Genomic DNA, 55,223 nt, shown 5'->3' with positions numbered 1-55,223 from the left:
CGGCCTTTTTGCTTGTTGGGGAGAGATTGCCAAAATTGGCTTTTCGCTGAAGCTTCCGGCTTGCCGTGGCAGGGAGTTTGGGGCAAACCCTCACCTCGCCTGAAGGGGTATAGCTCAGTTGGTAGAGCATCGGTCTCCAAAACCGAGGGTCGCGGGTTCGAGTCCTGCTGCCCCTGCCAGGCGGATTTCCTGAAATAGCAGCCGCACACCGCCGCGTTCAGGACACGTTCGTTTATGCCTGCGCAATCCACAAAAATAATGCTGCGCCACCTCTAAGCGTAAACGAGGTGTGAACGATTTCAGGTGAATTGATTGGGTCCTGCGTCATCCGGCGCGTCCGTCAATTCCTGCCAGAAAGGCGATCGTTTCATGCCAGCCAAACCCCGCACCTCTGCCGCGCCGTCGATTGCAAAGCTGATCGCAAAGGAACTCGGCATTTCCGAACGCCAGGTCGAGACCGTGATTGAATTGCTCGAAGAAGGCGCGACGGTGCCCTTCATCGCGCGCTACCGGAAAGAACGCACAGGCGGGCTGGATGACACGCAGCTGCGGACCCTGGCAGAGCGCCTCGACTATCTCACCGAACTTGCCAAGCGCCGCGACACGATCCTTGACGCCATCCGGCAACAGGACAAGCTGACACCAGACCTTGAGCGCGAGATCATGGCGGCCACGACGAAGGTGGCCCTGGAAGACCTGTACGCGCCTTACAAGCAGAAGCGCCGGACCAAGGCGACCATCGCGAAGGAAGCAGGGCTGGAGCCGCTGGCAGAGCGCATTCTCGCCAACCCGGCGGTGGCTCTGGAAGCGGAGGCCAAAGCCTTCGTCTCGAAAAAGAAAGGCGTGGATACGCCAGATGCCGCGCTGAGCGGCGCGCGGGAAATTATCGTCGAGAAGATCGCGGAAACACCGCGCCTTTCCCGCAAGATCCGCGAGACGGTCTGGAAGCAGGGCAAGCTTGGATCCTCGCTTGTCAAAGGCAAGGAAACCGAAGGGGCGAAGTTTGCCGACTATTTCGATTTCGATGAGCCGTTCGAGAAGATGCCATCGCACCGCGCGCTGGCCATGCTGCGGGGGCAGAAGGAAGGTATCCTCCGGATCAAGGTGGATGTGCCGCACACGGATACGCGCCATCATCCGGCCGTGCGGGAAATCTGTTCCGAATTCGGTTTCGCAAAGAAAGGCCGTGCCGCTGACGAGTGGCTGATGGAAACGGCCGAAGCGGCCTGGAAGGGCAAGCTGGAACCGTCAAGCTCCCGCGAGTCGATCAATCGCCTTAAGGATGCAGCAGATAGTGAAGCGATCCGGGTGTTCTCCCGAAACATGAAAGACCTGCTGATGGCCGCGCCGGCCGGGCACAAGGTCGTCATGGGAATCGATCCGGGCATCCGGACGGGCTGCAAGGTTGCTGTCGTGGACTCGACTGGCAAGTTGATCGACACCGCGACGATCTATCCGCATGAGCCGAAGAAAGACTGGACGGGTGCCCTGACGACGCTGGCCACGCTTTGCAAGAAACACAAGGTCGAACTCGTCAGTGTAGGGAACGGGACTGCTGGACGCGAGACAGACAAGCTGGTCGCAGACCTGTCCGACAGATTGCCGGATCTGAATTTGACGCGCCTGATGGTCTCGGAAGCTGGCGCTTCGGTCTATTCTGCGTCCGAACTGGCGGCGAAGGAGTTCCCGGATCTGGATGTCAGCATCCGCGGGGCGGTGTCCATCGCCCGGCGCTTGCAGGATCCGCTGGCGGAACTGGTCAAGATCGAGCCGAAAGCCATCGGCGTCGGCCAGTACCAGCATGACGTCGATCAGGGCCAACTTGCAAAATCACTGGACGGCGTCGTGGAAGACTGCGTGAACGCGGTCGGTGTGGATGTGAACACGGCGTCGGCGTCGCTGTTGTCGCGTGTTGCCGGGCTCAACGTGACGATCGCGGCCAACATTGTTGCCTATCGTGACAAGAACGGACCGTTCACGTCGCGCAGCCAGTTGAAGAAGGTGCCGCGTCTTGGCCCCAAGGCGTTTGAGCAGGCTGCCGGCTTCCTGCGCATCATGGACGGCAAGAACCCGCTTGATGCGTCGGCGGTCCACCCGGAGGCCTATCCGGTCGTTGAGCGCATCGCGAAGAAGACCGGCCGTAAGGTTGATGCCCTGATCGGCGACAAGGCGTTCCTGTCGAAACTGAAGGCAGAGGATTTTGCGGACGCCACATTTGGCGTGCCGACCGTGAAGGACATCCTCTCCGAACTGGAAAAGCCGGGACGGGATCCGCGGCCTGAATTCACGACGGCGACTTTTAAAGAGGGCGTCGATACGATTGGCGACCTGAAGCCGGGGATGCGGCTGGAAGGTGTGGTGACCAATGTCACCGCCTTCGGGGCGTTTGTGGATATTGGCGTCCATCAGGATGGCCTGGTTCATATTTCCGAACTGGCTGATACCTTCGTGAAGGATCCGCACACCGTCGTGAAGACGGGGCAGGTGGTAAATGTTGTTGTCCTGGAGGTGGACGCTGCGCGCAAGCGCATCGGACTCAGCATGAAACGGCAGGGCGTCCGTCCGGCGGCGAAGTCCGACAAGGCGTCGAAAGCGCCTGAGCGGAAGCCATCTGACAGTCCGTTCGGCGTGCTGGCCTCCCTCCGGTAAGGGTGGACGCCGCATCCGCCCTGTTGCCTAATGGCCTTCTTACCGGGAGGCGAATTTGAGCGGCATGGCGAATCTGGACGGGGACTACGACCACATCATCGTGGGCGCCGGTTCGGCTGGTTGCGTCGTTGCCAACCGCTTGTCGGAAGGTGGTAAGCGCCGCGTGCTGCTGCTGGAGGCGGGCGGACGGGATAACTGGGTCTGGTTCCATATTCCGGTTGGATACCTGTTTGCGATCGGGAACCCGCGCTCGGACTGGATGTTCGAGACGGTGGCGGAACCGGGCCTTAATGGACGCAAGCTGAACTATCCGCGCGGCCGGGTGCTTGGCGGGTCATCTGCGATCAACGCCATGATTTCCATGCGCGGGCAGGCAGCGGATTACGACTACTGGCAAAGTCTCGGCCTGCCGGGGTGGGGCTGGGAAGACGTGCTGCCGGTCTTCCGCCGGATTGAAGATCACTTTCTTGGGGAGAGCGAAGCGCATGGCGCAGGCGGAGAATGGCGTGTCGAGGCGCCGCGCGTGCGCTGGGGTATTCTGGATGCCGTGCGCGACGCTGCAGAAGAGATGGGTATTCAGCCGGTTGAGGACTTCAACACCGGTGACAATGAAGGCGCCTCTTACTTTCATGTGAACCAGAAGAAGGGTTTGCGCTGGTCTGCGGCGCGCGGGTTCCTGAAGCCGGCGATGGGGCGGGAGAACCTCCGTATCGAGACGGGGTGCCTGGTGGATAAGCTGGTTATGGACGGTGGGCGTGTGGTGGCGGTCGATTTCCTTCAGGAGGGGCGGCACCGGCGGGCAAGATGCCGGGGAGAAGTGATCCTGTCCGCCGGGGCAATAGGGTCTGTGCAGGTCCTGCAACGCTCCGGTATCGGACCGGGAGATGTGCTGCAGGCAGCAGGCGTCGCGGTTCAGGCTGACCGCACAGGTGTGGGCCGGAACCTGCAGGATCATCTGCAACAACGTGCCATCTATCGGGTGTCCGGAGCGCGAACGCTGAACGAGACCTATCACAATCTGTTCCGGCGCGGTCTGATGGGGCTGGACTATGCCTTGCGGCGGCGCGGTCCGCTCACCATGGCGCCTTCACAACTTGGAATCTTCACGCGTTCCGATGCCGGGCAGGACCGCGCAAACATCGAATTTCATGTTCAGCCGCTATCGCTGGATAAATTCGGCGACCCACTTCACCGATTTCCCGCGATCACCGTCAGTGCCTGTAATCTCAGGCCGACCTCTCGAGGCGACGTGCGTATTGTGTCACCCGATCCCGCTGCGAGGCCGGAGATTGCGCCGAATTATCTCTCTACGGATGAGGACAGGAAAGTGGCTGCTGATGCCATCCGCGTGACCCGGCGGCTGATGGGGCAGCCGGCCATGGCGCAGTTTTCGCCGGAGGAGTTCCTTCCGGGACCTGCCGTGGGGAATGACGATGCCGCATTGGCCAAGGCGGCTGGCGACATCGGCACGACGATCTTCCATCCCGTGGGTACAGCGAAGATGGGACGCCGGGATGATCCGTCGGCTGTGGTCGACAAGGATTTGCGGGTGATTGGCGTGGACGGCTTGCGGGTCATCGACGCGTCCGTCATGCCCACGATCACATCCGGCAATACGAATACGCCGACCATCATGATTGCAGACAAGGTTTCCCGGGAGATGATGACATGAGCAAGCCGGAACAGCCTTGGTGGCGCGGCGCGGTCCTGTACCAGATTTATCCGCGTTCCTATCTTGATACGAATGGTGACGGTGTCGGGGATTTGCCGGGCATTACGAAGAAACTGGACTATATTGCCTCACTCGGCGTGGATGGCATCTGGATCTCACCTTTTTTCGCGTCGCCGATGAAGGATTTCGGCTACGATGTCTCGGACTATTGTTCTGTCGACCCGGTCTTCGGCGCGCTGGAGGATTTTGACCAGCTTCTGGACCGTGCGCACGGGTATGGGCTGAAGGTAATTATCGACCAGGTCTATGCCCACACATCAGATGAGCATGCCTGGTTCACCGAGTCCCGCCAGAACCGGGATAATCCGAAGGCAGACTGGTATGTGTGGCAGGATCCGAAGCCGGATGGGACGCCGCCGAATAACTGGCAGGCCGTCTTCGGTGGGGCTGCGTGGACATGGGATGCGCGGCGCCAGCAATATTACATGCACAATTTTCTGCCCGGACAGCCGCAGCTGAACGTGCACAATCCAGAGGTTCAGGACGCATTGCTGGCGACAGCGCGCTTCTGGCTGGACCGGGGCGTGGATGGCTTCCGGCTGGATGCGATTAATTTTGCCATGCACGACCGGGATTTCCGGGACAATCCCCCATGGGATCCTGCAGGCCGGACGATTACACGGCCTTTTGACCTTCAGCGCCGGGAGTATAACCAGTCACAGCCGGAAGTTCCGGAATTCCTGAAACGCGTCCGCGACCTGACAGATGAATATGGTGACCGGTACACCGTTGCCGAAGTCGCGAGTGACGACCCTTTGCCGACAATGCGGTCCTATACGCGCGGCGATGACCGGCTGACCGCCGCCTACAGCTTCGATTTCCTGTACGCCCAGACATTGACGGCGAGGCGCGTTCGCAGGTCACAAGGCAACTGGACCGGATCACTGGAAGAGGGCTGGCCGTCCTGGGAATTTTCGAACCATGACGCGCCACGGTGTGTCAGCCGATGGTATGACGGGCCGGACAGGCCCCGGTTTGCGAAGCTGACGAATGCGCTGCTTCTTTGCCTGAGGGGCAATCCGATCCTGTATCAGGGGGAGGAACTGGGTCTGACGCAGGTGGATGTGCCCTTTGAGGCCCTGCAGGATCCGGAAGCCATCGCGAACTGGCCGCGTACGCTGGGGCGGGACGGCGCGCGGACGCCGATGCCTTGGGAAGAAAACGCCCCGAATGCAGGGTTCTCACAGGCCAGGCCCTGGTTGCCGGTGGGAGCTGACCACCCCCGTCTGTCCGTAAGTGTGCAGGAGGAAGACCAGGACTCGGTGTTGAATTTTACGCGGAGGCTACTGGATATTCGCAAGTCGAGCCCGGCCCTGAAATGGGGCGACGTCTCTTTCGCAGAAAGTCCGGAGCCGTTGCTTATCATGATACGCTCTTTCGGGGCTGAAGTGGTGATGTGTGTCTTCAATCTCGGTGCCTCGGCCGTCGAGCTTCCGGAAGCGATCCAATTGGATGGCGCCGTCCTGATCCAGTCCGAGGGTCTGGACCAGCCTCCGGGTAGGGTTTTGCCACCCCATTCATTCCTGATCCTCAGGCGCTGACGCTGAAAGCGAGTTCTGCTTGTCATGATGGGGCGGTGTCCGCTAAGAGCAAAAAGACAACGTTGTAATAAATTCAGGCACGAGCCTCGTGAGGATCGATTGGTGTCGCAAATATCGCTTTTTCGCAGGAATCTGCATGACCTCATCGGAGGTGTTTGCGTGCAAATCCAATGAAAGATTGGGCGATTGATGGATCAAGAGAGAATCCTCGCGCCAAAATTTTTCAGCTTTCCCGGAATGCACTAACAAGAATACCTGGTAACCGCGTGAAAGGAGCGCGATATGGCCAAATTCATACCGGTCGACCCCTTCGACATCGTGATTTTCGGGGGAACCGGCGATCTATCACGTCGCAAGCTCCTTCCGGCCCTGTTCCACCGCTGGCTTGACGGGCAGATTCCAAAAAACAGCGCCATAGTCGGCGCGGCGCGCTCGGACCTTGATGACAAGGCCTATCGCGCGATGGCCCGGGAGGCTTGCGAGAAGGCGACTGGCGAGAACTGGGACGACAAGGAATGGAGCAAGTTCGAGAAGCTGATCCATTACGTCTCGATTGATGCAACAAACACAAAGGAAGACTGGGCGCCGCTGAAATCCAAGCTGACCATGGATGGGGAGCGCCCCTGCGTCTTCTATCTGGCAACGGCTCCGGGGCTTTATGTGGAGATCTGTAACGCGCTCGGCAAGGAAGGGCTTGCCGCAAGCAATACGCGGGTCGTTCTGGAAAAGCCAATCGGGAAGGATCTTGAATCCGCCCGGGCCATCAATGACGGCGTTGGCGCCGTCTTCTCAGAGCGGCAGGTGTTCCGGATCGACCACTATCTCGGCAAGGAGACGGTTCAGAACCTGATGGTCCTTCGCTTCGGGAATATCCTGTTCGAACCGCTCTGGTCACGGAACTATATTGACCATATCCAGATCACTGTTGCGGAGGATCTCGGCCTGGAAGGTCGGGCGGACTACTACGACCGGTCTGGCGCGCTGAGGGACATGGTACAGAACCATATGTTGCAGCTGCTGTGCCTGACAGCGATGGAACCACCGAACCAGCTGGATGACGACGATGTCCGGACGGAAAAGATCAAGGTCCTCAACGCGCTGATGCCGATCCACGGAGAAGCGGCAAAAAAGCAGACTGTACGGGGCCAGTACAAAGCGGGGATGAAGGGCGGAGAGGCTGTCAAAGGCTATGCCGAGGAGCTCTCCGGCGTCGACAAGAGCGACACGGAGACCTTCGTTGCCATCAAGGCCGGGATCGACAATTGGCGTTGGGCGGGCGTGCCGTTTTACCTGCGTACCGGTAAGCGGATGTCCCACCGGCATTCAGACATTGTGATCCAGTTCAAGAAGACGCCGCACTCTCTGTTCGGCGAAGGCAATGACATGGCCAACCGGCTGGTCATCCGTCTCCAGCCCGATGAAGGCGTCCGCCTGTTCGTACAGATCAAGGAGCCGGGGCCTGGCGGGCTGCGGGTCAAATCCATGCCGCTGAACCTGTCTTACGCGGAAAGCTTCACAGTCCGCTATCCGGACGCGTATGAGCGCCTGTTGATGGATGTCGTGCGTGGCAACCTGTCCCTGTTCATGCGGAAGGAAGAAGTCGAAGCGGCCTGGGCATGGGTGGATACGTTGATCGAGGCCTGGGAGCAGGCAGGAGGCTCGCCCGAGCCTTATCCGGCTGGTAGCGACGGGCCGCTGGCGGCTGCCATGCTGATGGATCGCGATGACCGCGCATGGTGGGAAGGGTTGTAGACGGATGAAACATGAACTGGTCCGTTTCGAGACGCGTGAAGCCGCGCTGGATTTCGCCGCGAAGTTCGTCGCTGGTGGACTGCAGCGCGCAATTGCCGATCGAGGCCGAGCGGATTTCATGACGTCCGGCGGTTCCACGCCCGGGCCGCTCTTCGACCGCCTCTCGGACTGGTACCTGCCTTGGGAATGTGTGAGTGTCGGCCTGGTGGATGAGCGCTGGGTGCCATTGGATCATGATTTTTCCAATGAAGCACTGGTCCGGACGCGCTTGTTGAAAGGGGCTGCGGGTGCCGCAGGGCTCATCCCGATGAAGACTGTGGCAGCCGCCCCCCGAGACGCGGTGCCCGACCGCAATGCCGCCTATGCGCCGCATTGTGCGCCGGCAGATATGCTCCTGCTTGGTATGGGCGGCGACGGGCATACGGCGAGTTGGTTTCCCGGGGCAAAGGGACTCGAAACGGCTCTGACACCGGCGGATGGCGAAACAATTGCAGCGATCGATGCAACCGGTTGTCCCGGCGCGGGTTCAAATACACAGAGACTGACATTGACAGGTCCGGCGGTCACCTCGGCCCGCATGGCATTGATGTTGTTGTTCGGTGATGAGAAGCTGGACGTTCTGGAGCGCGCGCTGAAGTCTGACCCGATGGACATGCCCGTCCGGTACGCCATCGACAAGCTCGGGCCGCGTCTCACAATTATATGGGCACCCTGAGATGACCAACCTGCATCCGAAAATCGCTGAAGTCACGGAACGTATCCGCGAGAGGTCGGCTGAGTCCCGGGCGGCGTATCTGGAGATGATCCGTGCCCGGCGGCCGGATGGCTTTGCCCGGGGGCATCTGACAGAAGGCAATCTTGCACATGCCTCAGCCGGATGCGCCGTTATTGAAAAGACCCAGCTGCTTGGCGCAGGCTGGCCCAATATCGGAATTATCACGGCCTATAATGACATGTTGTCAGCCCATGCGCCGTTTGAGCATTATCCCGAAATCATCCGTGAAGCCGCCCGTGAAGTGAACGCTGTCGCGCAAGTGGCAGGCGGCGTGCCAGCCATGTGTGATGGGGTAACGCAGGGCCAGCAGGGCATGGAGTTGTCGCTGTTCTCGCGGGACGTGATCGCCATGGCCTCTGCCATCGGTCTCAGCCATGACGTCTTTGATGCGGCCCTGCATCTGGGCGTCTGCGACAAGATCGTTCCGGGGCTGGTCATCGCGGCGCTGCGCTTCGGCTGGATCCCGTCCATCTTTGTGCCGGCCGGGCCCATGCCCTCCGGCCTTCCCAATCCAGAAAAGATCCGTATCCGTCAGTTATTTGCAGAGGGAAAGGTGGACAGGCGTGCGCTCCTGAAGGCGGAAGCGGAAAGCTATCATGCGCAAGGCACCTGCACCTTTTATGGCACGGCAAATTCAAACCAGATGCTGATGGAGGTGATGGGCTTTCATCTGCCAGGTGCAGCCTTTACCAATCCCGGCACACCGCTGCGGACGGCGCTGACCAAAGCGGCGGCTCATCGTGCTGCAGCGATTACCGCACAAGGGGAGCATTACCTGCCGGCCGGTGAACTCATCGACGAGCGATCCATCGTCAATGGTATCGTTGGCCTGATGGCGACAGGTGGTTCAACCAATCATGCCCTGCACATTCCAGCCATGGCGGCCGCAGCAGGCATCATCGTCACGCTGGAAGATTTTGCGGACATCAGCCATGTCACACCACTGCTCACCCGGATCTATCCAAACGGACCGGCAGATGTGAACCATTTCCACGCAGCGGGTGGCATGGGATTCGTAGTACGCGAATTGCTCGGAGCGGGACTTCTGAACGGAGAAGCGCGAGGCGTTGCCGGGCCGATCTCGGACTATTCTCACGAACCGTTCCTGGACGGAGACAAGGTTTCCTGGCGGCCAGCCCCCGAAGAAAGCGGGGATCACGACATTATCCGGCCAGCCAGTGATCCATTTTCGTCCGATGGCGGACTTAGGCTGATGACAGGGCCGCTCGGACGCGGTGTTTCCAAAGTCTCTGCCGTCAAGCCGGACAAGCGCGTGCTCGAAGCGCCGGCGATCGTCTTCGAATCCCAGGAAGCGCTGAAAGAGGCCTTCGAAGCCGGGCGCCTCGACCGGGACTTCGTCGCGGTGGTTCGGTTTCAGGGGCCGGCGGCAAATGGCATGCCTGAGCTGCACAGTCTGACGCCGCCACTGGGCGTGTTGCAGGATCGGGGCTTTAAGGTGGCCCTCGTCACTGATGGGCGCATGTCCGGTGCCAGCGGCAAAGTGCCGTCTGCCATTCATGTCAGTCCGGAGGCGGCGCGTGGAGGTCCGCTGGCCCGCGTCCGTGACGGCGACATGATTGTGTTCGATGCAGAAAAGGGCACACTCGACATCAAGGTTGATCCTTCGGAATTTGCCGCGCGACGCCCGGCGGAGTTCCGGCCGAATGCCTCGTCCGTCGGGCTGGGACGCGAGATGTTCTCCTATTTCCGGCAGATGAGCGGGACGGCAGACACAGGGGCCAGCCAGTTCGAATTTGTCGCCGGGGAGGCTAAGCCTTGAGTGAAGACATTCTGGTGGGAGATGTCGGCGGAACGCATGTCCGTTTCGCCATCGCCCACCGGCAGGGCGGCAAGATTGTGACAGGCAGCTTTGTAAAGTTCGCCGGGGATGATTTTGACGGCATTGACGACGTCCTGTCCGCTTATCTTAACCAGTCAGGCGCCCGCGCCGACCGGGCCTGCTTCGCGCTGGCAGGGCCAGTGCGGCATGGGGAGGTCACGCTGACCAATCGCGGCTGGCATGTGTCTGAGCAGACCCTGCAGACCCGGTTCGGCTTCAGCGATGCGCGGCTGATCAATGATTTCACGGCGATGGCGCGGGCAGTACCGGAGTTGGAACCGGATCGTTTCGAACCGATCCTGCCCGGGACACCGGACCCTGAGGCGCCGGTCATTGTTGCCGGGCCGGGCACCGGTTTTGGCGTGGCCACGCTGATTCCAGATCACGGAGACTGGAATGTGCTGACCGGAGAAGGCGGTCATATGGCTTTTGCGCCCCGAAGTGAGCTGGAGTTTCAGCTGGCAGGCATCCTCCTCAGGAAGTTTGGCTATGTCTCCAATGAGCTGGTCGCATCCGGAACGGGACTGGTGCCAATCCATGAAGCATTTTGCGAGATCTACGGCCGGCCGGTCGAAGATTTGTCGCCTGCCGACATGCGCGAGCGTGCGGATGCAGGAGACGAGATGTATGTTCAGCTCATTCTCGTCCGGGCCTGTACGGTGATGGGGGCGGTCGGCGACCTCGCGCTGGCCAATGGCGCGCTGGGAGGCGTCGTGCTGGCAGGCGGCGTGACGGAGCGGATCGTCGACTTTTTGCGGATGCCTGAAGCGGCCGATCGGTTCCGGGCACGCGGACCCATGAGTGATTTTCTCGAAAACTGCCCGGTCGTTCTGATGAAGGATCCGGAAGCGCCACTTATCGGGGCAGCGGCATACTATGATCAGGAGCTACGCAAATGACTTCGCCTCTTACCGCACTGAGACTTGCGGTCGCCAAGGCTCCCATTGTGCCGGTGCTTGTGGTGAGCGATGTGGCGCAGGCCGCGCCGCTTGCGAAAGCCTTGCTGGAAGGTGGTTTAACCACTGCAGAAGTCACACTTCGGACGCCGGCGGGGATTGGGGCGATTGCGGCGATGAAGGCGGCGGCGCCGGACCTGCTGGTGGGGGCCGGGACGGTGCTGAGCGGAGAGGATGTTCGCAACTCTGTCGAGGCGGGGGCGGACTTTCTCGTCTCGCCGGGCATGAGCTCCGGCCTCCTGGCGGCGCTGGGTGAGCACAGGCCGCTGATGATCCCCGGTGTGGCCACGGCGAGCGAAGCGATGAGCCGGCATGAGGAAGGCTTTGAAATGCTGAAGCTTTTCCCGGCGAACATTGCCGGTGGCGTGCCGGCGCTGAAGGCGCTGGCCGGGCCTCTGCCGCATCTTCAGTTCATGCCCACTGGCGGCGTGAGTGCCGAGAATGCCGGGGAGTATCTGGCCTTGAAGAACGTCGTGGCTGTCGGCGGGTCGTGGGTCGCGACGCAGGCCGACGTTGATTCTGGTGACTGGCAAGGCATCTCGCGCAAGGCCAGGGAGGCCTTAAGCGCGATCAGCTCATGACTATAGCGGACTAAGCCGGACCTGTCCGGACTTGTCGCTGACTAGGAACGACCGAAAACGCGCTCGAAAATCGTGTCGACCTGCTTGAAGTGATAGTCGAGGTCAAAGAGGTCCTCGAGCTGTTCCTTGGTCAGCTTCGCCATCACGTCTTCGTCCTTCTGGAGCAGGTCCAGAAGCGGGCCTTCGCCGCCCCATGTCTTCATCGCGTTGCGCTGGACCATGCGGTAGGAATCCTCCCGGCTGTTGCCGGCCTCGACGAGGGCGAGCAGGACGCGCTGCGAATTGTGCAGGCCGCCCATGGAGTTCAGCGTCTTCAGCATCCGTTCCGGATAGACCACCAGGTTTTCGACCACACCGGCGAGGCGGTGCAGGGCGAAGTCGAGGTGGACGGTGGCGTCCGGACCGATGCCGCGTTCGACGGAGGAGTGGGAAATGTCCCGCTCATGCCAGAGCGCGACGTTTTCGAGCGCCGGGGTGACGGCTGAGCGGACAAGACGGGCAAGGCCGGTGAGGTTCTCGGTCAGTACCGGATTGCGCTTGTGCGGCATGGCGGACGAGCCCTTCTGGCCGGCCGAGAAATATTCCTCGGCTTCCAGCACTTCCGTGCGCTGAAGATGGCGCACTTCGGTGGCGAGGCGTTCGATCGAGGAGGCGATCACGCCCAGCACGGCGAAATACATGGCGTGGCGGTCACGCGGGATAACCTGTGTCGAGACCGGCTCAATGGCGAGGCCCAGCTTTTCGGCGACGTGCGCTTCGATTTTCGGATCGATATTGGCGAAGGTGCCGACCGCGCCGGAGATGGCGCAGGTGGCGACTTCTTCGCGCGCGATCAGAAGGCGCGCACGGGCGCGCTGGAACTCGGCATGGAAGGTGGCGAGCTTCACGCCGAAGGTCGTCGGTTCGGCGTGGATGCCGTGGCTGCGCCCGATGGTCGGGGTCAGCTTGTGTTCGAAGGCGCGCTTTTCGAGGGCAGCCAGCACCCGGTCGATGCCGGTCAGCAGCAGGTCAGCGGCGCGCACCATCTGGACGTTCAGGCAGGTGTCGAGCACATCCGAGGACGTCATGCCGAGGTGCAGGAAGCGGGCAGGCTCGCCGACATGTTCGGCGACATTGGTCAGGAAGGCGATGACGTCGTGCTTCACTTCCCGTTCGATCTCGTCGATCCGGTCCACCTCGAACGCAGCCTTCTCGCGAACGGCCGCCGTGGTGCCTTCCGGGATGATGCCGAGGTTTTCCATGGCCTCTGCGGCGAGGGTCTCGATTTCGAGCCAGATGCCGAAGCGGGATTCCGGAGACCAGATGGCGGCCATTTCGGGACGGGTATAACGGGGGATCATGGCGGATTCCTGATGTTTGGGCCGGATTGTTCGCGCCCCTAATACGCCGAACCGTCTGGTTTGCCACCCCCTGTGGCAGGTCGCACGCTTGCCGGAAAACCCGATCCCCGCGAAGGATAGGGATACGCCGGATTGGCGAAGAGTGTGGCCGCCCGGATAGGGTTACGCTAAGTTGAGGGCGTATGATCGCTTCCAGAAGGAAGCGGCCTGTATGAAGGGGACATATGGGAAGGGGACTTGGAATGAGCAGAATTCTCACCTTGTCAGTCGCCAGCCTTGTGCTGGCGGGAGCGGCCGCCGCGCAGGGCACAGGCGACTATCCGGCCGATGCGGCACCCGGATCGTGCTATGCGCGGGTCCTGATCCCCGAAACCTATGAAATCCAGACCGAGCAGGTGCTGGACCAGCCAGAGCACACCGAAGCGCGTGTCATTCCGGCGACTTATGAGACGGTAATCCAGCGTGTGCTGGTGAAGGAGCAGGCGCTAACCTATCGCGTGGTGCCGCCGGTCTATGAAATCGAGACCGAACAGCTGCTGGTCGTGCCGGAGCAAACCGAGACGGTCGTGATTCCGGCCGAGTACGAGACTTTTACCGAACGGGTTCTTGTGCGCCCTGCCTATGTCACCTGGAAGCCCGGCGCCGGGCTGTTCGGGCGCCAGCCATCCGGTGAAGATAACATCACCCTCGCCACGGGGGAGGTTCTGTGCCGTGTGGAAGTGCCGGCGCAGTATGACACGGTCAGCCGGACACGCCTGAAAACGCCTGAACGTGTTGAAACACGTGTGATTCCCGCGCGGTTCCGTACGATCGAGCGGCAGGTCCTGCGGGAGCCGGCCCAGGTGGTGGAGGAAATCCTCCCGGCGGAATACGAAGAGGTCGAGGTCCAGCGCCTTGTGACGCCGGAACAACAGGAAACGATTGTCGTGCCGGCCACATACAAGACGATCGAGAAGCGGACCGTCACCGGCGGTGGAACGGTCGAATGGCGCGAAGTCCTGTGTGATTCCAATGCGACCAAGGCCAAGATCGCCGAGGTTCAACGGGCGCTGGCGGCGAAAGGCTATAAAGTCCAGGCCGATGGGGTTTTCGGTCCGGCGACGCTGAATGCGATGGAGGACTGGCAGGAAAAAAACGGCCTGCCGGTTGGATACCTGACCATCGGGACGGTTGAGTCGCTGGGCGTTTCGCCCGACTAGCCGAGATTTGGCGGATGTTTGGGGGCAGGCGTGCCTTCCGGACGGGCATTTGTCGCCATCAGCCGTGACGCACAGCCGCACATGCAGGCCCGTGAGGTGGCCGAAAGCAGACTTTAAGATAAGTCTCACCGTTATGTGGCGTGGATGTGTTGCGTGGATGGCAAAACCGTCCTAATCCGGCGCCAGCACAGGCTAGGAGGCCCTCTCTCATGTCGGACATCGAACGGCTGGCGCTCGACTATCTACCGGTCATCATTTTTCTGGTGCTCGGTGCCGTGATTTCGGGCCTTTTCGTGGTTGGCTCTTTGCTGCTGGCCCCCTCCGAGCCTGATCCGGAAAAGAACTCCGCCTATGAATGCGGTTTCAACGCCTTCGATGACGCCCGTATGAAGTTTGACGTCCGGTTCTACCTGGTCGCCATTCTGTTCATCATCTTCGACCTTGAAGTGGCCTTCCTGTTCCCGTGGGCGATCAGCCTCGGCAAGATCGGGCTGCTCGGCTTCTGGTCGATGGTTGTCTTCCTGGGCGTGCTGACCGTTGGCTTCATCTACGAATGGCGCCGTGGCGCGCTGGAGTGGGAATAATGGCCGAAGACTTCAAGACTTACGCGCTGGGCGGCGCCCGTTCGGGCGTCGAAGGCGGTTTCAAGCCCGGACAGGACGATCCGTTCTATTCCGGCCTGTCCGACCAGCTGGCTGACAAGGGCTATTTCACGGCGGCGGCCGATGATCTCATCACCTGGGCGCGGACCGGCTCCCTGATGTGGATGACCTTCGGTCTCGCCTGTTGCGCTGTTGAAATGATGCATGCCGGTAACCCGCGCTACGACCTTGAGCGCTTCGGCATGGCGCCGCGCGGCTCACCCCGCCAGTCGGACGTGATGATCGTCGCGGGCACGCTGACCAACAAGATGGCCCCGGCCCTGCGCAAGGTCTACGACCAGATGCCGGAGCCGCGCTACGTGATCTCGATGGGCAGCTGCGCCAATGGCGGCGGCTATTACCATTACAGCTACAGTGTCGTGCGCGGCTGTGACCGGATCGTGCCGGTCGACATCTATATTCCGGGCTGTCCGCCCACCGCTGAGGCTCTCGTGTACGGCTTCCTGCAGCTGCAGAAGAAGATCCGCCGGGAAGGCTCGCTGGAGCGCTAGGGGAAAGACATGCTGAACCAGGACGCCATCGACGCCCTCAAGGATCTCGGCGAACATATCGCCGCTTCGCGCGCGGATGCGGTGAAGAGCTTCCACATCAACATGGACGAGCTGGTCGTTATGGCCGAGCGCGACCACATTGTGGGTCTGCTGCGCTTCCTGCGCGAAGACCCGCAGTGCGATTTCGAAACGCTGATCGACATTTGCGGCGTGGACTATCCGGAGCGCGGCGAGCGCTTTGAGGTCGTCTACCACCTGCTGTCGATGCACCTGAACCACCGTGTCCGGGTGCGCGTGTCGACCGATGAAGACACCGCCGTGCCAAGCGCCTGCGCCGTATGGCCGGCCGCCAACTGGTTCGAGCGCGAAGCCTTCGACATGTATGGCATCCAGTTCGCCGACCACCCGGATCTGCGCCGCATCCTCACCGACTATGGCTTTGAGGGCTATCCGCTGCGCAAGGACTTCCCGCTGACCGGCAATTACGAAGTCCGCTATGACGACCTTGAGAAGAAGGTGGTCTACGAGCCGGTGCAGCTCGTACAGGAATACCGCAACTTTGACTTCCTCTCCCCGTGGGAGGGCATGACGTCCCAGATCCCCGGCGACGAGAAAGCGACGGAGTCGTAAGACATGGCCGACACCGCTCACATCTCCGAAATGGAAGACCGCAAGTTCACACTGAACTTCGGGCCACAGCACCCGGCCGCGCACGGCGTGCTGCGCATGATCCTCGATCTCGACGGTGAGGTCGTGACTCGCGTCGACAGCCATATCGGCCTGCTGCACCGCGGCACCGAGAAGCTGCTGGAGTACAAGACCTACCTGCAGGGGATGCCGTATTTCGACCGGCTCGATTACTGCGCCCCGATGAACCAGGAACATGCCTGGTGCCTGGCGGTCGAGAAACTGCTCGGCCTTGAAGTGCCGCGCCGCGGCAGCCTGATCCGCGTGCTCTATTCCGAAATCGGCCGGATCATGTCGCACATGCTGAACGTGACGACGCAGGCCATGGACGTCGGCGCGCTCACCCCGATCACCTGGGGCTTCGAAGAGCGCGAGAAGCTTTGCGTCTTCTACGAACGCGCCTCCGGCAGCCGCATGCACGCCGCTTACTTCCGCCCGGGCGGCGTCCACCAGGACCTGCCGCAGGCGCTGCTGGATGACATCTCGGAATGGTGCGAGCAGTTCCCGAAGAAACTCGACCAGATCGAGGGCCTGATCACCGAGAACCGCATCTTCAAGCAGCGTAACGTCGACATCGGCGTCGTGGACGAGAAGACAATCATGGACTGGGGTTTCTCCGGCGTGATGGTCCGCGGATCCGGCTATGCCTGGGACCTGCGCCGTGCCCAGCCTTATGAGTGCTATAACGAACTCGACTTCAAGGTTCCTGTTGGCCGCAACGGCGACAATTACGACCGCTATGTCTGCCGCATGGAAGAGATGCGCGAGTCGACCAAGATCATGCAGCAATGCATCGACATCATGAACCGCGAAGGTCCGGGGCCGGTCCTGGCGAAGGGCTCGAAAGTATCGCCGCCGCGCCGCGCCGAAATGAAGAACTCGATGGAAGCGCTGATCCATCACTTCAAGCTCTACACCGAAGGTTTCCACGTGCCGGAAGGCGAGGTCTATGCCGCCATCGAAGCGCCGAAGGGCGAGTTCGGCGTCTACCTCGTGTCCGACGGCACCAACCGTCCGTATCGCGCGAAGATCCGCGCGCCGGGCTATCCGCACCTTCAGGCGATGGATCACCTTTGCGTCGGCCACATGCTGGCCGATGTCTCGGCCGTTCTCGGGTCCCTCGATATTGTGTTCGGGGAGATCGACCGCTGATGTCCGCAGTAGAAATATTTCATCCGTCTCAGGATGAAATCGAATTGTATTTTGCAGGAAGGATCGAGTAGTGGCACTGCGCCGTTTTGATCTTGAGGCTGGTGGCGATACGTTTGCCTTCAAGCCGGAAACGGAAGAGAAGATTGCTTTCTGGCGGGGCAAGTACCCGGCGGAAAAGCAGCGCTCGGCCGTCATCCCCATGCTGTGGCTTGCCCAGAAAGACAATAATGGCTGGCTGTCCGAGCCGGCAATGCGCGAAGTCGCCGACCGGCTGGAAATGCCCTATATCCGCGTCTATGAAGTCGCGACCTTCTACACGATGTTCCGCCTTCAGCCGGTCGGGAAATACCACGTCCAGCTTTGTGGCACGACGCCGTGCCAGCTGCGCGGGGCCGAGAAGCTGAAAGAAGTCTGCCAGAAGGAAATCGGCGACATCATGTATGTCACCGACGATGGCCGTCTCTCGTGGGAAGAGGTGGAATGCCTCGGGGCCTGCGTGAATGCGCCGATGGTGCAGATCAATGACGACTATTACGAAGACCTGACGCCGGAAACGCTGTCGCAGATCCTCGGCAAGCTGAAGAATGGCGTCGAAGTCGCGCCAGGCCCGCAGATTGATCGCGTGAACAGCGCGCCGGAAGGTGGTGCAACCACGCTGACCGATCCTTCGCTGTTTGACGGCAGCCGGAATTCGGTTGCCACGCTACCGAACCTGCCTTCCGCCGAGCCTGCAGAGGCCGAAGCTGCCGGCAAGCCCGAGGCGGCTGCGCCGACCAATACGAAACGCGAAGAGCCGGTCGCTTCCAACACGAAGACGACGCTGATTGATACGGGCAAGAAGGTTGAGACAGGTGAGCGCCCGGCCGCTGTGACGATCGATCCGGCTTCTTATGACGACCTGAAGCGCATCAAGGGCATCGGCCCGAAGAATGAAGACGCGCTCAACGAGCTCGGCATCTACACCTTCAAGCAGATCGCCGAGTGGACGCCGGAAAATGTCGACTGGGTCGAAGACTTCATGAGCTTCCCCGGGCGCATTGAGCGCGAAGACTGGATTGCCCAGGCGAAAACGCTGGCCGAGGGCGGCGAAACGGAATTCTCCAAGCGCGTGGATGCGGGCGACGTCCCCTCCAGCCAGGAAGATGAGGACTAGGCCATGTTGCAGGACAAGGATCGCATCTTCACCAATCTCTACGGTCTGCATTCGCCGGAACTCGACGCGGCGAAGAAGCGGGGCGCATGGCACCTGACCAAGGAAATCCTGGATCAGGGACCTGACTGGATCTGCGACCAGATCAAGGCGTCCGGCCTGCGCGGCCGTGGCGGCGCCGGCTTCCCGACGGGCCTGAAGTGGACCTTCATGCCGAAGGAAGTGCGCGACCGTCCGCACTATCTCGTCGTCAATGCCGACGAGTCCGAGCCCGGCACGTGTAAAGACCGTGAAATCATGCGCCACGATCCGCATCTTCTGATCGAAGGCTGTATGATCGCGTCGCGCGCGATGCGGGCACACAAATGCTACGTCTACCTGCGCGGCGAATACATCAACGAGCGCCACGCGCTCGAAAAGGCCGTCAAGGAAGCCTATGAGGCGAAGCTGATCGGCAAGGACAATGTGAACGGCTGGGATTTCGATCTCTACGTCCACCACGGCGCCGGCGCCTATATTTGCGGCGAAGAGACTGCCCTGCTGGAAAGCCTGGAAGGCAAGAAGGGCCAGCCGCGCCTGAAGCCGCCATTCCCGGCCAATGCCGGCCTCTATGGCTGCCCGACGACCGTGAACAATGTGGAATCGATTGCTGTTGCCGGCACGATCCTGCGCCGTGGCGCCGAATGGTTCGCCGGCTTCGGCCGCCCGAACAATACCGGCACCAAGCTGTTCTGCATCTCCGGCCATGTGAACAAGCCGTGTAACGTCGAAGAAGAGATGTCGATCACCTTCCGTGAGCTGATCGATACGCATTGCGGTGGTATTCGCGGCGGCTGGGAAAACCTGAAGGCCGTGATCCCGGGTGGGTCGTCGGTTCCGATGGTGCCCGCCGAGCAGATCATGGACGCCTATATGGACTTCGACACGCTGCGTGACCTGAAGTCCGGCCTCGGCACGGCGGCCGTGATCGTGATGGACAAGGATACCGATCTCATCAAGGCGATTGCCCGCCTCGCTTACTTCTACAAGCATGAATCCTGCGGCCAGTGCACGCCGTGCCGTGAAGGCACCGGCTGGATGTGGCGCGTGATGGAGCGCATGGCGAAGGGCGAAGCCGAGCACGACGAGATCGACACGCTGCTGGACGTGACCAAGCAGGTGGAAGGCCACACGATCTGCGCGCTTGGCGACGCAGCGGCCTGGCCGATCCAGGGCCTGATCCGTCACTTCCGGCCGGAAATCGAAGACCGCATCAACCAGTACAGACTGCCGCGCGCCATGGTGCAGGGCGCAGTCGTTGCGGCGGAGTAGGGCGGATGAAAACCCCAGTGACAGTCGGGTGGAGTGTACTGGTTGCCCTCGGGTGCGGGATCTTCGCTATAATGGCTGCGGAGACCGCTTCTAGCTATTCGAGAATGACCGACGAATACTTTCGTTCTGCGGAGCGAATGACTTGGGTTCTCAGCGCAATTCTTGGCGTTTTAGCGATTGGCGGAGTTATATCTTTCTTCTATTCGCGTGCGTTGGTTGTCGTGGCTGGTATTGGAATCGTTGCGGTAGCAGGTGCCGTGGCCATTTCCGCTATTAACGGCCTGACAGACACCGTTTTTCTGTGCGCCATTTTCTCTTTCATTGCAGCCGTTTCGATATGGTTGTGGCGTGGTGTTATGAGACGCATGCGCAAATTGGCAATCAATCCTGCCGAAGAGTTCTGACCATGACTGACCTGTTCAAAATTAATATCGACGGCAAGGAAATCGAGGTTCCGAAGACCTACACGCTGATGCAGGCGTGTGAGGAAGCGGGCGCCGAGATTCCGCGCTTCTGCTATCACGAGCGCCTGTCCGTGGCGGGCAACTGCCGCATGTGCCTCGTGGAGTGGGAAGGCGCGCCGAAGCCGATTGCGTCCTGTGCGCAGAATGTCGGTGACATGCGCCCGAACCGTGACGGCTCGCCGCCGAACATCCGCACCAAGGGTGCCTATGTCGACAAGGCCCGCAACGGGGTGATGGAGTTCCTGCTCATCAACCACCCGCTGGATTGCCCGATCTGCGACCAGGGCGGCGAGTGTGACCTGCAGGACCAGGCCGTGGCCTATGGCCGGGCCGGCAGCCGTTACGAAGAAAACAAGCGCGCCGTCGAAGACAAGAATATGGGGCCGCTGGTCAAGACGATCATGACCCGCTGCATCCAGTGCACGCGCTGTGTGCGCTTCGTCGCGGAAGTCGGCGGTGTTGAAGAGATCGGCATGATTTCGCGCGGCGAGAGCGCAGAGATCACGACCTATCTCGAGAAAAATCTGACGTCGGAGCTTTCCGGCAACGTGATCGACCTGTGCCCGGTCGGCGCGCTGACCTCGAAGCCCTACGCCTTCAATGCCCGTCCGTGGGAGCTGCGCAAGACGTCCTCCATCGACGTGATGGACGCCATGGGCGCCGCCATCCGCGTCGACGCCAAGGGCGACGGTGTGATGCGCATCATGCCGGAAGTGAACGAAGATATTAACGAGGAGTGGCTGTCCGACAAATCCCGCTTCGTGTGGGATGGCCTCGCCCGCCAGCGCCTCGATACGCCTTATGTCCGCGTCGATGGCCGCCTGAAACCGGCGAGCTGGGGCGAGGCTTTTGCTGCTGCCAAAGAGGCGCTGTCGAAGCCGGCCGAGAAGATCGGCGTGGTTGCGGGTGACCTGATCGAAGTCGAGCAGGCCAAGGCTGCGCTTGACCTGTTCCGCTCGCTCGGCGTCCAGAACACCGATTGCCGCCCGGCTGGTGCGAAGTACGGCACAGATGGTGTGCGCGAGCACTATATTCTCAACCCGACTCTGGCCGGTGTGGAAGAAGCGGACGCGCTGCTGCTCGTCGGCGTCAATCCGCGCGTCGAAGCCGCTGTCTGGAACGCCCGTATCCGCAAGACCTGGCTCTGGGCCGACCTGAAGGTTGCCCTGATCGGCGAAGCGGCTGACCTGACCTATGACTACACCCACCTCGGCAACAGCGCAGACGCGCTGAGCAAGGCTGAGACGGCCGAGTTCCTGAAAGGCGCCAAGCGCCCGATGATCGTCCTCGGCGAAGGCGCGCTTTGCCATGACGATGGCGAGGCGATTCTGGCTGCCGCAATCAAGCTGGCCAACGAGACCGGCGCCGTCGCGGATGACTGGGCCGGCTTCGGCGTGCTGCACAATGCTGCTGGCCGCGTCGGCGCGCTGGATGTCGGCTTCGTGCCGGGTGAGGGCGGCGAAGCGACAGCTGAGATCCTGGGCGGCGGCAAGGAGACAATTGTCCTGCTCGGCGCCGATGACACGGACCTGTCCAAGACATCTGCCGCAACGGTCATCTATGTCGGTTCGCATGGCGATGCTGGCGCAAGCCGCGCGGACATCATCCTGCCGTCGGCGGCCTACACCGAAATGGCCGCCACCTATGTGAATACCGAAGGCCGTGTGCAGGTCACGTCGAAAGCCGTCCAGCCGAAAGGCGAGGCGCGCGAAGGCTGGGCCATCTTCCGTGCCCTGTCGGATGTGATGGGCAAGACTCTGCCTTACGACACGGTCGAAGCGCTGCGCGAAAGCCTGCGTGAGAATGCGGTGTTTGCAGGCATCGGCTACGCGCCGGGCGCTGCGGGTGCCGAAGCACTGAAGGCGGTTCCGGAAGGCGCGGGCAGCCTGTCCGGCACACCATTCACCCCGGTGATCGGAGACTTCTATCTGACCAATCCGATCGCCCGGGCATCGAAAACCATGGCGGAATGCTCCGCGCTGGCGACAGCGCTGGACACTCCGGTAGCAGCGGAGTAGGGCGGGCGCCATGAGTAACTATATCGAGTCTATGGGACAGCTCTGGGGCCCTCTGATGGTCCTCGGCCAGATTGGCCTCTTCACGCTGGTCCTGCTTCTCTCGATCGCATTCCTTCTGCTGCTGGACCGCAAGGTCTGGGCCGGCGTGATGATGCGGAAAGGCCCGAACGTGGTCGGCCCGTTCGGCCTGCTTCAGTCCTTCGCGGACTTCGGCAAGTTCCTTCTCAAGGAAATCGTTATTCCGGCAGGGGCGAACAAGTTCGTCTTCCTGTTCGCGCCGATCCTGACCTGTACGCTGGCTTTCGCCGCATGGTCCGCGATCCCGGTCGCACCGGGTACGGTGAGCGGAACGAGCTGGGTGATCTCGAACCTCAATGTCGGGATCCTCTATCTCTTCGCGATCAGCTCCCTCGGTGTCTACGGCATCATCATGGGCGGCTGGGCCTCGAACTCGAAGTACCCGTTCCTCGGCGCGCTGCGCTCTGCGGCCCAGATGGTGTCCTATGAAGTGTCCATTGGCTTCGTGATCATCACCGTGATCCTGATGGTCGGTTCGATGAACCTGACAGACATCGTCAACAACCAGGATGGCGGCTTCTGGAACTGGCACGTTCTGGCGTTCCAGAACTTCCCGCTGGTCATTGTCATGGTGCCGATGTTCGTCATCTTCTTCGTCTCGGCCCTGGCGGAAACGAACCGTCCGCCATTCGACCTGCCGGAAGCGGAATCCGAACTCGTTGCCGGTTACCAGGTAGAGTATGGCTCTACGCCGTACCTGCTCTTCATGCTGGGCGAGTATCTGAACATCGTCCTGATGTGTTCGATGATGACGATCCTGTTCCTCGGCGGCTGGCATGGCCCGATTGCCCTGGGAGACGATTTCGCCCGCGACCATCCGTTCCTGACCAGCTTCTCCGGGCTGTTCTGGTTCATGTTCAAAACTTTCTTCTTCTTCTTCCTCTTCGCCATGGTGAAGGCCATCGTGCCGCGCTACCGCTATGATCAGCTGATGCGCCTTGGCTGGAAGATCTTCCTGCCGACCTCGCTCGTCGCCGTGCTCGTGGTTGGCGGTTATGTCGCTTACATGGGAGTGCAGTCATGAGCCTCGCGCAGACCATCCGCGGCGCGCTGCTGACCGATTTCCTCGGGGCCTTCTGGCTGGCCACGGTGGAAATGTTCCGCCGCAAGGCCACGGTGAATTATCCGTTTGAAAAGAACCCGCTGTCGCCCCGCTTCCGCGGTGAGCATGCCCTGCGCCGCTATGCGTCCGGCGAAGAGCGCTGCATCGCCTGCAAGCTTTGCGAAGCGATCTGCCCGGCACAGGCCATCACGATCGAGGCCGAGCCGCGCGCAGACGGCGCCCGCCGCACCACGCGCTACGACATCGACATGGTGAAGTGCATCTATTGCGGCTTCTGCCAGGAAGCCTGCCCGGTGGATGCCATCGTCGAAGGGCCGAACTTCGAATTTGCGACCGAAACCCGCGAGGAGCTGTTCTATGACAAGGACCGCCTGCTCGCGAATGGCGACCGCTGGGAACGGCTGATCGCCAAGAATCTGGAACTTGATGCGCCTTATCGCTGAGGCGCTGAACTGAAACCTGCGGGGCGCAAGCCCTGCCAAGAAGGGGGCCTGAAGGGCTGTGGCATTCTACGCTTTCTGTGTGATCGCGTTTGTGACGGTTATCTCCGCACTGATGGTGATCCGTGCGCGGAACCCTGTTCACTCCGTATTGTGGCTGATCCTGACCTTCTTCTCATCGGCAGGACTGTTCGTCCTGATCGGGGCAGAATTTCTCGCCATGCTTCTGGTCGTCGTCTATGTCGGCGCCGTCGCGGTGTTGTTCCTGTTCGTCGTCATGATGCTGGATGTGGACTTCGTCGAGCTGAAAGACGGCACGCTTCGTTATTGGCCTTTCGCGATACTGGTTGGCATCGTGTTCGCGGCCGAGATCGTGATGGCGTCGGTGTTTGGCGTGCATTCGCTGCCGGACGCATTCGATGCGGCGCCGGGCGCTGACACCAACGCCGAGGCCATTGGTCAGGTCATGTACACGGACTACCTGCTGCTGTTCCAGCTGGCTGGTGTCGTCCTGCTCGTGGCCATGATCGGTGCCATCGTGCTGACGCTGCGCCACCGTCCGGAAACCAAACGCCAGAACATTGCCAAGCAGACGTCCCGCCGCCGCGGCGATGCCTATGAATTGAAGGACCCCAAGCCGGGGCAGGGGATCTGATACCTATGGAACTCGGTCTTTCCCATTATCTCGCGGTGTCAGCCGCCCTGTTCACGATTGGTGTCGTCGGCATCTTCGTGAACCGGAAGAACATCATCGTCATCCTGATGGCGATTGAGCTGATCCTGCTTTCGGTGAACCTGAACCTGGTGGCCTTTTCGGTCTTCTCCGGCACCATCGCCGGGCAGATCTTCGCCATGCTCGTGCTGACTGTCGCCGCCGCCGAGGCCGCTGTCGGCCTTGCCATCCTGGTCGTCTACTTCCGTAACCGCAGAGACATCTCGGTCGAGAACGTAGACATGATGAAGGGCTAGGCCGGTATGCTACCTGACGCACTCCTCCTCTTTATCGTTCTCGCGCCGGGCCTCGTGGCCCTGACCGGTCTGGTTCACAAGATCATTGGCGACAAGATCGTCATGGTTGCGACCACAGGTGTTGTCCTCACGGCCGGCGCGCTGTCGCTGTTCCAGCTGTTTGCCTATGCTGCCGGTGTCGGCGGACATGGCGGTGAGGCGCATGGCGCGGCCGAACACGGCGCTGCCATTACCCAGCACATCATCACACTGATGCCCTGGATCAATGTCGGCGACTTCCACGCCAACTGGGCCATCCGCGTCGACACACTGTCCATCGTCATGATGGCCGTGATCACCGGCGTGTCCGGCCTCGTGCACCTCTATTCCTGGGGCTATATGAGCGAGGAGCCGCATAAGGCGCGCTTCTTCTCCTACCTGTCGCTCTTCACCTTTGCGATGCTTATGCTGGTGACGGCGGACAACTTCATCCAGCTCTTCTTCGGCTGGGAAGGGGTTGGCCTCGCGTCTTACCTGCTGATCGGTTTCTGGTACCAGAACAAGGCGCCGAACGATGCTTCCATCAAGGCTTTCGTGACGAACCGGGTTGGCGACTTCGGTCTCGCACTCGGCATCATGGCCGTGTTCTGCATCTATGGCACGGTCGAGTTCGGTCCCTTCCTGAACGCGCTGCGCGAGAACACGATGGTCACGCCGATTGCCTTTGCCGAGGCAGCCCCGGCACGCGAAGTGATCATGGAATTCCTTGGCCACCGTGTCTGGGCGGTCGAAGTGATCGGCGTGCTTCTGTTCATCGGCGCGATGGGCAAGTCGGCGCAGTTCTTCCTGCACGTCTGGCTGCCGGACGCCATGGAAGGCCCGACGCCGGTTTCCGCCCTGATCCACGCCGCAACCATGGTGACCGCAGGTGTCTACCTCGTCTGCCTCCTGTCGCCGCTGTTCGAGTACACGCTCGTCGCTGCAGGCATGGTGACGGTGGTGGGTGCAGTCACCGCGCTCTATGCTGCCACAGTCGGCATGGCGCAGAACGACATCAAGCGCGTCATCGCCTATTCGACCTGTTCGCAGCTTGGCTACATGTTCTTCGCCGCCGGTGTCGGCGCGTATGAGGCGGCGATGTTCCACCTCTTCACGCACGCCTTCTTCAAGGCGCTCTTGTTCCTTGGCGCAGGCTCCGTCATTCACGGCATGCACCACGAGCAGGACATGCGGAAAATGGGCGGCCTCGCCAAGTTCATGCCGCTGACCTATGCGGCCATGATGATCGGCACGATTGCCATCATCGGTCTGGGTGTTCCGCACACGAAACTCGGCTTCGCAGGTTTCTTCTCGAAGGATGCGATTCTGGAGAGCGCCTTTGCAGGCGGTGTCGAGCATGTCGCCTTCGGCCAGATGGCTTTCTGGTTCGGTATCGTCGCGGCCTTCCTGACCAGCTTCTACTCCTGGCGCCTCATCTACATGACGTTCCATGGGCCGATGGCTTCGGAAGAGGCGCACGACGATCATGCGCACGCACATGATGCCCATGATGACCACGCTCATGATGATCATGGGCACGGCCATGATCACACGCCGCATGAGAGCCCGCCGGTCATGTTGATTCCGCTCGGCCTGCTGAGCCTCGGTGCGATCTTCTCGGGTCTCTATTTCTACGACTACTTCGTCGACCATTCGAACGAGGCCTTCTGGGCCGGAGCGATCTACCGCGCGGCAGAGAACCATGTTCTCCACGCCCGCCATGAAGTGCCGGAATGGGTGATTTACGCCCCGCTGATCGTCACGCTGGGCGGTTTCGTGCTGGCCACGATGACGTACTTCTTCAATCGTGGCGTCGGGAAACGTATCGCCGACAGTGGCGGCCCGCTTCACTCGCTGTTCTACAACAAATGGTATTTCGACGAGATCTACAACGCGACGCTGGTGCGCGGGGCGGCCTTCCTCGGCAACATCTTCTGGAAAGCCGACAAGAAAGTCATCGACGGTGTCGGCGCTGACGGCATGACCGCGCTGACCCTGCTCAGTGCCCGCCGCCTGTCTGCCATGCACACCGGCCGTCTGTATCACTACGCATTCATTATTATTGGCGCAGCCCTCGTCTTCGGGGCGCTCATGTGGCTGAACGCCGGAGGGGCACACTAATGGGCGGGTTTCCCATTCTATCGGCGCTGACCTTCCTGCCGCTGGTTGGCGCACTGATCATCATGGCCGTGCGCGCTGCCACGGCTGGCAGCAGCTCGTCCGAGACGGCCAATGAGGGCCGCACGGCGCTTCTGGCAGGTCTCGTCATTTCCGGCGCGACTTTCCTGGTCTCGCTGGCCGCGTTCTTCTACTTCGATCCGGCGACGCCCGGCTATCAGCTGGTGGAGCAGCATGTCTGGTACCAGAATATCAGCTACAAGCTGGGCATCGATGGCCTGTCGCTGCCGCTGATCCTGCTGACGACTTTCCTGACGCCGATCTGCCTTCTGGCCAGCTGGAACTCGATCCACACCCGCGTGACCGAATATGTGGTCGCCTTCCTGGTGCTGGAAACCTTCATGATCGGCGTGTTTACTGCGCTCGATCTGGTCCTGTTCTACATCTTCTTCGAAGCCGGCCTGATCCCGATGTTCCTGATCATCGGTATCTGGGGCGGCAAGGACAAGATCTACGCCGCGTTCAAATTCTTCCTCTACACGCTGCTCGGCTCGCTGCTGATGCTGGTCGCGGTTGTGTACATGTACATCACCGCTGGCAGCTCTGACTTTGAAGTGCTGGAGAAGTTCGCCTTCGATCCGCACGTGCAGACCTGGCTCTGGCTGGCCTTCATGGCGTCCTTCGCGGTGAAGCTGCCGATGTGGCCTGTCCACACCTGGCTTCCGGATGCACACGTTCAGGCGCCGACGGCAGGCTCGGTCATCCTGGCGGGTGTCCTGCTGAAGATGGGCGGCTATGGCTTCCTGCGTTTCTCGCTGCCGATGTTCCCGGATGCGAGCCACCTGTTCCAGCCGGCCATGTTTGCGCTGGCGGTCATCGCCATCGTCTACACCTCGCTGGTGGCCTGGCGTCAGACCGACATGAAGAAGCTGATCGCTTACTCGTCCGTTGCTCACATGGGCTTCGTGACGCTCGGCGTCTTCTCGTTCACCGAAGTCGGTGTGCAGGGGGCGATCTTCCAGATGATCAGCCACGGCTTCATCTCCGGCGCGCTCTTCCTAATCGTCGGCGTCGTCTACGACCGTATGCATACCCGTGAAATCGCGGCCTATGGCGGCCTCGTGCACAAGATGCCGGTGTATGCCACCTTGTTCATGCTGTTCACGATGGCAAACGTTGGCCTGCCGGGCACGTCTGGCTTCATCGGTGAGATCCTCACCATGGTCGGCGGCTTCCAGGCCTCCACCTGGGCGGCGGCTGGTGCAGCCCTCGGCGTGATCTTCTCGGCTGTTTACATGCTGACGCTCTATCGGCGCACCGTGTTCGGCCAGATCACCAATCCGGATCTCAATGGCCTCAAGGACATGAACCGGATCGAACTCGTGACTATCGTCCCACTGGCGCTGCTGACACTGCTCTTCGGTGTCGCGCCCAACCTGATCTTTAACCTGACCGAGGGTGCTGCGCTGAGCATTCTCTCGCTGATGGCCGGAGGCTGATCGCCCATGCTCGACTTCACTGCCATGACCCTGGCGATCGGGCCGGAACTCTGGCTCGCTGCCACAGGATTGATCGGCGTGCTGCTTGGCGCGCTGCTCAAGGACAATTTCAACGGCCTGTCGTTCAAATTCGGCGCGCTTGTGCTCTTCGCCGCGGCCGGTATTGCGGCCGTGACGTATCAGGGCGGCGAAGCGTTCAACGGCCTTGTGGAAACCAACACCTTCGTCAATTTCGCCAAGATCGTTTCCTTCATTGTAGGCGGCCTGGCACTGGTGATGTCGGAAGGCTTCCTCAAGCGGCATGAAACGGCGCGCTATGAATATGCGCTGCTGACCATCTTCGCTGCGCTCGGCATGGGGATCATCCTGTCGGCTGCAAACCTGATGACGCTCTATATGGGCATCGAGACGCTCAGCCTGTCGTCTTATGTGCTGGCAGCGTTCCACCGGGATTCGGCGCGCTCCTCTGAAGCGGGCCTGAAATATGTGATCCTCGGGTCGCTCGCTTCCGGCATGCTGCTCTATGGCGCCTCGCTGGTCTACGGCTTCTCCGGCACGACCTTCTATGCAGGTATTGCGGCAGCTGAGCCGTCTGTCGGCCTGATGTTCGGCATGGTGCTGATGATTGTGGGTCTGGCCTTCAAGGTGTCGGCAGCGCCGATGCACGTCTGGACGCCGGACGTCTATGAAGGCGCCCCGACACCGGTTGGTGCTTTCTTCGGTGCCGCGCCGAAAATGGCCGCCATGGTCGTGTTTGCGAACGTGATGTTCCAGGTCTTCGGGGACTCCATCGACCAGTGGCAGCTGATCATCACGATCATCGCTGGTCTTTCCATGCTGATCGGTGCGTTCGGCGGTCTGACGCAGACCAATATCAAGCGCCTGCTGGGCTATTCCTCGATTGCCAATGTCGGCTATGCGCTGGTGGCTGTGGCTGCCGGCAAGGAGCTTGGTGCCGGTCCGCTGCTGACCTTCATGACGCTTTATGTCGTTTCCTCTCTGGGCCTCTTTGCGGCTGTGCTGGCGATGCGCCGTCAGGGCGGCATGGTGGAAGGCATTTCCGAACTGGGCGGCCTGATGAACAAGCGTCCGTGGCTTGCCATCGCGCTATCGATCCTGATCTGGTCCGTGGCCGGCCTGCCGCCGTTTGGTGGTTTCCTCGGCAAATGGGTCGTGCTGGAGGCAGGTGTCAGCGCCGGGCTTTACCCGCTGGCCATCATCCTCGTGATCGCCTCGGTCGTGTCGCTTGGCTACTATCTCCGCCTCATCAAGATCATGTGGTTCGATGAGCCGACAGAGCGTTTCGAAGCCATCGACGGATCCGTCACGCTGGTCGTGCTGGCATCGTCCCTGTTCGTGATCGTGTTCATGGTCTTCTTCGTCCTGCTCAGCGGATGGGCAACTCAGGCGGCATTGGGGATCACGGCTTGAACCAAGCCTGGCCCGTTCATCGCTACGACACGATAGACAGCACCAATACTGAGGCCCGGCGCCGGGCTCAGACGGGCAGTTTCGAGAATTGCTGGATCCTTGCGGACGAACAGACCGCAGGCCGGGGCAGGCTGCAGCGTAACTGGGCCTCGCCCAAGGGCAACATTTTCACCACGGCCCTGTTCCGGGAACCGGGCGGCATTCAGGTTGCCGGACGAATCCCCTTCGCGGCGGCACTGGCGGTCAGCGACACGGCGCTGGAATACGCACCGGGCGCCGATGTGCGCCTCAAATGGCCGAATGACGTACGTGTGAACAAAGCCAAACTTTCCGGCATCCTGATCGAAACAGGACAGGATGCGCAGGGACTCTGGGTGGTCGCGGGCATGGGCATGAACGTGGCTCAAGTGCCGCCGGAGGCGGGCCAGTCGGCAACATGCCTGATTGACCTCGCAGGCGGGCAAGTTCTTGATCATATTGATGTATTCGGATCCCTCACGCGTCATTTCATGACCCGTTTGTCGCAAGCCCGGGAAAGCTTCGGGCCCGTACGCACCGACTGGCTGAAGCGCGCTGAAGGGCTGGGGAGCATGGTCCGCGTCTCGCCCGGCGGCGTGGCCATTGAAGGCATCTTCGAGGACATGGCGCCGGATGGCGGGCTGATCCTCAGATTGCCGGATGGATCGCGACAGACCATAAGGGCCGGCGACGTACATCTTATTGGAGAGGTCTGACGCGAATGCTGCTCGCTATCGACGTTGGCAACACGAATACGGTCTTCGGCATCCATGACGGCAAGGAATGGGTGAACCAGTGGCGCAGTGCCACCGATCCGACCAAGACCGCTGACGATCATGCCGCCTGGCTGTGGCGCCTGGCCGATATGCATGGCGCCGATCTCAGCCTGATCAATGGCTGTGTGATCTCGACCGTTGTGCCGCAGGCCGTGTTCAATTTCCGCAACCTTGCCCGCCGTTACCTGAATGTGGAACCGATGTTCATCGGTGACCCAAACCTGAAGACGGGTATGGAAATCCGGATCCGCCGGCCGGAACAGGTTGGGGCCGACCGGATCGTCAGCGCTCTCGGCGCGCACAAGAAGTATCCGGGCAACCTGATCGTCATCGACAGCGGCACGGCGACGACCTTCGATGTCGTGGCGGAAGACGGCGCGTTCGAAGGCGGCATCATTTCGCCGGGGATCAACCTGTCTGTGAAGGCGCTGCACGATGCTGCCGCGCAGCTGCCGCGCATTGCGATCCAGCGCCCGCCGCAGGTGATCGGGCAGGATACGATTTCCGCCATGCAGTCTGGCGTGTTCTGGGGCTATATCGACCTGATCGATGGCCTCGTGAACCGGATCAAGGAAGAATATGGCAAGCCGATGAGCGTCGTCGCCACCGGCGGTGTGGCCTCCCTGTTTGAGGGCGCCAGCGAAACCATCGATCATTATGACCAGGACCTCCTCATCCGGGGGCTGCTGGAAATCTACCGCCTCAACAAATAGGACCTTATGCCCGATACAGCGCAAACCCAGGACGAACTCGTCTTCCTGCCGCTCGGCGGCTGCGGCGAAATCGGCATGAACCTCAACGCCTATGGCTATGGACCGCCGGAGGCGCGCCGCTGGATTCTGGCCGATCTCGGCGTGACGTTCGGCGGGGAGGATACGCCCGGTGTCGACCTGATTTGTGCGGATCCGGATTACCTGATCGGAGAACATATCGATGCGGTCTTCCTGACCCACGCGCATGAAGACCATATTGGCGCTGTCGGCCTGATCTATCCGCGTCTGGGCATCAGGGCGCCGATCTACGCCACGCCGTTTACGGCCGAACTTGTCCGCTCAAAGATGGAAGAGCGCGGCGTCGATACGGATGTCCTGAAGACGATCTCGATGGGCGGCAAGGTTCAGGCCGGGCCATTTGAAGTTACCTATGTGACACTGACCCATTCCATTCCGGAGCCGAATGCGCTGGCAATCCGCACACCCGCAGGTGTTGTGCTGCACACAGGCGACTGGAAGATCGATCCGGATCCGCAAATCGGTTCGACTACGGATGTTGAAGGCCTCACCGCACTCGGCGATGAAGGTGTCCTCGCCATGGTGTGCGACTCCACGAACGTGTTTGAGGAAGGCGAGGCAGGTTCGGAAGAAACCGTCCGGCAGGGGCTGGTGGAGCTCATCGCGCAGCAGAAGACCGGCGCCGTGGCCGTCACGACATTTGCCTCCAATGTCGCCCGCGTGAAATCCATCATCGATGCTGCGACACGGGCGGACAGGCATGTCTGCCTTGTCGGGCGCAGCATGCACAAGATCACGAATGCGGCGAAGGCCGTCGGCATTCTGCCGCCAAAACTGGAATTCGTGGACGAGGCGGAGGCCGGGCATTTCCCGCCGGAACATATTCTCTATCTCTGCACCGGCAGCCAGGGTGAGCCCAGGGCCGCCCTGTCGCGGATTGCACGCGGGGACCATCGCCATGTGATCCTGCGCGAAGGCGACACGGTGATCTTCTCCTCGCGCCAGATTCCCGGAAACGAGAAGGGGATCTTCGCGCTGCAGAATGGTCTGGCAGAGCAGGGCATTCGCGTGATCACGCCGCGCATGGTGCCGCAGAAAATCCACGTCTCCGGCCACCCGTGCCGGGATGAGCTGCGCCGCATGTATCAATGGGTGCGGCCGCGCATTTCCGTGCCTGTGCATGGCGAGCGCCGCCACATCATGGAACACGCAGCCTATGCGAAGTCCCTGCAGGTGGCCGAGGCCGTCACGCCCCGCAATGGCAGCCTGGTACGCCTTGCGCCGGGGCCGGCCGAGGTTCTGGACGAAGTGCCGAACGGCCGCCTGTTTCTGGATGGCAACCAGCTGGTGCCGGAAGGCGCGCAGGGCATTCAGGAGCGCCGGAAACTGTCATGGAACGGGATCATTTTCGCCTCCGTCTCCCTCGACGAGCGGGGCGATATTGTCGACGGGCCGGTTGTCGTCGTGAAAGGCTTTTCGGAGCCTGACGGGCGGCTTGCGGATGAAAGCCTTGAATCTCTGGAAGAGGCGGCCGACATTGCTGTCAGTGGCCTGAAACGCAAGAACCGTTTCGATGACGATGCGGTGGAACGTGCGATTGGCCGCGCGCTTCGAAAGGCCGCAGAGACAGCCTATGGCATGCGCCCGATGATCGAAGTCGTTGTTTTGAGGACCTGAGTATCATGAGTGAATTCAAGATCGGACCATTGAACCATGTCGGCGTGGCCGTGCCGGACCTGGAAGAAGCCTGCGAAACCTATCGCACGCTGTATGGCGCGACGGACATCACCACGCCATTCGACATGCCCGAGCAGGGCGTTAAAGTCTGCTTCGTGAACCTTCCGAACAGCCAGATCGAACTGATCGAGCCGCTGAACGAAGAGTCCCCGATCCACAATTTCATCCAGAAAAACCCAAAGGGCGGACAGCACCATGTCTGCTTCGAAGTGGATGACATCAACGAAGCCGTTGAAGAAATGGGCAAGCGTGGCGCCACCGTGCTCGGCAAGCCCCGCATCGGCGCCCACGGCACGATGATCATCTTCGTTCACCCGAAGAATTCAAACGGCGTTCTGATCGAACTGATGGAAAGCCCGAAAGGCGATCACTGATGCAGTTTATGAGTGGGCTGGTCGTTTTCACGATCGCCTGGTGGGTCTGTTTCTTCACCGTCCTTCCCATTGGCATCAAGAGCCAGTGGGAAGACGGTTCGACGATTGATGGCACCGAAGAGGCGGCCCCGAAACATCATATGGTCGGCAAGAAGGCCATGTGGGCCACGATAGGCGCCGCCGTGATAACCGCCATTGCGGCCGTGGTCGTGCCACGCCTGCTTGCGCAATAGGCGCCGCTGCGGCTAGGTGAGCCGCGTTTCACAACAAGTTCCCGGGGATTCGATGCGGCTTTCCAGATACTTCCTGCCCGTTTCCAAGGAAGCGCCGGCAGATGCAGCCATTGTTTCGCACAAGCTGATGCTGCGCACCGGCATGGTGCGCCAGAACGGAGCGGGCATCTACACCTGGCTGCCGCTGGGCTATCGCGTCCTGAAGAAGATCGAGCAGATCGTGCGGGAAGAGATGGACCGCGCGGGAGCCATCGAACTCCTCATGCCGACGCTGCAGCAGGCCGATCTCTGGCGGGAGTCTGGCCGCTATGACGATTACGGCAAGGAGATGCTCCGCATCAAGGACCGGCACGACCGGGACATGCTCTACGGCCCGACCAATGAAGAGCTGATCACCGACGTCTTCCGCTCTTACGTGAAGAGCTACAAGCAGCTCCCGCTGAACCTGTATCACCAGCAGTGGAAATTCCGCGACGAGGTGCGCCCGCGTTTCGGCGTGATGCGCGGCCGCGAATTCCTGATGAAGGATGCCTATTCCTTCGACCTGACGGAAGACGGCGCGCGCGTCGCCTATTACAAGATGTTCTGTGCCTACCTCAACGCGTTCAGCCGTATGGGCCTGACCGCCGTGCCGATGCGCGCCGATACCGGCCCGATTGGCGGCGAACTCAGCCACGAATTCATCATCCTGGCCGATACCGGCGAGAGCGCTGTCTTCTGTGACAAGACGCTGCTGGATATGGACCCGCCGGGGCTGGACCTCGACTTTGACGGCGACCTCTCCGGTGAAGTGGAAAAGCGCACGCAATATTATGCGGCGACCGAAGAGATGCACGATGAAGCGGCCTTCGCGGCTATTCCGGAAGACCGTCAGGTCTCCGCGCGCGGCATCGAAGTCGGCCACATCTTCAATTTCGGCACCAAATATTCGAAGCCGATGAATGCGGTGGTGCAGGGGCCGGACGGCCAGATGGTGCCGGTCCAGATGGGTAGCTACGGCATCGGCGTCTCACGTCTCGTCGGCGGGATCATCGAGGCCTGCCATGACGAGAACGGCATTGTGTGGCCGGACTCCGTGGCGCCGTTCCATGTGGGCCTGATCAACATGCGCGCCGGCGATGAAGCCTGCGACAAGGCCTGCGGCGAGCTGTATGAGCAACTCGAAGCGGCCGGCATCGACACGCTGTACGACGACACCGATGACCGGGCCGGCGCGAAGTTCGCGCGGATGGATCTGATCGGTCTGCCATGGCAGCTGGTGATCGGCCCCAAAGGCCTTGAAAAGGGCATAGTTGAGGTCAAGAACCGCAAGACCGGCGAGAAGGTGGAGCTGCCCTTCGCCGAGGTAATTGCAAAGGTTACGCCCGCATGAGTCAGGCCGCTGCGCCATTCGGACGTCTTGAACGAACCCTGGCCTGGCGGTACCTGCGCGCCCGGCGCGAGCATGGCGGCGCGAGCCTGATTTCGATCATCTCCTTTGTGGGCATCTTCTTCGCGGTTGCTGCGCTGATCATCACGATGTCGATCATGAGCGGTTTCCGCGCGACGCTGCTCGATGCGCTGCTTGGCGGCCAGCCGCACGTCTATGCCGTGGTCAATCAGTACACAGAAGCCGAAGCCGAGGCGCTTGCCGAGACGATCCGGGGCGTGCCGGGCGTGACCAGCGCGTCGCCCTATATCGAGGAATATGTCCTCGTCACGGCCAATGGGCGCAAGACGGGGGCGGTCGTTCGGGCCCTGCGGAACGAAGACCTATCGACGCTCGCATTCCTGAAAGACCATGGACAAGCCGCGATTGATGCCGGGTTCGGCGTCGGCAAGAATGGCGGCAACACAATCATGATGGGCTCGTTCCTGGCGGCAGGCCGGGAAGGGCTGGGCGTCATTCCGGGCGACAAGGTCGAGATCATCACCACCGGCACCAATGCCAGCGTCATGGGCGCGACACCGCGCTCCAAGGCTTATACGGTGGGCGAAATCTTCTCGACCGGCAGTGTCGAGCTCGACATGGCCTACATCTTCATGCCGATGGACCAGGCGCAGATCCTGTTCCAGTCCAGGGACCATTACCAGATGCTGGACATCCGGCTGAAGGATCCGGACAAGACGCAGGAAGCCATGCGGGCCATCGCGCTCGCCACCGGCAATGCTGTGCTGATGTATGACTGGAAAAGCCAGCGTGCGGCCTATCTGAATGCCCTGAAGGTGGAGCGGACCATGGTGCGCCTGCTCGTCATGGTGATCATGGGCATTGCCACGCTGAACATCATCGTCGGCGTCGTGATGCTGGTGAAGAACAAGACCCGCGACATTGCCATTCTGCGAACGATCGGCCTCGGCCGCGGCGGCGTGCTGCGCGTGTTCCTGATGGTCGGCACCGTGCTCGGCTCGCTCGGCGCGCTTCTGGGCATGACGGTCGGCGTCCTGTTCATCCTGAACATCGGCGCGATCGAGGCCTTCATCAATCTGTTCATGGACGGCGGCAAAGTGTTTGATGCGGAGACCTATGGACTCGCGCACCTGCCGGCCATCCTCGACTGGGGCGACGTTTTTAGTACCGGCCTTTACGCCCTCGGCATGTCGGCCTTCGTCTCTCTTATTCCGGCCTGGTGGGCCTCCCGCCAGGATCCGGTCAGCGCTTTGAGGTTCGAGTGATGACGGCCCCTGTGCTTGAACTCGCCGGCATCAACCGCGTCTACAAGACCGCCGCAGGCGAGCTGAACGTGCTGTCCGGTGCGAACCTGAAGCTTGAAGCGGGTGAACTGGTCGGCCTGATCGGCCCATCCGGGTCCGGCAAGTCGACCCTGTTGCACACGGCGGGCCTGCTGGAACGGCCGGAGGCAGGGGTGGTTCTGCTCGATGGCATCGATTGCCTGAAGCTGGACGACAAGGCGCGCACGGCGATGCGCCGCTCCAAGATCGGCTTTGTCTACCAGTTCCATCACTTGCTGCCGGAGTTCAACGCGGCGGACAATGTGGCCATGCCCCTGATGATCGCGGGCGTCAGCCGCAAGGAGGCGCGGGAGAAGGCGACCGAACTGCTGGGCGAAATGGGTCTCGAGCACCGGGCTGACCACCAGCCGGGCCAGATGTCCGGTGGCGAGCAGCAGCGCGTGGCCATTGCCCGGGCACTCGCCAACAATCCGCGTCTCGTGATCGCGGACGAGCCGACCGGCAACCTTGACCCGTCTACGACCGAGCGTGTCTTCGCCACCTTCATCAAGATGGCCCGGGAAGAGGGCGCGGCGGTACTGGTGGCGACCCACAATCACGCGCTGACGACTCATATGGACCGCGTCCTGACGCTGGAAGACGGCCAGCTGGTTCCTTACGTACCGGAATAAGCTGTGAAAACCGGGCATTGCTGTCTGGTCTGGCGGGGGCTGGCCATGCAGTTTATCCTCCTCTGAGGAGAGATTGCCTTGCCCGAGTCGCCTTTCATCCATCTTGCCATCCGCTCCAGCTATTCGCTGCTGGAGAGCATGATTTCGCCGAAGGATGTGAAAGCCTGGTGCGAGGAGCATCTCGTACCGGCCGTGGCGATTACGGACCGGAACAATCTGTTCGGCGCACTCGAAATCTCGCTCACCCTCTCAGGCGCCGGCATCCAGCCGATCATGGCCTGCTGTTTCGACGTTGTGGAAGACGTGCCGCGGGCCGAACCCTCGCGCCTGTCGCTCTACGCCCAGAACGAGACTGGCTACCGCCGCCTGATGTACCTGTCGTCACGTGCCTATCTGGACGCTGCCGATGGCGTGCCGAAACTGTCCCGCGCACTGGTCATGGAACAGACCGAAGGCCTGATCGTTCTGACCGGCGGGGCCGAGGGCGAAGTTGCGAAACACCTGCTCAAAGGACGTGTCGCGGATGCGCGGACAGAGTTGTCCACGCTGGCGGGTGCCTATCCGGGCCGGTGCTATGTCGAGATCACCCGTCATGGCACGCCGGAGGAGCGCGCGGTGGAGGACGGCCTGATCGAGCTGGCCTATGAGCTGGAGCTGCCGCTGGTCGCCACCCATGACGCGCGCTTCATGAAGCCGGACGATGCGCAGGCGCACGACGCCATGATGTGTATCTCGAATGGCGAGTATCTGGGCCAGCCGGACCGCAAGCAGGTCAGTGCGCAGCAATACCTGAAGTCGCCGTCGGAAATGCGGCTGCTGTTCGCGGACCTGCCGGAAGCGATCGAAAACACGGTCGAGATCGCTCGGCGCTGCGCGGTCAAATCGGAGACCCACAAACCGATCCTTCCGAACTTCTCGAATGAAGGCCGGTCCGAGGCGGAAGAGCTGCGCAAGCAGGCGCTGGAGGGGCTCGAATTCCGCCTGAAGGAAGCCGACCAGCTTTATGCGGAGCGGGAGACCTATTTCGAGCGTCTGGATTATGAGCTTGGCATCATCGAACGGATGGGCTTCCCCGGCTACTTCCTGATCGTTTCGGACTTTATCAAATGGGCCAAGGAGCATGGCATTCCGGTTGGCCCGGGCCGGGGCTCGGGTGCTGGTTCGCTCGTCGCCTGGGTCCTGCTGATCACAGACCTCGACCCGCTGCGCTTTGACCTGCTGTTCGAACGCTTCCTGAATCCGGAACGTGTCTCCATGCCGGACTTCGACGTCGACTTCTGTCAGGAGCGGCGCGGCGAGGTGATCCGCTATGTCCGCGACAAATATGGCGCGGATTCCGTGGCGATGATCATCACCTTCGGCACGCTGCAGGCGAAGGCTGTGGTGCGGGACGTCGGCCGCGTCATGCAGATGCCCTATGGCCAGGTCGACCGGCTGGCGAAGCTGATCCCGTTCAATCCGGCCAATCCGCCAAAGCTTCAGGACGCGATCGACGACGAGCCGAAATTCTATGAGGAGATGGACGCCGATGAGCGCGTTGGTGAACTCCTCAAGATCGCGCTGAAGCTGGAAGGCAAATACCGGAACGCCGGGACGCACGCTGCCGGTGTCGTGATTGGCGACCGGCCGCTGGTAGAGCTGGTGCCTCTGTACAACGATCCGCGGGCTGATCTTCCTGCGACCCAGTTCAACATGAAATATGCCGAGACGGCCGGACTGGTGAAGTTCGACTTCCTCGGCCTGAAAACCCTGACCGTTATTGACCGGGCGCTGAAATTCATCCGGCGGGACGGCAAGGATGTCGGTCCGGAGTGGAAGAGCCTGGACGATCAGGCGACGTACGACATGATGGGCGGCGGTGATACGCTGGGCGTCTTCCAGCTGGAAGGCGCGGGCATGCGCGACACGCTGAAGAAGGTGCGCCCCCACAGCCTGGAAGACGTGATCGCCATCATCTCGCTCTATCGTCCGGGCCCGATGGAGAACATCCCGGTCTATATCGAGGGCAAGGAAAACCCCGAGAGCGTCAAATACGCTCACCCGGACCTGAAGCCTGTGCTGGAGGCCACGTATGGCGTGCCGGTTTATCAGGAGCAGGTGATGCGGATGGCGCAGGAAATCGCCGGCTACTCGCTCGGCGATGCTGACCTGTTGCGCCGCGCCATGGGTAAGAAAAAAGTCGAAGAGATGATCGCCCAGCGCCAGCGCTTCGTGGAGGGCGCGGCAAAGAATAAGGGCATGGAAGCCCAGCTCGCCAACGAAATCTTCGACACGATGGAGAAGTTCGCGGGCTACGGCTTCAACAAGTCCCACGCCGCGGCCTATGCCCTGATCGGCTATCATACCGGCTATCTGAAGCGCCACTTCCCGGTAGAGTTCCTGGCTGCCTCCATGAGCCTCGATCTCGGCAATACCGACAAGCTCGCCGCCTTCTTCCAGGAAGCCAAGCGGCTGAAGATCCCGGTGATCGCACCAGACGTGAATTCCTCGACCGCCGATTTCGACGTGCGCGATGGCTCCATCGTTTACGCGCTCGGTGCTCTGAAAGGTGTTGGCCTCGAAGCCATGAAGCATGTCGTGGCGATCCGCGAGCAGGATGGCCCGTTCAAGGACATCTACGATTTCGCCGAACGGGTCGATCCGAAGCATGTGAACAAGAAGGCGTTCGAATCCCTCGCCAAGGCGGGCGCGTTCGACTGTTTCGACAAGAACCGCGCCCGGGTTCTCGCTGGCGCCCCGATGCTGGCGCAAATGGCGGCCAGCGCAGCGGAAGACCGGATGGGCGGGCAGGGCGGCCTCTTCGGCGACGCTGAACCGGCGCTGCGGCCCGCGCTGCCGGTCGTGAAAGCCTGGAACGGCCAGCAGAAGCTGGATGAGGAGTTCCGGTCGATCGGTTTCTACTTCTCCGGCCACCCGCTGGACGATGTGCTCTCCGGTCTCGACCGGGAGCGGGTCACGCTGGCGATGGAGATCGAGGAGCGCGCCTCTGATGGAAAGCCTATCGAAATGATCGGCATTGTCCGTCTGCGCTCCGACAAGCCCGCCCGCAATGGCGGCAAGTTTGCCTTCCTCACCCTGTCCGACCCGACGGGCGAGGTGGAGATGATGGTCTTCCCGGAGACACTTTCCCAGAATTACGATCTGCTTCAGGTCGGCAATGCCGTTGCGGTGACGGTCGGCGTGAAGCGGAATGGGGAAGAGATCCGTCTCAATGCCGAACGGGTCCTCCCACTGGAATCGGCCCGCCTCAGCCGGGGCATGGGGGCGCTAAAAGTGCGCCTCGCCGTCGGGGCCAATCCGTCAGAGATTGCCGGCGTTGTCCACCACCTCGCCAAGCTGCCGGATGCCGAGCGCGGGGAGATCCTGGTCGAGGTGCCGCTCGAGGACGGGCGGCTGGTCATTCTCAAACTGCCGGCCACTTACACAATCAGCCTGAAAGCCCAGCGGGCATTGAAGGATGTGCCCGGCGTGGAACGGGTGGAGCCGCAAAAGGCCGCCTGAAGACATCTGTAATCATGTCCGGGTCAGCCATGATCATGGTGTAGTCCGGTATAGTCATGAAATGGTCATTGGAAGGCCTGCCAAAACAGGTGTCTGACCGCTTGCCCGGCAGGGGAATTTCTGTATAAGCCGCCTCATCTTAAACCAGTTCACGGGTGCATCCGGTGCTGCGGGCCATGGTGGTCCAAAGTTCCACCCGTGACGGCCAACCGGATGGAGACAATCGATGGCCCTACCTGACTTCACCATGCGTCAGCTGCTCGAAGCTGGCGTTCACTTCGGTCACCAAACCCACCGCTGGAACCCGCGTATGAAGCCGTACATCTACGGCGACCGCTCCGGCATTCACATCATGGACCTTTCCAAGACTGTGCCGGCTCTGCACCAGGCACTGCTGTTCGTGCGTGATACGGTGGCCAAGGGCGGCCGCGTGCTGTTCGTCGGCACCAAGCGCCAGGCCCAGGAGCCGGTCGCTGAGGCGGCACAGCGCTGCGCCCAGTACTACATGAACCACCGCTGGCTTGGCGGCACGCTGACCAATTGGTCCACCGTGTCCAACTCGATCAAGCAGCTGCGCGAACTGAATGCCATGTTCGAGAGCGGCGGCGGTGCCGGCCTGACCAAGAAAGAGCTGCTCGATCTGGAGCGCCGCCGTGAGAAACTCCAGAAATCTCTGGGCGGTATCGCTGACATGGGCGGCCTGCCGTCGGCCATGATCGTGATCGACACCAACAAGGAAGCTATCGCCGTTCAGGAAGCCCGCAAGCTGGGCATCCCGGTCGTGGCTGTCCTGGATACGAACTGCGACCCGGCCGATGCCGACTACGGTTTCCCGGGCAATGACGACGCTGCGCGCGCCATCTCGCTCTACTGCAACCTGTTCGCCGATGCTGTCCTCGATGGCCTCGCAGAATCCTCCGCCGGCCTCGGCGTGGATCTGGGCGAGCTGGAAGATGTTGCAGGCGTTGTGGATGGCGACGTTGCTGCAGCAGACGAAACGGCTGACGAAGCCGGCGCATAAGACGCGCCGGTACAATCGAGACTGAGGGAATACAGCTATGGCTGAGATTACAGCTGCGCTTGTGAAAGCGCTCCGTGAAAAAACGGGCGCTGGCATGATGGACGCCAAAAAGGCGCTCGTCGAAAACAATGGTGACGAAGCGGCGGCCACCGAGTGGCTGCGTGCGAAAGGCCTGTCCAAGGCTGCCAAGAAGTCGGGCCGTACGGCTGCCGACGGTCTGGTTGCGGTTCAGGTGTCCGAAGACGGCAAGGCCGGCGCGATCGTCGAGCTGAACGCCGAAACGGACTTCGTTGCCCGTAACGAGAAGTTCCAGTCCGCTCTGGCTGGCATCACCAAGGCTGCCCTGGGCACCGACGGTTCCGTTGAAGCTCTGGCCGGCGCCCCGTCGCCGGACGGCGAAGGCTCGGTTGATGACCTCATCAAGCGTCTGATCGCCACGATTGGTGAGAACATGACCCTGCGCCGTTCGGCCAAGCTGACGGCTGACGGCAAAGTGGCGTCCTACATCCACAACGCCGAAGCCCCGGGCATGGGCAAAGTGGGCGTGCTGGTTGCACTGGACGGTTCGGGTGACCTGGACGAGATCGGCCGCAAGGTTGCGATGCACATTGCTGCAACGTCGCCGGCCGCTGCCACGACCGATGAGCTGGACCCGGCCATCGTTGATGCTGAGAAGCGCGTCCTGACGGAACAGGCCCGCGAAAGCGGCAAGCCGGACAATGTCATCGAGAAGATGATCGTTGGCCGCATGCAGAAGTTCTACAAGGAAGTCGTTCTGGTAGAGCAGCCCTTCGTCATGAACCCTGACCAGACGGTTGGCGAGTTCCTGAAAGGCGAAGGTGCGACGCTGAAAGGCTTCGTCCACTTCAAACTCGGTGAAGGCATCGAGAAAGAAGAAGACAACTTCGCAGACGAAGTCGCCTCCATGACAAAAGGCGCCTGATCAGGCTTGCCTTTCCGCCCGTCAGGGGCTTTGAACATCCCGGCCGCCCATGACAGGCGGCCGGGAATCTTTTAGGAGGCCATAAGGCTTCCAGCGAAGGGAAAAAGACGATGCCGAGCGGGGACCCCGAGACAAGCGGACTAAAGTACAAGCGCGTACTTCTGAAGTTATCGGGAGAGGCCCTGATGGGGCCCGGCCAGTTCGGAATAGACATCCCGACCTGCGAGAAGTTTGCCAAGGCAATCAAGGAAGCCCGGGAAGCCGGCGCGGAGATCTGCCTTGTGATCGGCGGTGGCAACATCTTCCGCGGTGTTGCTGGCGCTGCAAAAGGCATGGAGCGCGCCCAGGCCGACTCCATGGGCATGCTGGCGACCGTCATGAACGCCCTCGCCATGCAAAGTGTTCTGGAGAACATGGACGTGCCGACGCGGGTGTTGTCCGCCATCCACATGGAAGCGATCTGTGAACCCTATATCCGCCGCCGCGCGCAGCGTCATATGGAGAAGGGCCGGATTGTCATCTTCGCAGCCGGTATCGGAAATCCGTTCTTCACGACCGATACAGGCGCAGCCCTGCGAGCCATCGAAATGAATTGCGATGCCCTGCTGAAGGGCACGCAGGTGGACGGTGTCTACACCGCGGACCCGAAGCTGGACGCCTCGGCCACCCGCTATGACGATGTGTCCTACCAGGAATTGCTGGTGAAAGACCTTCGTGTCATGGATTCGTCGGCCGTCAGCCTTATGCGTGACAACAATATCCCGATCGTGGTGTTCTCGCTCAAGGAAGAGGGATCGTTGCTGAAAGTGCTGCACGGTCAGGGCACCTCGACGACAATTACGAACAAGGGAACGTCTGCGAAATGAGCTATGACAAAAAGGACCTTGAGCGCCGCATGGAAGGTGCTCTGAATTCGCTTTCAACGGAATTCAGCGGCCTGCGCACAGGCCGCGCGTCGGTGAACCTGCTCGATTCCATCATGGTGCCGGCCTATGGCTCCACCGTCCCGCTGAACCAGGTGGCGTCCGTCACGGTTTCGGATACGCGCATGCTGTCCGTGAACGTCTGGGACAAAGCTGTTGTTGGCGCTGCAGACCGCGCGATCCGGGAGTCCGGCCTGGGCCTGAACCCGGTTGTCGATGGTCAGAACCTGCGCCTGCCAATTCCGCCGCTGAATGAGGAGCGCCGCAAGGAACTTCAGAAAGTGGCAGGCAAGTATGCGGAGTCTGCACGCGTCGCGATCCGCAATATCCGCCGCGATGGCATGGACAGCCTCAAGGCGATGGAGAAGGACGGCGAGATCAGCGAAGACCGCCATCACGCTCTGTCCGATGAAGTCCAGAAACTGACCGACATCTATGTCGCCAAGGTGGATGACGCCCTGAAGGCCAAAGAAGCGGAGATCATGCAGGTCTGATGTCCGGCGAACCCGCCCCCGCTTCAGAGGGCGCCGGGGCACAGGGGCTGCCGGGGCCGCAGCACGTTGCCATCATCATGGATGGCAATGGGCGGTGGGCGAAAGCCCGTGGCCTGCCGCGCGCCGCTGGGCATGAACGCGGGGTCGAAGCGCTGCGCCGGACGGTCGAAGCCGCGCCCGAACTTGGCATTCGCTACCTGACAGTCTTTTCCTTCTCGACCGAGAACTGGCGCCGCCCGGCAGCGGAGGTCAGCGCGCTGTTCGGGTTGCTCAAAGCCTATGTGCAAAGGGATCTGGGGCGTCTGAAGCGCGAAGGCGTCTGTATCCGGGTCATCGGACGCCGGGAAGGCCTGCCTGATGACATTGCCGCGCTCGTAGACAAGGCTGAGCGCGAAACGGCGCAAAATTCGGACTTCTATCTCAATATCGCCTTCAACTATGGTGGCCGCGAGGAAATCATCCGTGCCGCGCAGAAACTTGCCGCTGCCATCGAGGTGGGCGATCTTTCGGCTGACGCGGTCGATGAGGCGGCCTTCGCCCGGTTTCTCGACACGGACGGGATCCCCGATCCTGACCTCTTGATCCGGACGAGCGGGGAATACCGCCTGTCCAATTTCCTGCTCTGGCAGGCTGCCTATTCAGAGCTCGTCTTCACTGACGTGCTCTGGCCGGATTTTGACAAATCAACGCTTCAGCAGGCCATCGCCGAGTTCCGGAGCCGGGAACGACGGTTTGGCGCAGTGACGCCGGAGACGCGCTGATGGGAGACTGGACGCCCCGGGAACTCAGATTTTCAAATCTGGGCCTTCGCCTCATATCCTCGGCGATCCTGATCCCGTTGGGGCTGGCGGCGGTCTGGTCCGGCGGTTGGGGGCTTGCGGTGGCCTGCGCGGCGGCGGCGGGCGTCATGGCGTGGGAATGGGCTCACATCAGCGGCTTCGTCAAACCCGCATTGCTGGTGGCGTTTGCGGCCCTGACCTGTCTGGCGCTTCCCCTTGGCAATATGGGCATCGCGCTCGGCGTCATTCTCGCGGGCGTTGTGTTTGCAGCGATTGTCGCGAAAGGGGCCTGGAACCATCGCGGCAGCGCCGTGTTCGGGCTGATCTATGTCACTCTGATGCCCGTCTCGCTCTGGCTGCTGCGCGAAGGCCCTTGGGATGGCCGGTCTGCTGCGCTCTATTTCATGTCCTTTGTCTGGGCCTCGGATGCAGCCGCATACTTCACAGGCCGGGGGCTCGGCGGCCCGCGCCTCCTGCCGAAGGAAAGCCCGAACAAGACCTGGAGCGGAGCTTCCGGCGCGGTCGTCGCGTGCATCGTCTGCGGCGTTGCCGCCGCAGACATTCAGATGGTGCCGTTTGCCGTGTGGATCATCGCGGGCATTGCGATTTCCGTTGTCGCCCAGCTTGGCGATCTCTTTGAGAGCGGTCTGAAACGCCGTTTCCGGGTCAAGGATTCCGGGTCAATCCTGCCGGGACATGGCGGGGTCATGGACCGGGTCGACGGCCTTGGCGCGGTGGCCTTCTTCGCGGTGCTGGCATTCCACATTGCGCCCAGCCTGCCGGATATGCTTGGGCTTCAGGCATGAGTGCCAGACGCGCTATTTCTGTTATGGGGTCGACAGGATCCATCGGGTGTTCTGCGCTGGATGTGATCCGGCATGCCAATGCGGACGGTGGTGACCGCTTTGAGGTTGTCGCACTCACGGCCGGCAGCAATGCAGAGAAGCTGGCGGAGCAGGCGCTAGAGTGCCGTCCGCAGATCGCCGTGATTGCCGATGAAAGCCAGTTGCCGGTCCTGCGGGAGCGGCTCTCTGGGTCGGGCATTGAGGCTGCCGCTGGCCGCGTTGCGGTCACTGAAGCTGCAACGCGTCCTGCGCGGGTGCTTGCGGCCATTGTCGGTGCCGCCGGACTGGAATCGACGCTGGCGGCCGTTCAGGCCGGGAACGACGTCGCAATCGCTAACAAGGAAAGCGTCGTCTGCGGCGGGCGGCTGATCCTTGAAGAGGCCAGGAAGGCCGGGGTGAATGTTCTGCCCGTGGATTCCGAGCATAGCGCGATCCATCAATGCCTCGGCGATGGCCGGCAACTCGAAAGCCTGACGATCACGGCCTCCGGCGGCCCATTCCGCACTTCGACGGTGGATCAGATGCGCACGGCAAGCCCGGAGGCGGCCGCAGCCCACCCGAACTGGGCCATGGGCATCAAGAATTCCATCGACAGCGCCACTCTGATGAACAAGGCGCTGGAGCTGATCGAGGCGGCTTATTTGTTCGATGTGGCGGCTGAACGGATCGACGTGATCATTCACCCGCAATCGATTATTCATGGCATGGCGCATTTTACCGACGGGTCTGTGATCGCCCAACTCGGCTCGCCGGATATGCGTACGCCGATTTCCTATGCTCTGGGATGGCCGGACCGTGTTGAAACCACGGTCGATCGCCTGGATCTTGTTCGCCTCGGAAAGCTCGATTTCGAACCGGTAGACAGTCAGAAATTTCCTGCCGTTGCGCTTGCGAGGGAGGCATTTGCCGCCGGTCCTGGTGCTACAACGGTATTAAATTGCGCTAATGAAGCTGCCGTATCTGCATTTATTGCGGGCCAATGCGGGTTTCTGGACATAAGCTGGGTGGTAAAGGAAGTGTTGAGTCGCTTCCTTTCCGGCAATATGGCCGGACTGGCATGCAGTTCGCTAGAAGAGATCGGCCTTCTGGACCGGTACGCGCGTTCTGCCGCTGAAGACGTCTTGAAGCGGGCCCCGGATGGTGGGGCGGAGGGTAGAACGCTTGGGTGAGTTGCTGAGCCAAGGTCCTTTGTTTCTGGCTTGCCTCATCTTCATGATGGGCATCGTCGTCATTGTGCATGAGTTCGGCCATTATCTCGCCGGACGCGCCTTCGGTGCAGCAGTCGAATCCTTCTCCGTCGGCTTTGGTAGCCCGCTTTTCGAGCGCAAAGACAAGCGCGGCACACGCTGGCGGATCAACTGGATCCCGCTCGGCGGTTTTGTGAAGTTTGCCGGCGAAGCGCAGACCGCTGCCGACATCGGAAAACTGGAAAGCGGTCTTGTCGGGCGGCCATATCCGGAGCTGGGCGTCGGCCAACGGTCGATCGTCAGCCTGGCCGGGCCACTGGCCAATTTCGTGCTCGCGAGCCTGATTTTTGCGCTGATGCTCGGCACGTTCGGGCGTCCGAACGTGGAAGTGGGGATTCATTCTGTCACTGAAGGCGGCGCAGCAGCGGTCGGCGGTATCGAAGCCGGCGACATTGTTCTGTCTGCCAATGGCAAAGCCGTGACCACGCCTAGCGATGTCCAGATGGCTGCGATTCTGAACCCCAACACACCCGTAGATTTCGTGGTGCGCCGGGGTGAGGTGCAACAGTCTCTGACTGTGACCCCGAGGGAAATGGTCCGCGAAAACGAGCTGGGACAGCAGGTGCCTCAGGGGACGATCGGCGTTCAGCTTGCGAATGTGAGCATTCAGGAACCGACCCGCTACAATCCTGTCGAGGCGCTCGGGCAGGGTGTTCTGCAGACCGGCAAGACCCTTGAGCAGACTGTCACCATGCTAAGCCGGATCATAACTGGACGCATGTCGATCCATACCATGTCCGGCCCTGTCGGAATCGGTGACGTCTCGCGCCGTATTGTGAATGAGGTCTGGGCGCAGGAAGACGTTTCCGTCGGCACGCGGCTGTCCGAATTGTTCTGGATGCTGCTGGGAATGTGCGCCTCGATTTCAGTCGGGATTGGCTTCTTCAACCTGTTGCCGCTGCCGGTATTGGATGGCGGACACCTTGTGTTTAATGCATACGAGGCCGTGACTGGCCGCCACTTGCCGGAAAAAGTGCAGGAGGTGAGCCTGACTTTCGGTCTTATCCTGTTATTGGGGATGGTCTTCGTCATCACGTGGGGCGATGTCATCGAAACCGGCCTTTTTGGCGGTGGGGGCGGTTAAGCCGTCCGGATCAGGGACTAATCAGAGAGTTTAATCGACGATGCGTAAGTTTCTTGCAGCGACCTTTATGGCGACCAGCGTGTTCGCGCTTCAGAGCGTGGGTGGCGTGGCTGGTTCGGCCCAGGCGCAGGAAGACAATCGGTATGGGGGTACGATCCGTTCGATTGTCGTCCAGGGCAACAAGCGTATCGAGGCGCGGACGGTCCAGTCCTATCTGCTGCTGGAACCCGGTGACACGTTCGATCCGAACCGGATCGACCTCTCGCTGAAGACGCTGTTCGCGACGAACCTGTTTGCAGACGTCTCGATTGACCGTCTGGGCGATGATCTCATCGTCCGCGTTGTGGAAAACCCGATCATCAACCGTGTGATCTTCGAGGGCAACAAGGCGCTCAAAGAGGACAAGCTCCGGGAAGAAATTCAGGCTGAGCCGCGCGGTATCTTCACAGCTGCCCGCGTTCAGAGCGATGTTCAGCGTGTGCTGGAGCTTTACCGGCAGTCCGGCCGCTTCGCCGCGAAAGTCGAACCCCAGTACAAGCCGCTGGAACAGAATCGCGTCGACCTGATTTTCCAGATCACTGAGGGGCCGGTCACCGGCGTCCGCTCGATCAACTTCATCGGCAATGAAGCCTATTCTGACTCCCGCCTGCGCAGCGAGATCGTGACCAAGCAGTCCCGCTTCTGGCGCTTTTTCAGCTCGAACGACAACTACGACCCGGGCCGTCTGGAGTATGACCGGGACCAGCTGCGTCAGTTCTATCAGAACAATGGTTATTACGATTTCCGTGTAACCTCGGCCGTGGCTGAGCTGACACCGGACCAGAAAGACTTCTACATCACCATGACGGTGGATGAGGGGCGCCAGTATGACTTTGGCGAGGTCAAGGTCGAGACGGCGCTTGAGAAGCTGAATGCTGAAGCTCTGCGGGCCGCGGTTCCGATCCAGGAAGGCGCTCTTTTCCGTGGGGACCTGATCGAAAGCACGATCGACTCCCTGACCTATGCCGCAGGTATTGCAGGCTATGCCTTTGTCGACATCCGCCCGCAACTCGACGTGAACCCGGAGACGGGCCGGATCGATGTCACCTTCGTTGTGGACGAAGGTCCGCGCGTCTACATCGACCGGATCAACATTGTCGGCAACACGCAGACGCTGGACCGTGTGATCCGCCGCGAACTGAGAATTTCTGAAGGCGATGCCTTCAACCGGATCCTCCTCGACCGCTCCAAAAACCGGGTGCGGGCACTGGGCTACTTCAAGGAAGTCGACATTGAGGAAGTTCCTACCGACGAGCCGGACCGCACGATCGTCAATGTGAGCGTTCAGGAACAGCCCACCGGTGAGCTGTCCTTCGCGGCGGGCTTTTCCTCAGTAGATTCCTACCTGATCGACCTCTCGGCCAGCCAGCGGAACCTGCGTGGCCGCGGTCAGTCGGTCGTCGCACGCGTTTCATCGTCCAGCCGCCAGCAGGTGGTCGACCTTCGCTTCACCGAGCCGCGTTTCCTGGACCGGAACCTGTCTGCAGGTATCGACGTCTTTGCGACGCGGCAGGACTTTGGCGACATCTCCTACTTCACCAGCGATACCTACGGTGCCGGTGTTCGCGTGGGCTTCCCGCTGACAGAACGTATGCAGCTGGGGCTGTCCTATCGTCTGCAATATGACGACATCGATGTGACGGACATTCCGCTCCTGATCGACCTGGAGACCGGACAGCGCTCGACGCGCCTGATTCAGACAGGCGGGGCCGATACGCCAGACGATGAGACGGATGATACATTCCGGCGCGCCGGACCGGATGACGTCATTGACGGCCAGGAAACCGTTCTGGACCGTTGTGACCCGACATATCTCTATCGTGAAACAATCTGCCGGTCGGAACGCACCGACCTTTCCAGCATCATCGGGTATCAGCTTTATTGGGACCGGACGAACGACCCGATTACGCCGACGCGCGGTTTCGACGTCTCTCTCAGCCAGGACCTCGCCGGCATCGGCGGTGACGTGCACTATCTTCGCACGGAAACGCGCGCATCCTTCTATCGCGGCATCTGGAAAGGTGTTGTCGCCAGCGCACGCCTGTCTGGCGGCTATGTCTTCCCGCTGGAGGATGGTGAAGGTATCCGCATCAACAACCGCTTCTTCCGCGGTGGTTCGACCTTCCGCGGATTTGATGTCGCCGGTCTCGGACCGCGTGAGATCCTGCAGGTGGTCGATCCTGAAACCGGTGAAATCGTTGCCACCCGGCGCCTGAATGCGCAGGGCGGAAACCTCTACTATCAGGGCACGTTCGAACTGAGCCTTCCGAATGTCTTCCCCGAAGAGTATGGCATCAAGAGCGCCCTGTTCGTGGATGCCGGGTCTCTGGGAACGCTGCGCGGCCCGGACAAGGCGCCGACATTCTATACGACGGACCCGATCACCGGGCTGCCTGCTGTACAGTTGACAAAAGAAGCCGCGTCGTTGCGCGCTTCGGCCGGTCTGAGCGTGTTCTGGAACTCGCCCTTCGGCCCGATCCGCTTCGACTTCTCCCAGATCCTCCGAAGCGAGGACTATGACCGGACAGAGACGTTCCGGTTCTCGACCTCAACCCGCTTCTAATCGCAAGCCCCAGAATGGAGACTGCTATGTCCCACCTCAAGAAACTCTTGTTTGCCTTCGCGTTGCTTATCGGCAGCGCGTCCTTCACTGTGCCGACAGCCGCTGCACAGGGCAGCAACGTCATTGCCATCGACGAAGTGAAAATCCTTCGTGAAAGCAAGGCCGGCAAGGATATGGCGACCAAGCTCAACAACATCGAAACACAGATGAACAATGAGCTGACACCAGAGCGCACCAGTCTGCAAACTCAAGGCAAGACGCTGGACGGCAAGCTGCAGGGCAAGTCGCGCGAGCAGGTAAATGCCGACGCGGCTCTTGTTTCCGAGCTGAATGCCTATCAGGCCAAGGCCAATGCCTTCGCGGCGAAAGCCCAAAAAGCCTCTCAGGAGTTTTCGCTCACGGAACGCGTTGCCCTGGCAACTTTCAACAAGGCACTTGAGCCGGTTCTGCTTCAGGTGATCCAGGAGAAGAATGCTCAGCTCGTCGTCTCCAAGAGCTCGGTGGTTTACTCCGCTGACTCGATTGATGCGACGGCTCTGGTTATTCAGAAGCTGGATGCGGCGTCGCCGACGCTGACCGTGACGCGTCAGAAAATTCCGGATCAGCCGGCAAATCCGCAGTAACGGAGCAAAACGTGACAGTCGATCCGCGGTTCTATGCGCCATTGGGGGCTTTGACGCTTGGGCAGGTCGCGGAGATGACTGGCGCGCCGCTGGACGGCGATGGCGAGTTGCCCGTCACGGGTATCTCGTCCGCCGGCCAGGCTCAGCCGGGTGACCTTGTTTTCCTGGATGGCGATGGAAAGTCCGTGCCCCAGATTTCGCCAAACGCGGCGATCTTTGTGACGAATGAAGCAAACCTGCGGCATGTGCCGGAGGGGGCTCCCAGGCTCGTCGTCCGGTTTCCACGCTACGCGCATGCGATCGCCGCGCTGGCGATGTACCGGCCGCGTCATCTGGATTGGACTGGTGACGCCCGTATCGCGCCTGATGCGCAGGTACATGAGACGGCCAGAGTGTCGCCAGGGGCTGTTATCGGGCCGGGCGCTGTTATTGGTGAGGGCAGCTGGATCGGTCCGAATACGTCGATCGGGCCAGGTGTTCAGATAGGTCGGCATTGTCAGATCGGTGCAAATACGAGTGTCTTCTGCGCGCTGCTCGGTGACCATGTCACCTTGCTGGCCGGCGCGCGGATCGGTGAAAATGGTTTTGGTGTGATGGCGGCGCCCGATGGGCAGCGTGATGCACCTCACTTCGGCCGGGTGATCCTGCAGGATCATGTCACCGTCGGGGCGAATACCTGCATCGACCGGGGCGTGTTCGAGGACACGATCCTGGGCGAACGTACCAAGATCGATAATCTCTGCCAGATCGCGCACAATGTCGTTTTCGGACGATCGGTCATCATGGCCGCTTTTGGCGGAATTTCGGGATCGGTTCGGGTCGGCAACCAGTCCATGCTTGGCGGACGGGTTGGCATCGCCGATCATGTCAGGGTCGGAGAAGGGGTCAGCCTGGCTGCGTCTTCCGGCCTGTTCCGCAATGTCGAAGACGGTGAAACATGGGGCGGCACGCCTGCAAAACCGCTCCGTCAGTGGATGCGTGAAGTCGCATGGTTGCAGAAACAGGCAAACCCGAAGAAAAATAGCTGATCGGCGTTTGTTTTACGCCACTCAGAAGAGATGCCGCCATGTCGACACAGATTCATCCCTCCGCCTTCGTGGAAGAAGGCGCCCAACTGGGTACGGAAGTCACTATTGGCCCGTTTTGTCACGTAAGTGCAAATGCGGTGATCGGCGACGGGTGCAAACTGCATTCACACGCGGTCGTGGCCGGACATACCAGCCTTGGTGCCAACAGCGTGCTGTTTCCTCATGCAACGCTTGGCTGCAGCCCTCAGGTGATCGGCTTTGAAAGTACACCGGAGTCCCGGCTGGAAATTGGTGAGAATTGCACTTTCCGGGAATATGCAACCGCGCATGCCGGCATGCCGAAGTTCGGTGGTCTGACGAAAGTCGGAAATCATTGCTACATCATGATCGGTGCCCATATCGCGCATGACAACCACATCGGTAATCACGTGGTGATGGCGAACAATGTGTCGCTGGCAGGCCATATCGAGGTCGGTGACCATGTCTGGTTCGGCGGCCTTGCCGCTGTGCACCAGTTCTCCCGGATTGGACGCAATGCCTTTATCGGCGGCGGCGCGATCGTGGTGGAAGATGTTATCCCGTTCGGCTCTGTTGTTGGGAACCATGCCAAACTGTCAGGCCTGAACATGGTCGGTCTGAAGCGGCGCGGGTTCGACAAAGAACAATTGATGCAGATCCGCAGTGCCTACAAGGCCGTGTTCTTTGGGGAAGGTCTGTTCAGGGACCGTCTGGCGAAGGCGGCGGCGGATTTTTCTGACAAGCCTTTGGCGATGGAACTGATCTCGTTCATTCAGGCCGGTGGAGACCGGCCGATCTGCAAGCCGGCCTGAGCCATGACAGCGCCTCTGGGTTTGATTGCAGGACTGGGAGAACTCCCCGTCGCCATTGCGAGCAATGCCGTAGCCAGTGGGCAAGGCGTTTATGTGTTACGCCTCAAAGGATTTGAAGAGCCGGCGCTGGCCGAATATCCGGGCGACGTGGTCGGGCTGGGAGAGATTGGCGGCGTAATCGACCGCCTGAAATCTGCAGGCTGCAAGGACGTGGTTTTCGCGGGTATTGTGAAACGTCCAAACTTCAAGGATCTGAAGCTCGATATGCGGGGCGCCATGTTGTTGCCCAAAGTCGTGTCAGAGGCCCGCAAAGGCGATGATGCCTTGCTGAAGGTCCTCGTCGCCGAGTTCGAAAAGCACGGCTTCAACGTGATCGGGAGCGAGGAAGCAAATAAGACACTGCTGGCCCCGGCCGGATTGATTGCCGGTCCGTCGCCGACCGATGTGAACATGGCCGACATCCGCCATGCCGCAAAAGTGGCTGCCGCAACGGGGGCTCTGGACATCGGACAGGGCTGCGTTGTCTGCGATGGCCTGGTCCTGGCAGTGGAGGCTCAGGAGGGTACGGACGAAATGCTCCGGCGTTGCGCCACCCTGCCTGAGGCTATCCGCGGAACGTCCGGCGCCCGGCGCGGTGTGCTTGCTAAACGGCCGAAGCCGGAGCAGGAGCGTCGGATCGACCTCCCTACAACTGGCGTCTCAACCGTTGAACTGGTTGCGGCTGCGGGGCTCGCCGGGCTGGCTGTGGAAGCAGGGGGCGCCTTGTTACTTCGCCGGGCCGAAATGGAAGCGGCGGCGGACCAATTGGGTGTCTTCATTTACGGGTTTTCACCGGACGAGGCTTCATGAGCGGCCTGCGCATCTTCATGGTCGCCGGGGAGGCCTCGGGGGATCTTCTTGCCCGGGAGGTCGTTGAAGCGATCCGTCAGAAGGCAGATGATGTGGAATTCGCCGGGATTGGCGGGCAGGAACTTGCATCTGTGGGGATTAACTCTCCGTTCGACATTTCGCCCCTCTCCATCCTGGGGTTTGCCGAGGGGATCAGGGCTTACGGGACTGTGGTAAAGCTGGCGGATGCGGCGGCAGATGCAATCATCGCGTTCAGGCCACATGCTGTCGTTCTCGTGGACTCCTGGGGATTCATGCTCCGTGTCGCTCAGCGAGTGAGGGCAAGGGCACCGGAAATCAAGCTGATCAAGCTGATCGGACCACAGGTCTGGGCGACAAGGCCCGGGCGCGCGAAGACGCTGGCGGCGACGGTAGACCACTTGCTTTGCATGCATGATATGGAAACGCCCTATTACGCGCCGTTCGGCTTGCCGACGACGGTGATTGGCAATCCGGCCCTTTCGCGAAACAGACCCGGAAACGGTGCGAAGTTCCGGGCGGCAAGAGGCATCGGGCCAGATGAGCAGATTTGTCTGGTCTTGCCCGGTAGCCGGCGAAGCGAACTGGCAAAGGTTGCGCCAGCCCTGCTTGAAGCCGCCAAGCAGGTCGCCAAAGAAAAGCCAGACGTCCGTATTGTCGTTTCGCCTGCGGGTAACATGGCTGATACCTTTGATGAGACGTTTCCGGATGTCTCCGGCTGGGCTGAAGTCCTGCATGCGCCAGAAGAGCGTTACGATGCGATGGCGGCGGCGGATGTGGCGCTCGCGTGTTCCGGCACGGTGACCAGCGAGCTTGCCATGCAGGGGACGCCGATGATCGTTGCCTACAGGACTGGCTGGCTGACATGGGCGCTGGCGCGGGGACTGCTGTACAAGAAGCATCATATCACGCTGTTGAACATCGTGTCCGACGATCAGGAAATCGTCCCGGAATTCGTCCAGACACAACAGAAACCCGAACTGATCGCCGGGAAGGCGATCGAATGGCTGAGCGATCCGGAAAAACTGGAACGACAGAAAGACGCCCAGCGGGCCGCCCTGAGCCGGATGCAGGGCAAGGGACATTCCTCTGCCGGGATCTCTGCCGATGCGATTTTGTCAGTCGCGCGCGGGCAGGCTGTGTTGCCGCAGGAATGAGAAGTCGATCCACTTTTTCAGCTTCCAGACCCAGCCACCTTCCAATGTGATGCCGAACTTTTCGGCAATGGCTTTTTGCTCACCAAGGCTGACCAGCTTCAGGTAATCAGACTGCGGATTGAAATGTGTCAGGGGTTGGTCCTGTGACCA

General features: G+C 61.0%; 49 protein-coding genes and 1 tRNA gene (1 of these 50 cut by a window edge). 48 read left to right on the top strand and 2 right to left on the bottom strand.

Features of this window, described 5'->3' with window-relative positions; all coding sequences use genetic code 11:
- Positions 1-103 precede the first annotated feature (103 nt).
- From HJA_RS14245 to eda, 9 genes are all read left to right on the top strand, one after another.
- Positions 104-179 (top strand) — tRNA-Trp (locus HJA_RS14245).
- 190 nt (positions 180-369) lie between these two features.
- Complete coding sequence (locus tag HJA_RS14240; protein ID WP_051597725.1) at positions 370-2,649, top strand: Tex family protein; 2,280 nt, start codon at positions 370-372, stop codon at positions 2,647-2,649.
- Positions 2,650-2,713: 64 nt separating this feature from the next.
- Positions 2,714-4,321: a GMC family oxidoreductase gene (locus HJA_RS14235; protein ID WP_035583453.1), complete on the top strand. Its 1,608-nt coding sequence runs from the start codon at positions 2,714-2,716 to the stop codon at positions 4,319-4,321.
- On the top strand, positions 4,318-5,922 hold the full coding sequence (locus tag HJA_RS14230; RefSeq protein ID WP_035583452.1) for an alpha-amylase family glycosyl hydrolase: 1,605 nt from the start codon (positions 4,318-4,320) through the stop codon (positions 5,920-5,922). Before HJA_RS14235 ends, HJA_RS14230 begins: the two co-directional genes overlap by 4 nt.
- 282 nt (positions 5,923-6,204) lie before the next feature.
- Positions 6,205-7,674 carry a glucose-6-phosphate dehydrogenase gene (zwf, locus tag HJA_RS14225; protein WP_035583451.1) on the top strand — a complete coding sequence of 490 codons (1,470 nt, stop codon included), beginning with the start codon at positions 6,205-6,207 and terminating at the stop codon, positions 7,672-7,674.
- A 4-nt stretch (positions 7,675-7,678) separates the two neighbouring features.
- The gene (pgl, locus tag HJA_RS14220) at positions 7,679-8,389 is read left to right on the top strand and encodes a 6-phosphogluconolactonase (protein WP_035583449.1); all 711 of its coding nucleotides are present in this window, start codon (positions 7,679-7,681) and stop codon (positions 8,387-8,389) included.
- A 1-nt stretch (position 8,390) separates the two neighbouring features.
- Positions 8,391-10,229, top strand: coding sequence for a phosphogluconate dehydratase (gene edd, locus HJA_RS14215; protein ID WP_035583448.1), 1,839 nt, complete (start codon positions 8,391-8,393; stop codon positions 10,227-10,229).
- On the top strand, positions 10,226-11,188 hold the full coding sequence (locus tag HJA_RS14210; RefSeq protein ID WP_035583447.1) for a glucokinase: 963 nt from the start codon (positions 10,226-10,228) through the stop codon (positions 11,186-11,188). The genes edd and HJA_RS14210 overlap by 4 nt, the downstream gene beginning before the upstream one ends.
- Positions 11,185-11,826: a bifunctional 4-hydroxy-2-oxoglutarate aldolase/2-dehydro-3-deoxy-phosphogluconate aldolase gene (gene eda / locus HJA_RS14205; RefSeq protein WP_035583443.1), complete on the top strand. Its 642-nt coding sequence runs from the start codon at positions 11,185-11,187 to the stop codon at positions 11,824-11,826. The genes HJA_RS14210 and eda overlap by 4 nt, the downstream gene beginning before the upstream one ends.
- A gap of 41 nt (positions 11,827-11,867) precedes the next feature.
- On the opposite strand, the gene purB is transcribed toward eda, so the two are convergent.
- Positions 11,868-13,166 (bottom strand): adenylosuccinate lyase, encoded by a 1,299-nt coding sequence (gene purB, locus HJA_RS14200; RefSeq protein WP_035583441.1) that lies wholly within the window; start codon positions 13,164-13,166, stop codon positions 11,868-11,870.
- 242 nt (positions 13,167-13,408) lie between these two features.
- On the opposite strand from purB, the gene HJA_RS14195 reads away from it, so the two are divergent.
- The 39 genes from HJA_RS14195 to lpxB all read left to right on the top strand — a co-directional run bounded on the left by HJA_RS14195 (position 13,409) and on the right by lpxB (position 55,073).
- Positions 13,409-14,365: a peptidoglycan-binding domain-containing protein gene (locus HJA_RS14195; RefSeq protein WP_035583439.1), complete on the top strand. Its 957-nt coding sequence runs from the start codon at positions 13,409-13,411 to the stop codon at positions 14,363-14,365.
- 218 nt (positions 14,366-14,583) lie between these two features.
- The gene (locus tag HJA_RS14190) at positions 14,584-14,949 is read left to right on the top strand and encodes an NADH-quinone oxidoreductase subunit A (RefSeq protein WP_375210548.1); all 366 of its coding nucleotides are present in this window, start codon (positions 14,584-14,586) and stop codon (positions 14,947-14,949) included.
- Positions 14,949-15,518: a NuoB/complex I 20 kDa subunit family protein gene (locus HJA_RS14185; protein ID WP_035583437.1), complete on the top strand. Its 570-nt coding sequence runs from the start codon at positions 14,949-14,951 to the stop codon at positions 15,516-15,518. The genes HJA_RS14190 and HJA_RS14185 overlap by 1 nt, the downstream gene beginning before the upstream one ends.
- A 9-nt stretch (positions 15,519-15,527) precedes the next feature.
- Positions 15,528-16,148 carry an NADH-quinone oxidoreductase subunit C gene (locus HJA_RS14180; RefSeq protein ID WP_035583435.1) on the top strand — a complete coding sequence of 207 codons (621 nt, stop codon included), beginning with the start codon at positions 15,528-15,530 and terminating at the stop codon, positions 16,146-16,148.
- Positions 16,149-16,151: 3 nt separating this feature from the next.
- Complete coding sequence (locus HJA_RS14175; RefSeq protein WP_035583434.1) at positions 16,152-17,357, top strand: NADH-quinone oxidoreductase subunit D; 1,206 nt, start codon at positions 16,152-16,154, stop codon at positions 17,355-17,357.
- A 70-nt stretch (positions 17,358-17,427) separates the two neighbouring features.
- Entirely contained in the window at positions 17,428-18,510 is a 1,083-nt protein-coding gene (nuoE, locus tag HJA_RS14170; RefSeq protein WP_035583432.1) for an NADH-quinone oxidoreductase subunit NuoE, read from the top strand.
- A 3-nt stretch (positions 18,511-18,513) separates the two neighbouring features.
- Positions 18,514-19,818, top strand: a complete 1,305-nt coding sequence (gene nuoF / locus HJA_RS14165; protein ID WP_035583430.1) for an NADH-quinone oxidoreductase subunit NuoF — start codon at positions 18,514-18,516, stop codon at positions 19,816-19,818.
- A 71-nt stretch (positions 19,819-19,889) separates the two neighbouring features.
- A complete protein-coding gene (locus HJA_RS14160; protein WP_155840016.1) occupies positions 19,890-20,222 on the top strand; it encodes a hypothetical protein in 333 nt (110 codons plus the stop codon).
- An 11-nt stretch (positions 20,223-20,233) separates the two neighbouring features.
- Positions 20,234-22,300, top strand: coding sequence for an NADH-quinone oxidoreductase subunit NuoG (gene nuoG, locus HJA_RS14155; RefSeq protein WP_035583482.1), 2,067 nt, complete (start codon positions 20,234-20,236; stop codon positions 22,298-22,300).
- Between the two features lie 10 nt (positions 22,301-22,310).
- Positions 22,311-23,402: an NADH-quinone oxidoreductase subunit NuoH gene (gene nuoH, locus HJA_RS14150; RefSeq protein WP_035583427.1), complete on the top strand. Its 1,092-nt coding sequence runs from the start codon at positions 22,311-22,313 to the stop codon at positions 23,400-23,402.
- Positions 23,399-23,884, top strand: coding sequence for an NADH-quinone oxidoreductase subunit NuoI (gene nuoI, locus HJA_RS14145; RefSeq protein ID WP_035583426.1), 486 nt, complete (start codon positions 23,399-23,401; stop codon positions 23,882-23,884). The genes nuoH and nuoI overlap by 4 nt, the downstream gene beginning before the upstream one ends.
- 112 nt (positions 23,885-23,996) lie before the next feature.
- On the top strand, positions 23,997-24,536 hold the full coding sequence (locus tag HJA_RS14140) for an NADH-quinone oxidoreductase subunit J (protein WP_051597729.1): 540 nt from the start codon (positions 23,997-23,999) through the stop codon (positions 24,534-24,536).
- A 5-nt stretch (positions 24,537-24,541) separates the two neighbouring features.
- Complete coding sequence (gene nuoK, locus HJA_RS14135; protein ID WP_035583422.1) at positions 24,542-24,850, top strand: NADH-quinone oxidoreductase subunit NuoK; 309 nt, start codon at positions 24,542-24,544, stop codon at positions 24,848-24,850.
- A 6-nt stretch (positions 24,851-24,856) separates the two neighbouring features.
- Positions 24,857-26,989 (top strand): NADH-quinone oxidoreductase subunit L, encoded by a 2,133-nt coding sequence (nuoL, locus tag HJA_RS14130; protein WP_035583420.1) that lies wholly within the window; start codon positions 24,857-24,859, stop codon positions 26,987-26,989.
- The gene (locus tag HJA_RS14125) at positions 26,989-28,485 is read left to right on the top strand and encodes an NADH-quinone oxidoreductase subunit M (RefSeq protein WP_035583418.1); all 1,497 of its coding nucleotides are present in this window, start codon (positions 26,989-26,991) and stop codon (positions 28,483-28,485) included. Before nuoL ends, HJA_RS14125 begins: the two co-directional genes overlap by 1 nt.
- 6 nt (positions 28,486-28,491) lie before the next feature.
- Positions 28,492-29,916, top strand: a complete 1,425-nt coding sequence (nuoN, locus tag HJA_RS14120; RefSeq protein ID WP_035583416.1) for an NADH-quinone oxidoreductase subunit NuoN — start codon at positions 28,492-28,494, stop codon at positions 29,914-29,916.
- Complete coding sequence (locus tag HJA_RS14115; protein ID WP_035583481.1) at positions 29,913-30,650, top strand: biotin--[acetyl-CoA-carboxylase] ligase; 738 nt, start codon at positions 29,913-29,915, stop codon at positions 30,648-30,650. Before nuoN ends, HJA_RS14115 begins: the two co-directional genes overlap by 4 nt.
- A 5-nt stretch (positions 30,651-30,655) precedes the next feature.
- Complete coding sequence (locus HJA_RS14110; protein WP_035583414.1) at positions 30,656-31,423, top strand: type III pantothenate kinase; 768 nt, start codon at positions 30,656-30,658, stop codon at positions 31,421-31,423.
- A 6-nt stretch (positions 31,424-31,429) separates the two neighbouring features.
- A complete protein-coding gene (locus HJA_RS14105) occupies positions 31,430-33,118 on the top strand; it encodes a ribonuclease J (RefSeq protein ID WP_035583411.1) in 1,689 nt (562 codons plus the stop codon).
- Between the two features lie 5 nt (positions 33,119-33,123).
- Positions 33,124-33,552: a methylmalonyl-CoA epimerase gene (gene mce, locus HJA_RS14100; protein WP_035583409.1), complete on the top strand. Its 429-nt coding sequence runs from the start codon at positions 33,124-33,126 to the stop codon at positions 33,550-33,552.
- Positions 33,552-33,785 carry a DUF1467 family protein gene (locus HJA_RS14095; RefSeq protein WP_035583408.1) on the top strand — a complete coding sequence of 78 codons (234 nt, stop codon included), beginning with the start codon at positions 33,552-33,554 and terminating at the stop codon, positions 33,783-33,785. Before mce ends, HJA_RS14095 begins: the two co-directional genes overlap by 1 nt.
- A gap of 52 nt (positions 33,786-33,837) precedes the next feature.
- Positions 33,838-35,157, top strand: a complete 1,320-nt coding sequence (proS, locus tag HJA_RS14090; RefSeq protein WP_035583406.1) for a proline--tRNA ligase — start codon at positions 33,838-33,840, stop codon at positions 35,155-35,157.
- Positions 35,154-36,440 carry an ABC transporter permease gene (locus HJA_RS14085; protein WP_035583404.1) on the top strand — a complete coding sequence of 429 codons (1,287 nt, stop codon included), beginning with the start codon at positions 35,154-35,156 and terminating at the stop codon, positions 36,438-36,440. The genes proS and HJA_RS14085 overlap by 4 nt, the downstream gene beginning before the upstream one ends.
- Complete coding sequence (locus HJA_RS14080) at positions 36,440-37,129, top strand: ABC transporter ATP-binding protein (protein WP_035583403.1); 690 nt, start codon at positions 36,440-36,442, stop codon at positions 37,127-37,129. The genes HJA_RS14085 and HJA_RS14080 overlap by 1 nt, the downstream gene beginning before the upstream one ends.
- Positions 37,130-37,207: 78 nt before the next feature.
- Positions 37,208-40,630 (top strand): DNA polymerase III subunit alpha, encoded by a 3,423-nt coding sequence (gene dnaE / locus HJA_RS14075; RefSeq protein WP_155840014.1) that lies wholly within the window; start codon positions 37,208-37,210, stop codon positions 40,628-40,630.
- 226 nt (positions 40,631-40,856) lie between these two features.
- Positions 40,857-41,651 carry a 30S ribosomal protein S2 gene (rpsB, locus tag HJA_RS14070; protein WP_035583401.1) on the top strand — a complete coding sequence of 265 codons (795 nt, stop codon included), beginning with the start codon at positions 40,857-40,859 and terminating at the stop codon, positions 41,649-41,651.
- A gap of 37 nt (positions 41,652-41,688) precedes the next feature.
- The gene (tsf, locus tag HJA_RS14065) at positions 41,689-42,594 is read left to right on the top strand and encodes a translation elongation factor Ts (protein WP_035583400.1); all 906 of its coding nucleotides are present in this window, start codon (positions 41,689-41,691) and stop codon (positions 42,592-42,594) included.
- A gap of 110 nt (positions 42,595-42,704) precedes the next feature.
- Positions 42,705-43,460: a UMP kinase gene (pyrH, locus tag HJA_RS14060; RefSeq protein WP_035583399.1), complete on the top strand. Its 756-nt coding sequence runs from the start codon at positions 42,705-42,707 to the stop codon at positions 43,458-43,460.
- Positions 43,457-44,011, top strand: coding sequence for a ribosome recycling factor (gene frr / locus HJA_RS14055; protein ID WP_035583398.1), 555 nt, complete (start codon positions 43,457-43,459; stop codon positions 44,009-44,011). Before pyrH ends, frr begins: the two co-directional genes overlap by 4 nt.
- Positions 44,011-44,772: an isoprenyl transferase gene (locus HJA_RS14050; RefSeq protein ID WP_035583396.1), complete on the top strand. Its 762-nt coding sequence runs from the start codon at positions 44,011-44,013 to the stop codon at positions 44,770-44,772. The genes frr and HJA_RS14050 overlap by 1 nt, the downstream gene beginning before the upstream one ends.
- A complete protein-coding gene (locus HJA_RS14045; protein ID WP_051597723.1) occupies positions 44,772-45,596 on the top strand; it encodes a phosphatidate cytidylyltransferase in 825 nt (274 codons plus the stop codon). The genes HJA_RS14050 and HJA_RS14045 overlap by 1 nt, the downstream gene beginning before the upstream one ends.
- A complete protein-coding gene (gene dxr, locus HJA_RS14040) occupies positions 45,593-46,804 on the top strand; it encodes a 1-deoxy-D-xylulose-5-phosphate reductoisomerase (protein ID WP_035583395.1) in 1,212 nt (403 codons plus the stop codon). The genes HJA_RS14045 and dxr overlap by 4 nt, the downstream gene beginning before the upstream one ends.
- A complete protein-coding gene (locus HJA_RS14035; protein WP_162177073.1) occupies positions 46,797-47,966 on the top strand; it encodes a M50 family metallopeptidase in 1,170 nt (389 codons plus the stop codon). Before dxr ends, HJA_RS14035 begins: the two co-directional genes overlap by 8 nt.
- A gap of 40 nt (positions 47,967-48,006) precedes the next feature.
- A complete protein-coding gene (gene bamA, locus HJA_RS14030; RefSeq protein ID WP_035583394.1) occupies positions 48,007-50,568 on the top strand; it encodes an outer membrane protein assembly factor BamA in 2,562 nt (853 codons plus the stop codon).
- Between the two features lie 26 nt (positions 50,569-50,594).
- On the top strand, positions 50,595-51,191 hold the full coding sequence (locus HJA_RS14025) for an OmpH/Skp family outer membrane protein (RefSeq protein WP_035583393.1): 597 nt from the start codon (positions 50,595-50,597) through the stop codon (positions 51,189-51,191).
- Between the two features lie 11 nt (positions 51,192-51,202).
- On the top strand, positions 51,203-52,219 hold the full coding sequence (gene lpxD, locus HJA_RS14020; RefSeq protein ID WP_035583392.1) for a UDP-3-O-(3-hydroxymyristoyl)glucosamine N-acyltransferase: 1,017 nt from the start codon (positions 51,203-51,205) through the stop codon (positions 52,217-52,219).
- A 38-nt stretch (positions 52,220-52,257) separates the two neighbouring features.
- A complete protein-coding gene (lpxA, locus tag HJA_RS14015) occupies positions 52,258-53,049 on the top strand; it encodes an acyl-ACP--UDP-N-acetylglucosamine O-acyltransferase (protein ID WP_035583391.1) in 792 nt (263 codons plus the stop codon).
- Positions 53,050-53,052: 3 nt separating this feature from the next.
- Positions 53,053-53,898, top strand: a complete 846-nt coding sequence (locus HJA_RS14010) for an LpxI family protein (RefSeq protein ID WP_035583390.1) — start codon at positions 53,053-53,055, stop codon at positions 53,896-53,898.
- Positions 53,895-55,073 (top strand): lipid-A-disaccharide synthase, encoded by a 1,179-nt coding sequence (gene lpxB, locus HJA_RS14005; RefSeq protein WP_035583389.1) that lies wholly within the window; start codon positions 53,895-53,897, stop codon positions 55,071-55,073. The genes HJA_RS14010 and lpxB overlap by 4 nt, the downstream gene beginning before the upstream one ends.
- Here lpxB and HJA_RS14000 read toward each other — a convergent pair.
- Positions 55,035-55,223, bottom strand: partial view of an FAD-dependent oxidoreductase gene (locus HJA_RS14000; RefSeq protein ID WP_035583388.1) — the final stretch only. The gene runs 957 nt beyond the window's last position; 189 of the gene's 1,146 nt are visible here — the last part of the coding sequence; its start codon lies off the right edge, out of view; its stop codon occupies positions 55,035-55,037. The genes lpxB and HJA_RS14000 overlap by 39 nt on opposite strands.

The sequence above is a fragment of the Hyphomonas jannaschiana VP2 genome (assembly GCF_000685215.1).
Taxonomy (GTDB): Bacteria; Pseudomonadota; Alphaproteobacteria; order Caulobacterales; family Hyphomonadaceae; genus Hyphomonas; species Hyphomonas jannaschiana.
This window is presented reverse-complemented; position numbering and strand designations above follow the sequence as displayed.

Excerpts from the sequence above, each read along its gene's own strand:
- zwf (WP_035583451.1), top strand. The coding sequence starts at position 6,205 with ATGGCCAAATTCATACCGGTCGACCCCTTCGACATCGTGATTTTCGGG.
- tsf (WP_035583400.1), top strand. The coding sequence starts at position 41,689 with ATGGCTGAGATTACAGCTGCGCTTGTGAAAGCGCTCCGTGAAAAAACG.
- HJA_RS14080 (WP_035583403.1), top strand. The coding sequence starts at position 36,440 with ATGACGGCCCCTGTGCTTGAACTCGCCGGCATCAACCGCGTCTACAAG.
- HJA_RS14010 (WP_035583390.1), top strand. The coding sequence starts at position 53,053 with ATGACAGCGCCTCTGGGTTTGATTGCAGGACTGGGAGAACTCCCCGTC.
- dxr (WP_035583395.1), top strand. The coding sequence starts at position 45,593 with ATGAGTGCCAGACGCGCTATTTCTGTTATGGGGTCGACAGGATCCATC.
- HJA_RS14195 (WP_035583439.1), top strand. The coding sequence starts at position 13,409 with ATGAGCAGAATTCTCACCTTGTCAGTCGCCAGCCTTGTGCTGGCGGGA.
- lpxA (WP_035583391.1), top strand. The coding sequence starts at position 52,258 with ATGTCGACACAGATTCATCCCTCCGCCTTCGTGGAAGAAGGCGCCCAA.
- HJA_RS14045 (WP_051597723.1), top strand. The coding sequence starts at position 44,772 with ATGGGAGACTGGACGCCCCGGGAACTCAGATTTTCAAATCTGGGCCTT.
- nuoK (WP_035583422.1), top strand. The coding sequence starts at position 24,542 with ATGGAACTCGGTCTTTCCCATTATCTCGCGGTGTCAGCCGCCCTGTTC.
- nuoN (WP_035583416.1), top strand. The coding sequence starts at position 28,492 with ATGCTCGACTTCACTGCCATGACCCTGGCGATCGGGCCGGAACTCTGG.
- pgl (WP_035583449.1), top strand. The coding sequence starts at position 7,679 with ATGAAACATGAACTGGTCCGTTTCGAGACGCGTGAAGCCGCGCTGGAT.
- HJA_RS14125 (WP_035583418.1), top strand. The coding sequence starts at position 26,989 with ATGGGCGGGTTTCCCATTCTATCGGCGCTGACCTTCCTGCCGCTGGTT.
- nuoH (WP_035583427.1), top strand. The coding sequence starts at position 22,311 with ATGAGTAACTATATCGAGTCTATGGGACAGCTCTGGGGCCCTCTGATG.
- frr (WP_035583398.1), top strand. The coding sequence starts at position 43,457 with ATGAGCTATGACAAAAAGGACCTTGAGCGCCGCATGGAAGGTGCTCTG.
- HJA_RS14050 (WP_035583396.1), top strand. The coding sequence starts at position 44,011 with ATGTCCGGCGAACCCGCCCCCGCTTCAGAGGGCGCCGGGGCACAGGGG.
- lpxB (WP_035583389.1), top strand. The coding sequence starts at position 53,895 with ATGAGCGGCCTGCGCATCTTCATGGTCGCCGGGGAGGCCTCGGGGGAT.
- HJA_RS14095 (WP_035583408.1), top strand. The coding sequence starts at position 33,552 with ATGCAGTTTATGAGTGGGCTGGTCGTTTTCACGATCGCCTGGTGGGTC.
- HJA_RS14025 (WP_035583393.1), top strand. The coding sequence starts at position 50,595 with ATGTCCCACCTCAAGAAACTCTTGTTTGCCTTCGCGTTGCTTATCGGC.
- HJA_RS14230 (WP_035583452.1), top strand. The coding sequence starts at position 4,318 with ATGAGCAAGCCGGAACAGCCTTGGTGGCGCGGCGCGGTCCTGTACCAG.
- edd (WP_035583448.1), top strand. The coding sequence starts at position 8,391 with ATGACCAACCTGCATCCGAAAATCGCTGAAGTCACGGAACGTATCCGC.
- mce (WP_035583409.1), top strand. The coding sequence starts at position 33,124 with ATGAGTGAATTCAAGATCGGACCATTGAACCATGTCGGCGTGGCCGTG.
- HJA_RS14140 (WP_051597729.1), top strand. The coding sequence starts at position 23,997 with ATGGTGATCCGTGCGCGGAACCCTGTTCACTCCGTATTGTGGCTGATC.
- nuoF (WP_035583430.1), top strand. The coding sequence starts at position 18,514 with ATGTTGCAGGACAAGGATCGCATCTTCACCAATCTCTACGGTCTGCAT.
- proS (WP_035583406.1), top strand. The coding sequence starts at position 33,838 with ATGCGGCTTTCCAGATACTTCCTGCCCGTTTCCAAGGAAGCGCCGGCA.
- HJA_RS14110 (WP_035583414.1), top strand. The coding sequence starts at position 30,656 with ATGCTGCTCGCTATCGACGTTGGCAACACGAATACGGTCTTCGGCATC.
- HJA_RS14085 (WP_035583404.1), top strand. The coding sequence starts at position 35,154 with ATGAGTCAGGCCGCTGCGCCATTCGGACGTCTTGAACGAACCCTGGCC.
- HJA_RS14175 (WP_035583434.1), top strand. The coding sequence starts at position 16,152 with ATGGCCGACACCGCTCACATCTCCGAAATGGAAGACCGCAAGTTCACA.
- HJA_RS14105 (WP_035583411.1), top strand. The coding sequence starts at position 31,430 with ATGCCCGATACAGCGCAAACCCAGGACGAACTCGTCTTCCTGCCGCTC.
- HJA_RS14160 (WP_155840016.1), top strand. The coding sequence starts at position 19,890 with ATGGCTGCGGAGACCGCTTCTAGCTATTCGAGAATGACCGACGAATAC.
- HJA_RS14185 (WP_035583437.1), top strand. The coding sequence starts at position 14,949 with ATGGCCGAAGACTTCAAGACTTACGCGCTGGGCGGCGCCCGTTCGGGC.
- nuoI (WP_035583426.1), top strand. The coding sequence starts at position 23,399 with ATGAGCCTCGCGCAGACCATCCGCGGCGCGCTGCTGACCGATTTCCTC.
- HJA_RS14240 (WP_051597725.1), top strand. The coding sequence starts at position 370 with ATGCCAGCCAAACCCCGCACCTCTGCCGCGCCGTCGATTGCAAAGCTG.
- bamA (WP_035583394.1), top strand. The coding sequence starts at position 48,007 with ATGCGTAAGTTTCTTGCAGCGACCTTTATGGCGACCAGCGTGTTCGCG.
- eda (WP_035583443.1), top strand. The coding sequence starts at position 11,185 with ATGACTTCGCCTCTTACCGCACTGAGACTTGCGGTCGCCAAGGCTCCC.
- purB (WP_035583441.1), bottom strand. The coding sequence starts at position 13,166 with ATGATCCCCCGTTATACCCGTCCCGAAATGGCCGCCATCTGGTCTCCG.
- nuoL (WP_035583420.1), top strand. The coding sequence starts at position 24,857 with ATGCTACCTGACGCACTCCTCCTCTTTATCGTTCTCGCGCCGGGCCTC.
- pyrH (WP_035583399.1), top strand. The coding sequence starts at position 42,705 with ATGCCGAGCGGGGACCCCGAGACAAGCGGACTAAAGTACAAGCGCGTA.
- HJA_RS14235 (WP_035583453.1), top strand. The coding sequence starts at position 2,714 with ATGGCGAATCTGGACGGGGACTACGACCACATCATCGTGGGCGCCGGT.
- rpsB (WP_035583401.1), top strand. The coding sequence starts at position 40,857 with ATGGCCCTACCTGACTTCACCATGCGTCAGCTGCTCGAAGCTGGCGTT.
- HJA_RS14180 (WP_035583435.1), top strand. The coding sequence starts at position 15,528 with ATGCTGAACCAGGACGCCATCGACGCCCTCAAGGATCTCGGCGAACAT.